This is a genomic window from Halorussus amylolyticus (assembly GCF_004143485.2).
Taxonomy (GTDB): Archaea; Halobacteriota; Halobacteria; order Halobacteriales; family Haladaptataceae; genus Halorussus; species Halorussus amylolyticus.
Map to the genome: position 1 here is coordinate 107,199 of NZ_ML974132.1, position 52,235 is coordinate 159,433.

Annotated in this window: 68 protein-coding genes, 1 tRNA gene and 1 pseudogene (2 of these 70 cut by a window edge); 44 read left to right on the plus strand and 26 right to left on the minus strand. The window is 66.6% G+C overall.

All coding sequences use genetic code 11. The features are described 5' to 3' along the window. From mch to EKH81_RS07745, 3 genes are all read right to left on the minus strand, one after another. A protein-coding gene (mch, locus tag EKH81_RS07735) for a methenyltetrahydromethanopterin cyclohydrolase (RefSeq protein WP_132059733.1) crosses the window boundary here: on the minus strand, positions 1–861 show its 5' portion. It extends 72 nt beyond the left edge of the window; 861 of the gene's 933 nt are visible here — the first part of the coding sequence; its start codon is at positions 859–861; the stop codon falls past the left edge of the window. A 221-nt stretch (positions 862–1,082) separates the two neighbouring features. After that, positions 1,083–1,394 carry an MTH1187 family thiamine-binding protein gene (locus tag EKH81_RS07740; protein ID WP_132059731.1) on the minus strand — a complete coding sequence of 104 codons (312 nt, stop codon included), beginning with the start codon at positions 1,392–1,394 and terminating at the stop codon, positions 1,083–1,085. Between the two features lie 87 nt (positions 1,395–1,481). Beyond that, a tRNA-Gly gene (locus EKH81_RS07745) sits at positions 1,482–1,552 on the minus strand. Positions 1,553–1,765: 213 nt separating this feature from the next. Here EKH81_RS07745 and EKH81_RS07750 point away from each other — a divergent pair. The 27 genes from EKH81_RS07750 to EKH81_RS07880 all read left to right on the plus strand — a co-directional run bounded on the left by EKH81_RS07750 (position 1,766) and on the right by EKH81_RS07880 (position 19,989). Further along, positions 1,766–2,656 carry a putative RNA uridine N3 methyltransferase gene (locus EKH81_RS07750; protein WP_132059729.1) on the plus strand — a complete coding sequence of 297 codons (891 nt, stop codon included), beginning with the start codon at positions 1,766–1,768 and terminating at the stop codon, positions 2,654–2,656. A 4-nt stretch (positions 2,657–2,660) separates the two neighbouring features. Further along, a complete protein-coding gene (locus EKH81_RS07755) occupies positions 2,661–3,677 on the plus strand; it encodes a 50S ribosomal protein L3 (protein WP_132059727.1) in 1,017 nt (338 codons plus the stop codon). 2 nt (positions 3,678–3,679) lie between these two features. After that, a complete protein-coding gene (gene rpl4p / locus EKH81_RS07760; RefSeq protein WP_132059725.1) occupies positions 3,680–4,426 on the plus strand; it encodes a 50S ribosomal protein L4 in 747 nt (248 codons plus the stop codon). After that, a complete protein-coding gene (locus EKH81_RS07765; protein WP_132059723.1) occupies positions 4,423–4,677 on the plus strand; it encodes a 50S ribosomal protein L23 in 255 nt (84 codons plus the stop codon). The genes rpl4p and EKH81_RS07765 overlap by 4 nt, the downstream gene beginning before the upstream one ends. A gap of 2 nt (positions 4,678–4,679) precedes the next feature. After that, positions 4,680–5,399, plus strand: a complete 720-nt coding sequence (locus EKH81_RS07770) for a 50S ribosomal protein L2 (RefSeq protein ID WP_132059721.1) — start codon at positions 4,680–4,682, stop codon at positions 5,397–5,399. Position 5,400: 1 nt separating this feature from the next. Further along, positions 5,401–5,826, plus strand: coding sequence for a 30S ribosomal protein S19 (locus tag EKH81_RS07775; RefSeq protein ID WP_132059719.1), 426 nt, complete (start codon positions 5,401–5,403; stop codon positions 5,824–5,826). A gap of 3 nt (positions 5,827–5,829) precedes the next feature. Beyond that, a complete protein-coding gene (locus tag EKH81_RS07780) occupies positions 5,830–6,291 on the plus strand; it encodes a 50S ribosomal protein L22 (RefSeq protein ID WP_132059717.1) in 462 nt (153 codons plus the stop codon). Continuing rightward, positions 6,291–7,214 (plus strand): 30S ribosomal protein S3, encoded by a 924-nt coding sequence (locus tag EKH81_RS07785; protein WP_132059715.1) that lies wholly within the window; start codon positions 6,291–6,293, stop codon positions 7,212–7,214. The genes EKH81_RS07780 and EKH81_RS07785 overlap by 1 nt, the downstream gene beginning before the upstream one ends. Continuing rightward, a complete protein-coding gene (gene rpmC, locus EKH81_RS07790; RefSeq protein ID WP_132059713.1) occupies positions 7,214–7,423 on the plus strand; it encodes a 50S ribosomal protein L29 in 210 nt (69 codons plus the stop codon). Before EKH81_RS07785 ends, rpmC begins: the two co-directional genes overlap by 1 nt. 2 nt (positions 7,424–7,425) lie before the next feature. Further along, positions 7,426–7,809: a ribonuclease P protein component 1 gene (locus tag EKH81_RS07795; protein ID WP_132059711.1), complete on the plus strand. Its 384-nt coding sequence runs from the start codon at positions 7,426–7,428 to the stop codon at positions 7,807–7,809. Further along, positions 7,800–8,195 (plus strand): 30S ribosomal protein S17, encoded by a 396-nt coding sequence (locus EKH81_RS07800; RefSeq protein WP_132059709.1) that lies wholly within the window; start codon positions 7,800–7,802, stop codon positions 8,193–8,195. The genes EKH81_RS07795 and EKH81_RS07800 overlap by 10 nt, the downstream gene beginning before the upstream one ends. Continuing rightward, entirely contained in the window at positions 8,195–8,593 is a 399-nt protein-coding gene (locus tag EKH81_RS07805; RefSeq protein WP_132059707.1) for a 50S ribosomal protein L14, read from the plus strand. Before EKH81_RS07800 ends, EKH81_RS07805 begins: the two co-directional genes overlap by 1 nt. Next, positions 8,590–8,949 (plus strand): 50S ribosomal protein L24, encoded by a 360-nt coding sequence (gene rplX / locus EKH81_RS07810; RefSeq protein ID WP_132059706.1) that lies wholly within the window; start codon positions 8,590–8,592, stop codon positions 8,947–8,949. Before EKH81_RS07805 ends, rplX begins: the two co-directional genes overlap by 4 nt. Further along, on the plus strand, positions 8,942–9,640 hold the full coding sequence (locus EKH81_RS07815) for a 30S ribosomal protein S4e (protein ID WP_132059704.1): 699 nt from the start codon (positions 8,942–8,944) through the stop codon (positions 9,638–9,640). The genes rplX and EKH81_RS07815 overlap by 8 nt, the downstream gene beginning before the upstream one ends. Further along, positions 9,637–10,161: a 50S ribosomal protein L5 gene (locus tag EKH81_RS07820; protein WP_132059702.1), complete on the plus strand. Its 525-nt coding sequence runs from the start codon at positions 9,637–9,639 to the stop codon at positions 10,159–10,161. The genes EKH81_RS07815 and EKH81_RS07820 overlap by 4 nt, the downstream gene beginning before the upstream one ends. Further along, positions 10,158–10,340, plus strand: coding sequence for a 30S ribosomal protein S14 (locus tag EKH81_RS07825; RefSeq protein WP_132059700.1), 183 nt, complete (start codon positions 10,158–10,160; stop codon positions 10,338–10,340). The genes EKH81_RS07820 and EKH81_RS07825 overlap by 4 nt, the downstream gene beginning before the upstream one ends. A gap of 2 nt (positions 10,341–10,342) precedes the next feature. Continuing rightward, positions 10,343–10,735 (plus strand): 30S ribosomal protein S8, encoded by a 393-nt coding sequence (locus EKH81_RS07830; protein ID WP_132059698.1) that lies wholly within the window; start codon positions 10,343–10,345, stop codon positions 10,733–10,735. A gap of 2 nt (positions 10,736–10,737) precedes the next feature. Continuing rightward, the gene (locus tag EKH81_RS07835) at positions 10,738–11,274 is read left to right on the plus strand and encodes a 50S ribosomal protein L6 (RefSeq protein WP_132059696.1); all 537 of its coding nucleotides are present in this window, start codon (positions 10,738–10,740) and stop codon (positions 11,272–11,274) included. 3 nt (positions 11,275–11,277) lie between these two features. Next, positions 11,278–11,985: a 50S ribosomal protein L32e gene (locus EKH81_RS07840; RefSeq protein WP_132059694.1), complete on the plus strand. Its 708-nt coding sequence runs from the start codon at positions 11,278–11,280 to the stop codon at positions 11,983–11,985. Beyond that, positions 11,982–12,422: a 50S ribosomal protein L19e gene (locus EKH81_RS07845; RefSeq protein ID WP_132059692.1), complete on the plus strand. Its 441-nt coding sequence runs from the start codon at positions 11,982–11,984 to the stop codon at positions 12,420–12,422. Before EKH81_RS07840 ends, EKH81_RS07845 begins: the two co-directional genes overlap by 4 nt. A gap of 2 nt (positions 12,423–12,424) precedes the next feature. After that, the gene (locus tag EKH81_RS07850; protein ID WP_132059691.1) at positions 12,425–12,976 is read left to right on the plus strand and encodes a 50S ribosomal protein L18; all 552 of its coding nucleotides are present in this window, start codon (positions 12,425–12,427) and stop codon (positions 12,974–12,976) included. Positions 12,977–12,979: 3 nt separating this feature from the next. After that, positions 12,980–13,627: a 30S ribosomal protein S5 gene (locus tag EKH81_RS07855; protein ID WP_132059689.1), complete on the plus strand. Its 648-nt coding sequence runs from the start codon at positions 12,980–12,982 to the stop codon at positions 13,625–13,627. Continuing rightward, a complete protein-coding gene (gene rpmD / locus EKH81_RS07860; protein ID WP_132059687.1) occupies positions 13,624–14,088 on the plus strand; it encodes a 50S ribosomal protein L30 in 465 nt (154 codons plus the stop codon). The genes EKH81_RS07855 and rpmD overlap by 4 nt, the downstream gene beginning before the upstream one ends. A 2-nt stretch (positions 14,089–14,090) precedes the next feature. Further along, positions 14,091–14,570: an uL15m family ribosomal protein gene (locus tag EKH81_RS07865; protein WP_132059685.1), complete on the plus strand. Its 480-nt coding sequence runs from the start codon at positions 14,091–14,093 to the stop codon at positions 14,568–14,570. Positions 14,571–14,706: 136 nt separating this feature from the next. After that, a complete protein-coding gene (locus EKH81_RS07870) occupies positions 14,707–17,889 on the plus strand; it encodes a right-handed parallel beta-helix repeat-containing protein (RefSeq protein ID WP_132059683.1) in 3,183 nt (1,060 codons plus the stop codon). A 247-nt stretch (positions 17,890–18,136) separates the two neighbouring features. Then, on the plus strand, positions 18,137–19,234 hold the full coding sequence (locus EKH81_RS07875) for an outer membrane protein assembly factor BamB family protein (RefSeq protein ID WP_394352037.1): 1,098 nt from the start codon (positions 18,137–18,139) through the stop codon (positions 19,232–19,234). Continuing rightward, the gene (locus tag EKH81_RS07880; protein WP_132059679.1) at positions 19,231–19,989 is read left to right on the plus strand and encodes a hypothetical protein; all 759 of its coding nucleotides are present in this window, start codon (positions 19,231–19,233) and stop codon (positions 19,987–19,989) included. Before EKH81_RS07875 ends, EKH81_RS07880 begins: the two co-directional genes overlap by 4 nt. Here the strand turns inward: EKH81_RS07880 and EKH81_RS07885 are convergent. The 6 genes and pseudogenes from EKH81_RS07885 to EKH81_RS07910 all read right to left on the minus strand — a co-directional run bounded on the left by EKH81_RS07885 (position 19,978) and on the right by EKH81_RS07910 (position 27,067). Beyond that, positions 19,978–20,496 (minus strand): hypothetical protein, encoded by a 519-nt coding sequence (locus EKH81_RS07885; RefSeq protein ID WP_132059677.1) that lies wholly within the window; start codon positions 20,494–20,496, stop codon positions 19,978–19,980. The genes EKH81_RS07880 and EKH81_RS07885 overlap by 12 nt on opposite strands. 135 nt (positions 20,497–20,631) lie before the next feature. Beyond that, complete coding sequence (gene fdhF / locus EKH81_RS07890; RefSeq protein WP_132059675.1) at positions 20,632–23,919, minus strand: formate dehydrogenase subunit alpha; 3,288 nt, start codon at positions 23,917–23,919, stop codon at positions 20,632–20,634. Then, a complete protein-coding gene (locus EKH81_RS19825) occupies positions 23,916–24,362 on the minus strand; it encodes an NADH-ubiquinone oxidoreductase-F iron-sulfur binding region domain-containing protein (protein WP_394352038.1) in 447 nt (148 codons plus the stop codon). Before EKH81_RS19825 ends, fdhF begins: the two co-directional genes overlap by 4 nt. A 328-nt stretch (positions 24,363–24,690) precedes the next feature. Next, positions 24,691–25,575 (minus strand): annotated as a pseudogene (locus tag EKH81_RS19830) (NADH-ubiquinone oxidoreductase-F iron-sulfur binding region domain-containing protein); the annotation flags it as partial. Between the two features lie 89 nt (positions 25,576–25,664). Further along, entirely contained in the window at positions 25,665–26,531 is an 867-nt protein-coding gene (locus EKH81_RS07905; RefSeq protein ID WP_132059673.1) for an undecaprenyl-diphosphate phosphatase, read from the minus strand. Between the two features lie 152 nt (positions 26,532–26,683). After that, positions 26,684–27,067, minus strand: coding sequence for a DUF7968 family protein (locus EKH81_RS07910; protein ID WP_132059671.1), 384 nt, complete (start codon positions 27,065–27,067; stop codon positions 26,684–26,686). A gap of 110 nt (positions 27,068–27,177) precedes the next feature. On the opposite strand from EKH81_RS07910, the gene secF reads away from it, so the two are divergent. The 3 genes from secF (at position 27,178) to EKH81_RS07925 (ending at position 30,980) form a co-directional block, all read left to right on the plus strand. Next, the gene (secF, locus tag EKH81_RS07915; RefSeq protein ID WP_132059669.1) at positions 27,178–28,059 is read left to right on the plus strand and encodes a protein translocase subunit SecF; all 882 of its coding nucleotides are present in this window, start codon (positions 27,178–27,180) and stop codon (positions 28,057–28,059) included. Further along, on the plus strand, positions 28,056–29,654 hold the full coding sequence (locus EKH81_RS07920) for a preprotein translocase subunit SecD (RefSeq protein WP_132059667.1): 1,599 nt from the start codon (positions 28,056–28,058) through the stop codon (positions 29,652–29,654). The genes secF and EKH81_RS07920 overlap by 4 nt, the downstream gene beginning before the upstream one ends. Positions 29,655–29,789: 135 nt before the next feature. Further along, on the plus strand, positions 29,790–30,980 hold the full coding sequence (locus EKH81_RS07925; protein WP_132059665.1) for an ATP-binding protein: 1,191 nt from the start codon (positions 29,790–29,792) through the stop codon (positions 30,978–30,980). A gap of 24 nt (positions 30,981–31,004) precedes the next feature. On the opposite strand, the gene rnhB is transcribed toward EKH81_RS07925, so the two are convergent. Then, positions 31,005–31,643, minus strand: coding sequence for a ribonuclease HII (gene rnhB, locus EKH81_RS07930; RefSeq protein WP_132059663.1), 639 nt, complete (start codon positions 31,641–31,643; stop codon positions 31,005–31,007). A 183-nt stretch (positions 31,644–31,826) separates the two neighbouring features. Between rnhB and EKH81_RS07935 the strand changes: the two genes are divergently transcribed. Next, positions 31,827–32,150, plus strand: a complete 324-nt coding sequence (locus EKH81_RS07935; protein ID WP_132059661.1) for a DUF5789 family protein — start codon at positions 31,827–31,829, stop codon at positions 32,148–32,150. Between the two features lie 4 nt (positions 32,151–32,154). On the opposite strand, the gene EKH81_RS07940 is transcribed toward EKH81_RS07935, so the two are convergent. From EKH81_RS07940 to EKH81_RS07950, 3 genes are read right to left on the minus strand one after another with little or no spacing between them, the layout of a single operon-like run. Next, positions 32,155–33,477, minus strand: a complete 1,323-nt coding sequence (locus EKH81_RS07940; protein WP_132059659.1) for a tRNA pseudouridine(54/55) synthase Pus10 — start codon at positions 33,475–33,477, stop codon at positions 32,155–32,157. Between the two features lie 36 nt (positions 33,478–33,513). After that, positions 33,514–34,032: a PIN domain-containing protein gene (locus EKH81_RS07945; protein ID WP_132059657.1), complete on the minus strand. Its 519-nt coding sequence runs from the start codon at positions 34,030–34,032 to the stop codon at positions 33,514–33,516. Further along, positions 34,029–34,319: a UPF0175 family protein gene (locus EKH81_RS07950; RefSeq protein WP_132059655.1), complete on the minus strand. Its 291-nt coding sequence runs from the start codon at positions 34,317–34,319 to the stop codon at positions 34,029–34,031. Before EKH81_RS07950 ends, EKH81_RS07945 begins: the two co-directional genes overlap by 4 nt. An 83-nt stretch (positions 34,320–34,402) precedes the next feature. Here EKH81_RS07950 and EKH81_RS07955 point away from each other — a divergent pair, with 83 nt between their 5' ends. The 3 genes from EKH81_RS07955 to EKH81_RS07965 all read left to right on the plus strand — a co-directional run bounded on the left by EKH81_RS07955 (position 34,403) and on the right by EKH81_RS07965 (position 35,439). Next, a complete protein-coding gene (locus EKH81_RS07955; RefSeq protein WP_162224580.1) occupies positions 34,403–34,738 on the plus strand; it encodes a DsrE family protein in 336 nt (111 codons plus the stop codon). Positions 34,739–34,808: 70 nt separating this feature from the next. Beyond that, entirely contained in the window at positions 34,809–35,198 is a 390-nt protein-coding gene (locus EKH81_RS07960; protein ID WP_132059651.1) for a DUF7383 domain-containing protein, read from the plus strand. A 76-nt stretch (positions 35,199–35,274) separates the two neighbouring features. Continuing rightward, the gene (locus tag EKH81_RS07965; RefSeq protein WP_162224581.1) at positions 35,275–35,439 is read left to right on the plus strand and encodes a hypothetical protein; all 165 of its coding nucleotides are present in this window, start codon (positions 35,275–35,277) and stop codon (positions 35,437–35,439) included. On the opposite strand, the gene EKH81_RS07970 is transcribed toward EKH81_RS07965, so the two are convergent. Continuing rightward, entirely contained in the window at positions 35,440–35,901 is a 462-nt protein-coding gene (locus tag EKH81_RS07970) for an MGMT family protein (protein ID WP_132059649.1), read from the minus strand. A 95-nt stretch (positions 35,902–35,996) separates the two neighbouring features. Between EKH81_RS07970 and trpC the strand changes: the two genes are divergently transcribed. From trpC to EKH81_RS07990, 4 genes are read left to right on the plus strand one after another with little or no spacing between them, the layout of a single operon-like run. Beyond that, entirely contained in the window at positions 35,997–36,824 is an 828-nt protein-coding gene (gene trpC, locus EKH81_RS07975; protein WP_132059845.1) for an indole-3-glycerol phosphate synthase, read from the plus strand. Positions 36,825–36,856: 32 nt separating this feature from the next. Continuing rightward, a complete protein-coding gene (gene trpB / locus EKH81_RS07980; RefSeq protein ID WP_132059647.1) occupies positions 36,857–38,101 on the plus strand; it encodes a tryptophan synthase subunit beta in 1,245 nt (414 codons plus the stop codon). A gap of 53 nt (positions 38,102–38,154) precedes the next feature. Then, complete coding sequence (trpA, locus tag EKH81_RS07985) at positions 38,155–38,970, plus strand: tryptophan synthase subunit alpha (RefSeq protein ID WP_132059843.1); 816 nt, start codon at positions 38,155–38,157, stop codon at positions 38,968–38,970. 27 nt (positions 38,971–38,997) lie between these two features. Further along, on the plus strand, positions 38,998–39,792 hold the full coding sequence (locus EKH81_RS07990) for a 2-amino-3,7-dideoxy-D-threo-hept-6-ulosonate synthase (RefSeq protein WP_132059645.1): 795 nt from the start codon (positions 38,998–39,000) through the stop codon (positions 39,790–39,792). A 130-nt stretch (positions 39,793–39,922) separates the two neighbouring features. Here the strand turns inward: EKH81_RS07990 and lwrS are convergent, their stop codons facing one another. The 5 genes from lwrS to EKH81_RS08015 form a co-directional block, all read right to left on the minus strand. Beyond that, positions 39,923–40,294, minus strand: a complete 372-nt coding sequence (gene lwrS / locus EKH81_RS07995) for an LWR-salt protein (RefSeq protein WP_132059643.1) — start codon at positions 40,292–40,294, stop codon at positions 39,923–39,925. Continuing rightward, positions 40,294–40,569 carry a 4a-hydroxytetrahydrobiopterin dehydratase gene (locus EKH81_RS08000; RefSeq protein WP_132059641.1) on the minus strand — a complete coding sequence of 92 codons (276 nt, stop codon included), beginning with the start codon at positions 40,567–40,569 and terminating at the stop codon, positions 40,294–40,296. The genes lwrS and EKH81_RS08000 overlap by 1 nt, the downstream gene beginning before the upstream one ends. Positions 40,570–40,638: 69 nt before the next feature. Next, positions 40,639–41,988 (minus strand): glutamyl-tRNA reductase, encoded by a 1,350-nt coding sequence (gene hemA, locus EKH81_RS08005; protein ID WP_132059639.1) that lies wholly within the window; start codon positions 41,986–41,988, stop codon positions 40,639–40,641. Positions 41,989–42,135: 147 nt separating this feature from the next. Continuing rightward, positions 42,136–42,540, minus strand: coding sequence for a DUF5778 family protein (locus tag EKH81_RS08010; protein WP_132059637.1), 405 nt, complete (start codon positions 42,538–42,540; stop codon positions 42,136–42,138). Between the two features lie 105 nt (positions 42,541–42,645). Beyond that, a complete protein-coding gene (locus tag EKH81_RS08015) occupies positions 42,646–42,840 on the minus strand; it encodes a cold-shock protein (RefSeq protein WP_132059634.1) in 195 nt (64 codons plus the stop codon). A 134-nt stretch (positions 42,841–42,974) separates the two neighbouring features. On the opposite strand from EKH81_RS08015, the gene uppS reads away from it, so the two are divergent. The 3 genes from uppS (at position 42,975) to EKH81_RS08030 (ending at position 44,563) form a co-directional block, all read left to right on the plus strand. After that, entirely contained in the window at positions 42,975–43,898 is a 924-nt protein-coding gene (gene uppS / locus EKH81_RS08020; RefSeq protein ID WP_132059633.1) for a polyprenyl diphosphate synthase, read from the plus strand. Positions 43,899–43,976: 78 nt separating this feature from the next. After that, a complete protein-coding gene (locus EKH81_RS08025; RefSeq protein ID WP_132059631.1) occupies positions 43,977–44,213 on the plus strand; it encodes a hypothetical protein in 237 nt (78 codons plus the stop codon). After that, on the plus strand, positions 44,210–44,563 hold the full coding sequence (locus tag EKH81_RS08030; protein ID WP_132059629.1) for a type II toxin-antitoxin system PemK/MazF family toxin: 354 nt from the start codon (positions 44,210–44,212) through the stop codon (positions 44,561–44,563). The genes EKH81_RS08025 and EKH81_RS08030 overlap by 4 nt, the downstream gene beginning before the upstream one ends. A 26-nt stretch (positions 44,564–44,589) precedes the next feature. Here the strand turns inward: EKH81_RS08030 and EKH81_RS08035 are convergent, their stop codons facing one another. Beyond that, positions 44,590–45,198: an undecaprenyl diphosphate synthase family protein gene (locus EKH81_RS08035; RefSeq protein ID WP_132059841.1), complete on the minus strand. Its 609-nt coding sequence runs from the start codon at positions 45,196–45,198 to the stop codon at positions 44,590–44,592. Positions 45,199–45,290: 92 nt separating this feature from the next. Continuing rightward, a complete protein-coding gene (rdgB, locus tag EKH81_RS08040) occupies positions 45,291–45,884 on the minus strand; it encodes an RdgB/HAM1 family non-canonical purine NTP pyrophosphatase (RefSeq protein ID WP_132059627.1) in 594 nt (197 codons plus the stop codon). A gap of 143 nt (positions 45,885–46,027) precedes the next feature. Here rdgB and EKH81_RS08045 point away from each other — a divergent pair, with 143 nt between their 5' ends. Further along, positions 46,028–46,678 (plus strand): HAD family hydrolase, encoded by a 651-nt coding sequence (locus tag EKH81_RS08045; RefSeq protein WP_132059625.1) that lies wholly within the window; start codon positions 46,028–46,030, stop codon positions 46,676–46,678. A gap of 108 nt (positions 46,679–46,786) precedes the next feature. Beyond that, on the plus strand, positions 46,787–47,071 hold the full coding sequence (locus EKH81_RS08050) for an amphi-Trp domain-containing protein (protein ID WP_132059623.1): 285 nt from the start codon (positions 46,787–46,789) through the stop codon (positions 47,069–47,071). Positions 47,072–47,147: 76 nt separating this feature from the next. Here the strand turns inward: EKH81_RS08050 and EKH81_RS08055 are convergent, their stop codons facing one another. From EKH81_RS08055 to EKH81_RS08075, 5 genes are all read right to left on the minus strand, one after another. After that, on the minus strand, positions 47,148–49,034 hold the full coding sequence (locus EKH81_RS08055) for a molybdopterin biosynthesis protein (protein WP_132059621.1): 1,887 nt from the start codon (positions 49,032–49,034) through the stop codon (positions 47,148–47,150). Positions 49,035–49,593: 559 nt separating this feature from the next. Then, positions 49,594–50,817, minus strand: a complete 1,224-nt coding sequence (locus EKH81_RS08060) for a molybdopterin molybdotransferase MoeA (RefSeq protein ID WP_132059619.1) — start codon at positions 50,815–50,817, stop codon at positions 49,594–49,596. Between the two features lie 109 nt (positions 50,818–50,926). After that, positions 50,927–51,340, minus strand: a complete 414-nt coding sequence (locus tag EKH81_RS08065) for a DUF7124 domain-containing protein (protein ID WP_132059617.1) — start codon at positions 51,338–51,340, stop codon at positions 50,927–50,929. A 45-nt stretch (positions 51,341–51,385) separates the two neighbouring features. After that, positions 51,386–51,628 carry a DUF7979 domain-containing protein gene (locus EKH81_RS08070; protein ID WP_132059615.1) on the minus strand — a complete coding sequence of 81 codons (243 nt, stop codon included), beginning with the start codon at positions 51,626–51,628 and terminating at the stop codon, positions 51,386–51,388. Between the two features lie 179 nt (positions 51,629–51,807). Next, a complete protein-coding gene (locus EKH81_RS08075; protein WP_132059613.1) occupies positions 51,808–52,044 on the minus strand; it encodes a DUF7120 family protein in 237 nt (78 codons plus the stop codon). Between the two features lie 123 nt (positions 52,045–52,167). Here EKH81_RS08075 and EKH81_RS08080 point away from each other — a divergent pair, with 123 nt between their 5' ends. Continuing rightward, a protein-coding gene (locus EKH81_RS08080) for a helix-turn-helix domain-containing protein (RefSeq protein ID WP_132059611.1) crosses the window boundary here: on the plus strand, positions 52,168–52,235 show its beginning. Its footprint extends 583 nt past the window's final position; the window shows 68 of its 651 coding nt (coding positions 1–68); it begins with the start codon at positions 52,168–52,170; its stop codon lies off the right edge, out of view.

Here is a 52,235-nt window from a genome sequence, read left to right on the forward strand (position 1 = left end):
GTTGATTGTGGCTTGGGCGGGCGCGAACACGCTCTCGTCTACGTCGTAGAAGTCCCAATCGACCGACTCGAAGATGTCGGCGAAGTGGGTGCCGTACTCGTCGGTCGCGGTCGAGACGATTTCGTCGAAGCGGTCGAACTCCTCGCGGACCGTGAGGTGGACCCGGCCGCCGTACGCTAAGGCGTCGTTCGTCCGCGCGATAGCGGTCTCCTCGTCGCCCGCGACCGGCGCGACCGGGGCGTCCCCGACGGCCGTCACGATGTCGAGCGGGTCGTATCCGAGTTCCGCGAGTCGGAACACCGCCATCTCGGCCGCCCGCGCGGCCACGCTGACGCTCCCGGCCACGCTCGCGGTGGGAACCGACGGGAGAAAGACGCTGCTCGTCTCGACGCCCGCCAAGTCGGCGACCTGCTCGGCGACCGCTTCGGTGGGGTAGTCGTCGCTCTCGACCGCGAGGACCGCGAAGTCGAACGCGTCGGTGTAGCCCACGCGGGCGAACTCGTCCTCCTCGGCCACGAGCGCACGGGCCGGGCCGCTCCCGAGTCCCTCGAAATCATCGACGCTGACCTCCCATCCGGCCTTCTGCGAGCAGAGCAGTGCGAGCGCGGGGTGGTCGGTCGAGAGTTCGACGTGCGGGATGGGTGCGCCAGCTACCTCGTCCATTCGGCTCTGGACCGTGGCGAGTCCGGCAGTCTGTAGCTCTACGAGCAGGAGTCCGGCTTCGAGACCGCCGTCGAACTCGTGGCCGAAGTCAAGGACGGTCGCGCCGTTGTCGAGTTCGACCGCGCCGATGTCGAGTTCCTCGGCGAAGTCGAGCGCCTCGTCCGCGAGTTCGAGTGCGTTCCGGTTCAGGCTGTCCATGCGAGTGGCTTGGGCGTCACCCGGTAAACAGTTTATCAGTCGCTACGAACGAAGGAGCCGTAGTATTTGTCGCTTCTCGGTTCGTGACGACGAGAACGGGGCGGTGAACACCTCGAAAGTCCCACCCCGTGGTCTGGTCGGCAAGCTTTCGCTGGTAGCTTGGTCGGTGGGTAGATTCTACCGATTAGTCAGTGGGCTTTCGCAGGTGCTTGCCCCGCCCGCTATCGCTCCCGCTTCGCTTCTCTGCCGAGTACGTCCTCGACCTTCTCTACCTTCTCACGCGCGCGAAGGTCCTCGGTCCGCTTGTCGTCTATCTTCAGGACGGTGCTCACCCGGTCGCCATCGACGGCTTCGTGGGCGGCCTGGGACGCGGCGAACAGTTCGCCCGCCGTCTCGGCCTCGATGACGGTCCCCATCGGATTCGTCTCGTAGGACACGTCGAAGTCGTCGAGGGCGGCCACGGCCGCGGCGACTTCTTCCGCCATGCTGTCTTCGGTGACCGGTGCGACGCTCAGGAGTGCGATTGCCGTCATGTTCGGAGTGACGACCGGGGGCCTCTAATGCGTTTCCCGGATTTGTCGCGGAGACACGACTCCAGAGAAAGTAGCGTCCGAGAGAAGTGCGCCGGCTGGGATTTGAACCCAGGTTGCGACCATGGCAAGGTCACGTGATACCACTACACTACCGGCGCGTGCTATCTGCATTTACAGATAACCGGAGGACACTAAATAAGGCTTCCGAATCGGAGCGGAATCGGGAGACGCTACCACGGTTCAAGTCCTGATTTCGGTCGGCTCGGACCGTGGGACCGGCTCCCAATCCGAGCTCGGAAGCGGCACCCTTTTAAGAACTAAGCCGGTACGATTCGCTACAGTCTAGTGACCGGCCGCCGAAGCGTCACGGTATGACTGTCAGCGTACTCGTGCCGTCGTCCCTCGTCCGGGAAGCCGAGGACAAACGCGAGGCAACTCGCAAACTCGGCTACGTCGCCCGCGCGGCGACCATCTTCCGGGCCGACCGCCTCGGGGTCTTTCCGGACCCCGACGGCGAGGAGAAGTGGGGCGGCGGGTTCGTAAGCACCGTGCTGGAATACGCCGCGACGCCGCCCTACCTCCGAAAGGAGGTGTTCGGCAGACGCGACGAACTGGAGTACGCGGGCATCCTGCCGCCGCTCCGCGGCCCGTCGCTGACCGGCTCCGAATCCGAGGGTTCGGGGTCGTCAAGACAGGGAATCGTGACCGAGGTCGGACCTGAAGGCCGCGTCAGGGTCAATTGCGGACTGCAACACCCTATCTCGCTCGTCGTCCCGCCGAAAATGGCGGTCGAAGAGGGGGAGCGCGTAACCGTCAGGATCTCTTCGCGAAGTCCGGTCCGTGCGAAGCTCGTAGACGAACCCCGACCGGGGTTCGAAGTGACGCGCACGGACCTCCCGGCAGCACTCGACCGCGATGACGCGGGCGTTCGCATCGCGACGTCCCGCCACGGGGTCGAACTGACGACCGGACGGCTGACCGAGCTGGTCGGCCGCACCGCCGCCGACGGCATGACCGTCGTGTTCGGCTCGCCCGGTCGTGGCTTGCCGGAGATACTCGACCTCCCGCCCGAATCGGTCGGCCACGCGTGGCCGACCGATTCGTGGGGGGACGAGGCGGACGCGAAGTCCGAAGTCGAATCGGGCGCACCCGGCCGGTTTGACCTCTGGCTCAACGCGGTTCCGAATCAAGGCAGCGGGGTCGTGCGAACCGAAGAAGCAATCGTCGCAACCCTCGCCTGCCTGAACCTCAAAGAGAAGTGATACGATGCCAGAAACAAGCAGACCACGTAAAGGTTCGCTAGGGTTCGGCCCCCGCACGCGTGCGGCCAGCGAGGTTCCGCGCTTCAACTCGTGGCCCGACGGAGACGGCAGTCCGTCTCTCCAGGGCTTCGCGGGCTACAAGGCGGGCATGACCCACGTCGTGATGGTGAACGACGAATCCGACTCCCCGCGCGAGGGGATGGAGGAGACCGTTCCCGTCACCATCGTGGAGACGCCCCCGATGCGGGCGGTCGCTCTACGAGCCTACGAACAGACACCGTACGGCAAGAAGCCGCTGACGGACGTGTGGGGCACCGAGTTCCACGAGGAACTCGACCGAACGCTCGACGTTCCGGAGGACCACGACGCCGACGCCGCCGCGGACGAACTCCGCGAGGCGGTCGCGAACGGCGACGTTTCGGACCTCCGCGTCATCACCCACACCGTCCCGAGCGACATCGCCAGCGTGCCGAAGAAAAAGCCCGACGTGATGGAGACTCGCGTCGGCGGCGGGTCGCTCGACGACCGCGTCGATTTCGGACTCGACCTGCTCGAAGACGGCGGGGAACACGAGATGAACGACGTGTTCCGCGCGGGCGAGTACCTCGACACCAGCGGCGTGACCAAAGGCAAAGGGACGCAGGGCCCCGTCAAGCGCTGGGGCGTCCAGAAGCGAAAGGGCAAGCACGCCCGGCAGGGCTGGAGACGCCGCATCGGCAACCTCGGCCCGTGGAATCCGTCGCGCGTGCGTTCGACGGTTCCCCAGCAGGGTCAGACCGGCTACCACCAGCGGACCGAACTCAACAAGCGCCTCATCGACATCGGCGACGGTGACGACGCGAGCGTCTCGGGCGGCTTCGTCAACTACGGCGAAGTCGACGGGCCGTACGCGCTCATCAAGGGGTCGGTTCCCGGACCGGACAAGCGCCTTCTGCGCTTCCGTCCCGCCGTTCGACCGAACGACCAACCGCGCCTCGACCCCGAGGTGCGGTACGTAAGCACCGAATCTAACCAAGGATAATCATGCAGGCAACTATCCGAACCCTCGACGGCGAGGACGACGGCACCGTGGACCTGCCGGACGTGTTCGAGACGACCGTCCGGACGGACCTCATCAAGCGTGCCGTGCTCGCCGCGCAGGCAAACCGCAAGCAGGACTACGGCGCGGACGACTACGCCGGGATGCGGACCTCGGCGGAGTCGCCCGGCAGTGGTCGCGGGATGGCTCACGTCCCCCGAACGAACGGACAGGGCGCACGCGTGCCCCAGACCGTCGGAGGTCGCAAGGCCCACCCGCCGAAAGAAGAGAAAGACCGAACGCTCGACATCAACAAGAAGGAGCGAAAGCTCGCGACCCGAAGCGCGGTCGCGGCGACCGTCGACGCCGACCTCGTGGCCGAGCGCGGCCACCAGTTCGACGAGGACCTCGACCTCCCGCTCGTCGTGAGCGACGAGTTCGAGGACCTCGTGAAGACGAAGGAAGTCGTCTCGTTCCTCGAAGCCGTCGGCGCGGACGCCGACATCGAGCGCGCAGAGGAGAACAAGACCATTCGGGCCGGACAGGGCAAACTCCGCGGCCGGAAGTACCGGACGCCCAAGTCGGTCCTGTTCGTGACGAGCGAGGAGCCCTCGAAGGCCGCCCGCAACCTCGCGGGCGCAGACGTGGCGACCGCCCGCGAAGTCAACGTCGAAGACCTCGCGCCCGGTACGGACGCTGGACGCCTCACCGTCTGGACCGAGAGCGCAATCGAGGAGGTGGCCGACCGATGAGCGGAATCATCGAGTACCCGTGGGTCACCGAGAAGGCGATGAACGAGATGGACTTCAAGAACAAGCTCCAGTTCATCGTCCACCTCGACGCCGCCAAGCCCGAAATCCGCGAGGAAATCGAGAATCAGTACGACGTCACCATCGAGAAGATTAACACGCAGGTGACGACGAACGGCACCAAGAAGGCGACCGTCACCCTCTCGGAGGACGACGACGCGCAGGAAGTCGCCTCACGAATCGGGGTGTTCTGAACATGGGACGACGAATTCAAGGACAACGACGCGGTCGCGGTGGCTCGACCTTCCGCGCCCCGTCGCACCGATACAAGGCCGACCTCACGCACAAGAAGCCCGAGGACACCGACGTAGTCACCGGGACCGTCGTGGACATCGAACACGACCCCGCCCGGAGCGCGCCCGTCGCCGCAGTCGAGTACGACGACGGCGACCAGCGACTCATCCTCGTGCCCGAAGGCGTCGGCGTCGGCGAGCAGATTCAAATCGGCGTCAGCGCCGAAATCAAGGAGGGCAACACCCTGCCGCTCGGCGAGATTCCGGAGGGAATCCCGGTGTGTAACGTCGAGAGCAGTCCCGGCGACGGCGGGAAGTTCGCTCGCGCATCCGGCGTGAGCGCGACCCTCATCACCCACGACCGCGACGCCGCGGTCGTCGAGCTCCCGAGCGGCGAGGTCAAGCGCCTCTCGCCCGACGCCCGAGCGACCATCGGCGTGGTCGCGGGCGGCGGCCGGACCGAGAAGCCGATGGTCAAGGCCGGGAACAAGTACCACAAGATGAAGGCTCGCGGCACCAAGTGGCCGAACGTGCGCGGCGTGGCGATGAACGCCGTCGACCACCCGTTCGGTGGCGGTGGCCGCCAGCACCCCGGTCGCCCGAAGTCGGTCTCGCGGGACGCCCCGCCGGGCCGCAAGGTCGGCGACATCGCGTCCCGGAGCACGGGACGAGGAGGCAAGTAACATGAGTAGTGGAGAGTACCGAACCGGCCGCGAAGGTGAGTTCACCTACCGCGGTCACACGCTCGACGAATTGCAGGAGATGAGTGTTGACGAAGTCGCGGAACTGCTTCCCGCACGCCAGCGGCGAACCATCGAGCGGGGACTGTCCGCCCAGCAGGAGAAGCTGCTGGAGGACGCCCGCGAGGCCACCGAGGAAGGGTCGGCCAACGACCCGATTCGGACCCACCTGCGGAACATGCCGATACTCCCCGAGTTCGTCGACAAGACGTTCGCGGTGTACACCGGCCAAAGCTTCGAGCGCGTGCAAATCGAGCCCGAGATGCTCGGCCACTACCTCGGCGAGTTCCAGCTGACCCGAACCTCGGTCGAACACGGACAGGCCGGTATCGGGGCGACCCGTTCCTCGAAGTTCGTGCCACTCAAGTAAACCATGGGAATCAGCTACAGCGTCGAGGCCGACCCGGACACCACCGCCAAGGGGATGCTCCGGGAGCGCCACATGAGCCACAAGCACAGCAAAGCCATCGCCCGCGAAATCAAGGGCATGACCGCCGAGGACGCCCAGGCGTACCTCCAGCAGGTCATCGACGGCGAGCGGTCGGTGCCGTTCAAGTCCCACAACAGCGGCGTGGGCCACCGGAGCGACATCGACGGCTGGGACGCCGGACGCTACCCCGAGAAGGCCAGCGCGGCGTTTCTCGACCTCATCGAAAACGTCGTCAACAACGCCGACTCGCAGGGGTTCGACGGCGAGGAGATGGAAATCATGCACGTCGCCGCCCACAAGGTCGGCGAGGTGCAGGGTCGCAAGCCCCGAGCGATGGGGCGTGCGTCCGCGTGGAACACGATGGAAGTAGACGTCGAACTCATCCTGGAGGAGGCTGACGAATAATGGCAGACGAACACCAATTCATCGAAGACGGGCTACAGCGGAGCCAAATCGACGAGTTCTTCGCGGACGAACTCGGCCGCGCGGGCTACGGCGGCATGGACGTCGCCAAGACCCCGATGGGCACCCAAATCGTGCTCAAGGCCGAAAAGCCCGGGATGGTCATCGGCAAGGGCGGGAAGAACATCCGGAAAATCACGACCCAGCTCGAAGAGAAGTTCGAGCTTGACGACCCCCAAATCGACGTGCAGGAGGTCGACGAACCGGACCTGAACGCTCGCATCGTCGCCGACCGACTCGCCAACGCGCTCGAACGCGGTTGGTACTTCCGGAAGGCCGGACACACGACCATCGACCGAATCATGGACGCGGGCGCACTCGGTGCGGAAATCGTCCTCTCCGGAAAGGTCACGGGCGCACGCTCGCGGGTCGAGAAGTTCAACCGCGGCTACATCAAGCACAACGGCGAACCCGCCGAGGACATCGTCGACCACGGCCAGGGCGTCGCAGTGATGAAGCTCGGCACCATCGGCGTGGACGTGAAGATAATCCCGCCGGGAGCCGACCTTCCGGACGACTTCGACGTCGAAGAGGGCGCGAGTCCCGAGGAAGTCGTCCCCGAAGCGGTCGAAGCGAACGAGTCGGTCGAACAGCTCCTCGAAGAGCCGACCGACGAGGAACTCGAAGAACTCGGCGAGGAGGACGCGGCCGAGGAGGCCGCCGAACCCGACGACGAGGAGGTCGAGGAAGTCGTCGAGGAAGTCCTCGAAGAGGAGACCGCGGCGGACGACGAGTCCGAAGCGGAATCCGAGGAGGACGAATCGGTCGAGGAGAACCTCGACGAACTCGAAGAGGAAGTCGAGCAGGAGGCCGAGGAACTCCTCGACGAGATGGACGACGAAGCCGACGAGGAGGGTGACGAATAATGGCGATTCTCCACGTCGAAGAAATCCGCGACATGACCCCCGCAGAGCGCGAGGCCGAACTGGAAGACCTCCAGACGGAACTCCTCAACGCCAAGGCCGTGAAGGCCGCGGGCGGTGCGCCGGAAGACCCCGGCCGATTCAAGGAACTGCGCCGGACAATCGCGCGCATCAAGACGGTGCGCCGAGAAGAAGGCGACGTAGACGAATAAACATGCCACTCACACCCGAAACGCTGACGCGACACGAACTCAACGGACTCCCCGTTCGGGTCGTCGCGGCGACCAACCCGACTCTCGTCGGTATCGAGGGTCGCGTCGTCGCGGAGACCCAGGGAACGCTGAGCGTCGCGTCGGCCGACCGGGTGCGACAGGTACCGAAGCAGGGCTCGACGTTCGAGTTCGCGCTCACAGATGAACCCGCCGACCGGGCTAACCGGTCGGGGACCGCGTCCAAACGTGGGTCGGAAACTGCCGGAGGTCGCTCCGGTCAGTCTGGCTCTCGCGAGGGCGTGGCCTACGTTACGGTGGATGGCGCGCGACTGCTCTCACGACCCGAGCTACGTACCGAGAAGGCAGGTGACTCCAGATGGCAATAGGACTGAACGTAACAGAGCCGGAGGAGACCTGTGCCGACGATAACTGTCCGTTCCACGGAACGCTTTCCGTTCGCGGACAGACCATCGAAGGCCAGGTCGCCTCCACAGACATGGACAAGACCGTAATCGTCGAACGAGAGTACGACGTTCCGGTGCCGAAGTACGACCGGTACATGAAGCGCCGGTCGCGCGTTCCGGCCCACGCGCCGGAATGCATCGACCTCGAAGTCGGTGACACGGTCAAGATAGCAGAGACACGACCGCTCTCGAAAACGAAGAGCCACGTCGTCGTCGAGCAGTTCGAGACGACGCGGGACTTCGGAGCGGGCGATACCACACAAGTCGAACCGTCCGACGAGGATATCGTCGACGGAGGTGACGACTGATGGAAGCGCTCAAAGCTGACGTGACGCAGGGCCTCTCGAAGGGGTCGCTGCTCACGTGCGCGGACAACACGGGCGCACGCGAACTCAAACTCATCAGCGTCTCCGGCTACTCGGGCACCAAGAACCGACACCCGAAGGCGGGTATCGGTGACAAAGTGACCGTCTCGGTCACCAAGGGTACTCCCGAGATGCGGCGTCAGGTGCTGGAAGCGGTCATCGTTCGCCAGCGCAAATCCATCCGCCGTCCCGACGGGACGCGGGTGAAGTTCGAAGACAACGCCGCCGTCGTCATCGACGACGTCGAGGAACCGCGCGGGACCGAAATCAAGGGTCCCATCGCGCGGGAAGTCGCCGAGCGGTTCGGTTCGATAGCGAGCACGGCTACGATGATAGTATGACTACGCAACCACGCAAACAGCGAAATCAGACCGAGAGTGCCTCGCTCCACGAGCGACACAAGCAGGTCACGGCCACGCTGTCCGACGACCTCCGCGAGGAGTACGAGACCCGAAACGTTCGGGTCAACGCGGGCGACACCGTCGAGGTCATGCGCGGCGACTTCGCCGGAGAGGAAGGCGAAGTCATCGACGTGGACCTCCGCGACGCGGTCGTTCGCGTCGAGGACGTGACCGTCGAGAAGGCCGACGGGGAGGAGGTCCCCCGGCCGCTCGACGCGAGCAACCTTCGCGTGACCGACCTCGACCTGGACGACGACCGACGCGAGGCGCGTCTCAGAGGTGACGACAATGAGTAACCACCAGAAACGACTCTCCGTTCCGAACTCGTGGCCCGTCGAGCGCAAGACCGACACCTTCACCGTGAAGGCCCAAGGCCCGCACGGCAAGGAGGGCGTCCCGCTGGTCATCCTGCTTCGGGACGTGCTGGGCTACGTCGCGTCGAAAAAGGAAGCGCGCTACGCGCTCGAACAGGACAACATCCTCGTCAACGGCGACCCGAACGCCTCCGAGGACCGTCCCATCGGGATGTTCGACATCCTCACGTTCACCGAGCGCGACGAGCACTACCGCGTCTTCCCCGACGAGGGCGGTCGGCTCGCGCTGACCCCCATCGACGGCGACGCCGCCGACAGCAAACTCGCGAAAATCGACGACAAGACGCTGGTCACCGGCGGTCAGACCCAGCTCAATCTCCACGACGGCAAGAACCTCGTCGTCGAGGACGCGAGCGACTACGCGGCCGGTGACTCCATCGTCGTGAACAACGACGACGACGAAATCGTCGCCCACTTCCCCTACGAAGAAGGGAGCCTCGTGACGGCCGTTCGCGGCCAGCACGCCGGCGAAATCGGCGAAGTCACCGAGATTCACGTCACGCCCGGAAGCGGCTCGAACAGTGTCGCGGTCGAAACCGACGACGGAGCCTTCGAGACGGTCGAGGAGTACGTCGTCGTTATCGACGAGAACTTTACGGGTGATGACGAATGAGCGAAGCCGAAGCCGACTTCCACGAGATGCGCGAGCCGACGGTCGAGAAGGTCGTCGTCCACATGGGCGTGGGCGAGGGCGGCCGCGAACTCGCGGACGCTGAGGAGATTCTCGAAAGCGTGACGGGCCAACAGAGCGTCCGGACGCTGGCGAAATCGACCAAGCCCGAGTTCGGCATCCGACAGGGCGACCCCATCGGAGCCAAAGTGACGCTCCGCGACGAGGACGCAGAGGCGTTCCTCGAAACGGCGTTAGCGCTCTCGGACATCGCCGCCAAGCAGTTCGACGACACCGGAAACTTCAGCTTCGGCGTCGAGGAACACACCGAGTTCCCGAGCCAGGAGTACGACCCGAACGTCGGCATCTACGGTCTCGACGTGACGGTCAACCTCGTGCGACCCGGCTACCGGGTCTCGAAGCGCGACAAGGTGTCGCGCTCGATTCCGTCGAGCCACAAGCTGACCGTCGAGGACGCCATCGCGTACCTCGAATCGAACTTCGACGTGGAGGTAGATAAATGAGCGAGAGCGAAACAGAGTCCGACGCGACGGGAGAGCACGCGGCCAAGCGAACCGGCCAGATAGAGGAGTGCCAGCGATGCGGCCGAAAGCAGGGCCTCGTCGGCAAGTACGACATCAATCTGTGTCGCCAGTGCTTCCGCGAAATCGCCCGAAGCATGGGATTCAAGAAGTACCGATAACAATGGCAGGAAACGATCCGCTGTCCAACGCGCTCTCGGGCGTCGACAACGCAGAGAGCGTCGGACACCTGAACCACACCGTACAGCCCGCCTCGAACGAAATCGGCAGTGTACTTGAGGTCTTCTACGACCGCGGGTACGTCGATGGGTTCGAATTCATCGACGACGGCAAAGCCGGTCGATTCGAGGTCGAACTGAAAGGCGCGATAAACGAATGTGGCGCGGTCAAGCCCCGCTACTCGGCGGGAGCCGACGAGTTCGAGAAGTGGGAGAAGCGATTCCTCCCCGCCCGCGAATACGGGGCGCTCGTCGTCACGACCAGCCACGGCGTCATGAGCCACTACGAGGCCCGCGAACAGGGCGTCGGTGGCCAGATAATCGCCTACGTGTACTAACAATGCCACGAGTAGAACTGGAAATTCCGGACGAGGCGAGCGCCGAGACGGACCATCTCGAACTCACAGTCGAGGGTCCCAACGGCAGTGTCACACGACGCCTCTGGTACCCCGACGTGTCCGTCGCAGTCGACGGCGACTCGGTGGTCATCGAGAGCGACGAAGACGACGCGAAGACGACGGCGACCATCGGCACGTTCGAGAGCCACGTGCGAAACATGCTCCACGGCGTGACCGAGGGATGGGAGTACACCATGGAGGTGTTCTACTCCCACTTCCCGATGCAAGTCCGCTCCGAGAGCGACGAGGTCGTCATCGAGAACTTCCTCGGCGAGAAAGCGCCGCGACGCACCTCGATTCACGGCGACACGACCGTCGATGTGGACGACGAGGTCGTCACCCTCAGCGGCCCGAGCATCGAGGACGTCGGACAGACCGCCGCGGACATCGAGCAGTTGACCCGCGTGCGGGGCAAGGACACTCGCGTGTTCCAGGACGGCGTCTACATCACCGAAAAGCCCCAGACAGGAGGTGCCTAACGAATGGCAGACGAATCCCAAGAGCTAGAAGACATCAGCGGCGTCGGCCCGAGCAAAGCCGACTCGCTCCGAGACGCGGGCTTCGACTCCGTCGAGGACGTCAAAGCCGCGAGTCAGGACGAACTCGCAGACGTCGAAGGCATCGGGAACGCGCTCGCGGCCCGCATCAAAGCGGACGTGGGCGGTCTCGAAGTCGAAGACGAGACCGAGGCCGAAATCGAGGAGGACGAACCCGAGGAGTCCGACGAGGAAGAAGCCGAGGAGGTCGAGACCGAGCTTCGACCCCGCGGACTGGTCGACAAGACTCCCGACCTCACCGAGCGCGAGGAGGAACTGCTCGCCCAGCGCAAGCGCGTTGGCAAGCCGCAGTTCAATCGCCAGGACTACCACATGAAAAAGCGCACGCCCACCTCGTGGCGGCGTCCCCGCGGCCAGCTATCGAAGCAGCGCCGCGGCATCAAGGGTAAGGGTCCGAAGGTCGAAGCGGGCTACCGAACGCCCGAGGCGGTGCGCGGCAAGCACCCCAGCGGCTTCGAGGAGGTCCGCGTTCACAACGCGTCCGACCTCGAAGGCGTCGACGGCGACGTCGAAGCGGTCCGCATCGCGTCGAAGGTCGGCGCGCGCAAGCGCGAGCGCATCGAGGAACAGGCCGAAGAACAGGACATTCGCGTCCTGAACCCGACGTACGTCGAAGTCGAGGTGGAAGAATGACTGACCTGACCGCACAGAAGCGACTCGCATCCGACGTGCTCGACGTCGGCGAGAGCCGCGTCTGGTTCGACCCCGACGCGCAGGGTGACATCGCGGAGGCGATTACCCGCGAAGACATCCGCGAACTCGTCGACGACGGCACGATTCAGGCGGAGACGAAGAAAGGTAACTCCCGCGGTCGCGCCCGAAAGCGCCAGCAGAAGCGCAACTACGGCCACCAGACCGGTCCCGGCTCCCGGAAGGGGAAGGCGGGCGGTCGAGAGAGCGGGAAAGAACAGTGGACGAAAACGATTCGCGCACAGCGGCGAAAGCTCCGCGAACTCCGCGCAGAGGGTGAAATCACCCAGTCGCAGTACCGCGACCTCTACGACAAGTCGAAAGGCGGGGAGTTCCGTAGCGTCCAGTACCTGCTGAACTACATCGAGAACAACTACTAACCATGGCAACAGGACCACGATACACGGTGCCGATGCGACGTCGGCGCGAGGTCCGGACCGACTACCATCAGAGGTTGCGCCTGCTGAAATCCGGCAAGCCCCGGCTGGTCGCTCGCAAGAGCAACCAACACGTCAGGGCGCAGCTGGTCACGATGGGTCCGGGCGGAGACGAAACGGTCGCGAGCGCGTTCTCGGGCGACCTCGAGGAGTACGGCTGGGAGGCCCCCACGGGCAATCTCCCGAGTGCGTACCTCACGGGGTATCTGCTCGGCAAGCGCGCGCGAGACGCGGGGTACGAGGAGGCGGTGCTCGACATCGGCCTCAACACGGCGACCCCCGGAAACCAGGCCTTCGCGGTGCAGGAAGGCGCAATCGACGCTGGCCTCGACATCCCTCACAACGAGTCGGTGCTCGCCGACTGGTCGCGTACTCGCGGCGAACACATCGCCGAGTACGCAGAACAGCTCGACGAGCCGCTCTACAGCGGGGATTTCGACGCCACCGAACTACCCGAGCACTTCGACGAAGTGCTCGCAGAACTACAGGAGGACTAACACATGTGTGCAAACCGAAACGGCTGGGAACCCCAGACCCGCCTCGGCCGCAAAGTCGCGGAGGGCGACATCGACACGATGGAAGACGCCCTCAACTCCGGCCTGCCGCTGAAGGAGCCGGAGCTGGTCGACCAGCTCCTGCCCGGACTCGAAGACGAAGTGCTGGACATCAACATGGTCCAGCGCATGACCGACTCGGGTCGACGCGTGAAGTTCCGATGTGTCGTCGCTATCGGTAACCGCGACGGCTACGTCGGCTACGCCGAAGGTCGAGACGACCAGGTCGGCGGCGCGATTCAGAAGGCAATCGAGGTCGCGAAGCTCAACCTCGTCCGAGTCAACCGCGGCGCGGGGTCGTGGGAGGACCGTAGCGAACGACCGCACTCGCTTGCTCGCCAGACGAAGGGCAAGGCGGGGAGCGTCGAAGTCGAACTGATTCCGGCCCCGACCGGGCTGGGACTCGCGGCGACCGACACCGTCCGGAAGATTCTCGAACTCGGCGGCGTCGAGAACGCGTGGACCAAGAGCCACGGCAACACCCGGACGACGCTCAACCTCGCGAAAGCGACCTACAACGCCCTCGAAAACGCCGCCGAGTCGCGCGGCCCGCGAGGACAGGTCGATTACGGCGAGGAGGTGGCCGACTCATGAAAGCGGTCGTCCAGATTCGCGGCGAGGTCGATATGACCGGCACCACGAAGGACACCTTGGAGATGCTCAACATCCACCGGGTGAACCACTGTGCGCTCGTCCCCGACGGCGACACCTACCGCGGGATGATAACGAAGGTCAACGACTACACCGCGTACGGCGAACCGAGCCAGGACGTGCTCGAAACGCTCCTCGAGAAGCGCGCCGAGCCGAGCGAAGGCTCCGACGACGTGGACGACGAGTGGGTCGCCGACAACACTGACTACGACGACATCGCCGACCTCGCGTCGGCGCTGCTCGACGACGAGACGACCCTGCGCGAGCAGGGTCTGGCACCGGTCCTTCGCCTCCACCCGCCGCGGGGCGGCCACGACGGCCTCAAACACCCCGTCGCGGAGGGCGGCGAACTCGGCAAGCACGACACCGAGGAAATCGATTCGCTCCTCAAGGCGATGCGATAACCATGACCAGCAAGAAACGACGACAGCGCGGCTCTCGAACCCACGGCGGCGGCACGCACAAGAACCGGCGCGGTGCCGGGAATCGCGGCGGCCGCGGGCGCGCGGGGCGCGACAAACACGAGTTCCACAACTACGAACCGCTCGGCAAACACGGCTTCTCCCGGCCGGAGAAGGTCAAGGAGACCGTCCTGACCATCGGCGTGCAGAAGCTCGACGAGGACGCGGCCGTGCTGGCCGCCGACGGCCTCGCGGAGGAGACCGACTTCGGCTACCGACTCGACGCCCGCGACGTCGTCGAGGACGGATGGGACGCCGACGCCGTGAAGGTGCTCGGCGGCGGTCAGGTCCGCAACCAACTCGAAGTGACCGCCGACGCCTTCTCGGCGAGCGCGGTCGAACTCATCGAAGAGGAGGGCGGCGACGCCACCCTCAGCGAGCGCGGCGAGCAAGCCGACGACGAAGACGAAGCGGACGACGAGTAATCCGACACCGACTTTCGACGGTTTCGGGGTCGCGTTTTTTCGATGTGATTCTGTCACCACCGAGAGTGGAATCGCTCGGCGAATTCTCACGCCGTACTGGCGAATGATTTATAATTTCTCGTTTTGAACTTCGGCTGTGTACTCCGACTCGTCTCGAAAATTCTCCATCATCTTTCTCGCGGCCTGTCTCTTGGCTTCGACCGGATTTGCGGCGAGTAGCTCGACGGCGGCCATCACGTACGTCGAATCGGACGTGACGGGCGACACGACGTGGTCGCCCGACGACGGGCCGTACCGAATCGCGGAGGACATCACGATTCGGGAGGGCGCGACGCTCGAAATCGAACCCGGCACGAGGGTGCAGCCCGCCGAAGACATCACGATTACCGTCGAGGGGAATCTCACCGCCGCCGGGACGGCCGACGAGCCGATTCGGTTCGCGACGCCGCCCCAGACCCCGAGCGACATCCGGTGGGGGACGATTCGGTACGACGGAACGCCGGACTCGAAGCTCTCGCTGTCTCACGTCGCGATAGAGCGGGCGACGAACGGCGTCACCGTCACGAGCGACGACGGGGCCGTGGACATCGCTTCGACGGAGATTCGCTCGATTTCGGAAAACGGAATCGAGGTGACCGAGACGACCTCGCCGCCGAAACTCTCGATAGCCGAGTCGGCGTTCTCGAACGTCGGCGGGCGCGGGGTCGCCGTCGCGCCGGGCACGGGTGCGGTGGCGGACTCGAAGATTACGCCGAACTCGTCGTGGCTCGGCGGCCCGGCGGTCCACGACGTCGAACTGTCGGTCCACGCTCGCACGACGACGGAGACGCTGGAGTTCGCGTATCACGGTCACGGCGATGTCGAGTCGGTCGATGCGGACTCGATTCGACGGGTCGGCATCGACACCGACGACGACGGGCGCATCGACCGAAACGTCACGACCCACGTGACCGGCGTCGGCCATCCGCGGTCGAACGCGTTCGCGATCGCGCTGAACCGCTCGCTGACCGTCCCGGCAGGTGCGTCGCTCGTCGCGACCTACGACAACGTGAGCAATCCGCGAACGTACGGGTCGTACCCGGTCACTGTCAGTCTGCGGGAAAACGGCGTCGAACAGATTTCCGAGACCACCCTGCCGCTCGACATTCGGAGCGACGGCGAGTCTCGGAGTGCGAGCGACTCCGAGCGCAGTCGCGCCTCGCGCTTCGAAATCGTGGACTCGACGTTTCGGGACATCGACGACCAGGGCGTGTTCGTCGCGGGCGACGTCGCGCACAACTTCGCGGTCGAGAACAACACGATTGCGGACACTCGCGGAACCGGGATTACGATTCGCGGCGAGCGCGTCCACTCCGGGACCGTGGACCGAAACCGCCTCTCGCGGTTCGGGAGCGGGGCAGACGGCGTTCGAATCGCCGCCCAGCGAGTCGCGGACTTCGACGTCCGCGAGAACCGAGTCGCGAACGCCGACGCTGGCGTCGGCGTCTACACGCGAAACGACGACGTTCGCGGGCTACGCGTCGATTCGAACGCGGTTCGGGACAGCACGACCGGACTCCGGATTCGCCACAGCGACACCTCCTTCATCGACAGGCTAGAACTCACCGTCGCGAACAATCGGTTCTCGAACAACGCCGAACACGGCGTCTCCGCGGCCGTTGACAACGCGCGGGTCACCGGTCTCGACTTCCGAAACAACACGCTCGCCGAGAACGGACGCACCGGAGTCCACCTCGACGCCGGACGGGTGGCTCACTCGGCGCTGACGAACAACACGATTCGGGCGAACGCGCAGGCAGGCGTCGAAATCGAGAGCAGACAGATTCGCCACCTCCGAATCGACGACAACGAGGTGGCCGACAACCGCGGACAGGGCGTGTCGATGCAAACGAGCCTCCTCGTCCACGAGGTCTCGCTCGAAGCGAATCGAGTCCTCGACAACGCCGGTGTCGGTCTCGACCTCGACAATCAGTTGACCCACGCTGGCACGCTCAGCCTGTCGCGAAACGTTGTTGCGGCGAACGCGTACGGTATCCGGGTCGCGGGCTCGGTCAACACGCAGGTCAGAAACAACTCGGTCGTCTACAACACCTACGGCTTCGGCGCGCCGAACAGATTCGGTGGCTACGACACGGGTACCGGAATCATCGTCGAAGAAGGCGCTGCGGGCGCAATCTTCCGGCGAGGCGAGGTGGACGAGGAACTCAGCGAACTCCTTGACGACCCGACCGTCGAGACTCGCTTCCGGCCGCAGGCCGGAAGCGAGTACACGGTCGTCCTCAGACCCGACGCCCCGAGCAAAGTCTGGCAGACCGACGAGAGCGCACTGACGGTCCGGGAGGTGTCCCAAGACCTCCCGACCGGAATCACGCTTCCGAAGGACGACGACCGCGGAGTGGGCTTCGTCGTTCGCGACAACGACGTGTACGGCCACAATCGCGGGCTGGTCGTGAACGTGGGCACGCTCGTGGACGCGAACACGAGCACGCGCCTGCTGGTCAACACGACCCAGACCGTCCGCGCCGAGCACAACTACTGGGGGGCGTCCGACGGGCCGACCCACTCCTCGCTCCACCCCGAGGGGACCGGCGACCGAATCGTGACCCGACAGGGCTGGGTCGATTTCCTGCCGTCGGCCGAATCCCACGTCCGAACGCGGTACGAGCGCCCGACCGCGAACCTCACGGCGTCCCCGAGCAGTCCGGCGACCGGAGACGAAGTCACGATTTCCGGGCGGGGGTCGTCCGCGCCGAACGGCGCGATTTCGAACTACCGATTCGCGACGAATCGCTCGGTCCGGACCACCGCGGACTCGGACATCGCGGTGTCGTTCGAGGAACCCGGAGACCACACCGTCCGCCTGTCCGTCGAGGACGAACTGGGAATCGAGAGCGACCGGTCCGCGGCGAAGACGATTTCCGTCCGGCAGCGAGAGAACGAGACCGACAGCACCGACACGACGTCGGCGACGACCTCGTCCGCGAACGAATCGGAGACGACGACCCGCGTCTCGACCCAGAACGCGGGCTTCCCCCTGTCTCAGCACCCGATTTTCACCTCTATCGGGGGCCTGCTCGGGGGGGTGCTCTACGGCGTCGGACTCGCGCTCGGCGGCTACGGGACGGTCCAGACGTTCCGTTCGACTCCGGTCACCGTCGATGGCCTCACGGTCAACGGCTTCGCCGGGTTCGGCGTCCTCACGTGGGTCGTGTTCGGCCTCCTCGGCACCGACGGCCTGCTCGGAGTCGGCGTGCGCGGCGGCCTCCTCTGGGTCGGTCTCGTGGCGCTCCTGTGGGTTCTCACGGTCCTCCGAAACTGAGCCATCGGCGGGCGGCGGTCGCCGGTCCGAATCCGACTTTTCTCGACGCGCTCGTCGCGTATCGTCAGAAATTATGTACGGCGAAGTGAACAGTTTCGCGATGGTCCCCTCCAGACGCCGATTTCTCGAATCGCTCGGGGTCGGGCTCGCCGGTCCGTCCGTCGCCGGGTCGCTCGGCGGCGCGTCCGTCGCGGGTGTCGCCGCCGACGGCGCGGAGTCCGGTCCCGACTCCGCGACCGATTGGCCGATGGCTCGCTACGACCCCGCCGGTACCGGCCACCACCCCGACGCGTCGGGTCCGAAAGACGACGTTCGGGTCGCGTGGGCGCACGACGCGACCGATTGGTTCCTCGGCACGACTCCGCCGATTCGCCGGGGAGAGACGATACTCGCCGCCGGACACGGACTGCTCGCGCTCGACGCCGAGACCGGTGCGCGGCGGTTCGGCCACCGCGGCCCCTACCGGTCGAGTCCCGCGCGCGCCAGCACGTCGATTTACGACACCGACACGCTCGCGGTGACCGCGCCCTCCGGCGTCTTCGGCCTGAACGCCGAGGGCGGATTCGAGGTCCCCCTGCTGAATCGGTCGGTCGGCGCGGAGCGATGGGCGGGTCCCGAATCGCCCGGCGGCGGGTTCTTCGGCCCGCCGGACCCCGCGACCCCGGTCGCCGCTGACGGGACGATTTACACTGTGATTCCCGGAACGAACTCGCTCGGGGCGCTCGACCCGGACGACGGCCGCGTCCGGTGGCGAACGACGCACCACGAGGACGACCCCGTGAGCGCGGAGTTCAACAGACCCGCCGTGAAGGACGGACTCGTCTTCCTCACGAACTGGCCCGGACAGGCGGCCGCCTATCGGGCCGACACGGGCGAGCGTCACTGGCGACGCGACCTCGGCGAGCAGACGTTACACCCGCCGGTGGCGACCGACGAGGGCGTCGTCGTCCAGTCCCGCGAGGGAGTCTCCCTGCTCGACGCCGCCGACGGACGCACCCTCTGGGAGCGCGACCTCGACGGAAACGTGACCGAGAGCGCCCCCGCGGTCGCCGACGGAGCGATTTTCGCCGCCGACGAACGGGGGTCGCTCCACGCGCTCGATATCGAATCGGGCGAATCGCTGTGGACGACGCCGTTCGACGGCCAGACGACGCCCGTCGTGGCCGACGGCGTCGTCTACGCGGTCCGGTCGGAGTTCTCCTTGGTCGCGCTCGACGCCGAATCGGGCGAACGTCTCTTCGAGTACCGACCGTCGCAGGTCCCGCTGTCGCCGCCAATCGTCGGTGACGGCGTCCTCTACGCCGCGAACCGAGAGCGAGTCATCGCGCTGGAGGAAGCCGAATGACGCCTACCGACAGATTGACCGCCACCGCCGTACTGCGGGCCGCGGGAGCGCGTGTCCGCCGCGCTCCGCATCTCGTCGCGCCGTTCGCGCTCGCGGGGCTGGTCGTTGCGCTCGCCGACTGGCTCCGTCGGTACGACCCGATTCCGGCGGCGACGCCCGACTGGGTCGGGCGGACGCTGAGCATCCAGTACTCGATTTTCCCTCAGGGGACCGCCCGGACGGTCAGACCCGTCGGCGGACTGCTCGACCTCCGAACGCCGTACCTCGTCGGGAGCGTCGCGCTCGAACTCGTCGTCGTGCTGGCGGTCGGACTCGCGGGCTGGGCGACGATTACGCGGGCGCTCGGCACCGAGCGCCGGGTCGGCTCGCTCGCCAGATACCTCGGGGTCCTGTCGGCGATAGCCATCGCGCCCCGTCTCTTGGGGACTCCGAGCGTCGATGTCGAGAGCGTGCTCCTCGGAGTGCCGTTGGTCGTCGCCTTCTCGCTCGTGTTGGTCCACCTCTTCGCCCTTCCCGGACTGCTGGCGACCGGGCGGGGATTTCCGACCGCGCTCGCGGCAAGCGCTCGGCGGTCTCGCGGGCGGCGGTGGCCCCTGTTCTGGCTCGTCGTGGTGTTCGGCGTCGCGTCGTGGGGACTGGCGCGGGTCCCGATGGCGGGCGGGTTCCTGAGTACGGCGCTCGTCGGACCGATACACGCCGTCTCGCTCGCCGTTCTGGTCGAGCGAACCGAACCTCCCAGTCGGTCAGACGAGTAGCCAGTCGAGGTTCGACGCACACGTCGAGGACCCGCTCGACCCGCTCTCCTCGAACGTCATGCTGTGCTCCTGCTGTCGGTCGGTACACGCCTTGATTTCCGTCTGGGCGTGGGTCTCGTCGTCGCCGAGGTCCTCGACGATGTAGACCGTAACGTTCCCCGGCGTCCACCCGTCGATAGTCGTCGTCACCTCCTCGCCCGGTTCGACGGTGATTCGCTGGGTCGGGATGCCGTCGTCCACCAGCGTCACGTTCCGGAACCCCTCGGGCCAGGCCAACTGCGAGAGCGTCACGAGTCGCTGCTCGCCGTTCTCGGTGGTAACCTCGAAGTTCATCAGCGACGCCGTCTGGCCGCCTTCGACGGTGTACGCGGTCACTCGGTACGTCGTGTCGTCCTCGTTCGCGACGGTCATCTCGGGCGGGGCGTCGATTACCGCCCCGCCGACGACGGAGAATCCGCCGAGGAGGGCGACGCCAGCGAGGAGGACAATCGTCCGTCGGGAGACCATGTCGGTACTGTAACTGGTGGTGCGAAAATAAGTCTCCGGTTTCGGCGGCGTGGTGGCGAGGAGACGCCTTGAACGCACCGACGCCGAAACGCAATCGTCCGACACTGACCTGCTCAGCCCCCGACACTGACCCGCTCAGTCTCCCGACGCCGACCCGAGCGGGTCGGCGTCGGGGTCAGGTCCGACCGGCGTCACCCGGACGCTGGCGACCTTGTACTCGGGAATGCCGCTAATCGGGTCCACGGTGTCCTCCTGAGTCAGGGCGTTGACCGCGCCGTGGGCGAAGTGCATCGGGACGAACACCACGCCGGGTCCGGGTCGGTCGGTGACTTGCGCTCGCACGACGATTTCGCCGCGCTTCGACTCGACCTGGACGTACTCGTCGTCGGTCACCCCGAGCGTCTCGGCGGTCTCGGGGTGAATCTCCACGAAGCTCTCGCCGACGTGGGACATCAGGCCCTCGACTCGCCGGGTGAGCGTCCCGGTGTGGAAGTGGTACAGCACCCGGCCCGAACTCAGCGTCAGGGGGTACTCCTCGCCGGGGAGTTCGCCGGGTTCGCCCATGTCGGCCGGGACGAACCGGGCCTTGCCGTCCTCGAAGTTGAAGCCGTCGTCGTAGAGGTACGGCGTTCCGGGGTGGTCGTCGTCGGGGCAGGGCCACTGAAGCCCGCCCTCCGATTCGAGTCGGTCGTGGGAGATGCCGCCGTAGATGGGCGAGAGCGACGAGAGTTCGTCCATCACGTCGGCGGGGTGGTCGTACGCCCAGTCGAAGCCGAGTCGGTTCGCGAGGTCCTGTAGAATCTCCCAGTCGGGCCGGGCGTCTCCCGGCGCGTCGAGCGCCTTCCCGACGAGCTGGACCCGGCGCTCGGTGTTCGTGAACGTGCCGTCCTTCTCGGCGAACGACGCCGCGGGCAGGACCACGTCGGCGTACTCGGCGGTCTCGGTCACGAAGATGTCCTGCACGACCAGGAAGTCGAGGTCGGCCAGCACCTCGCGGGCGTCGTCGATGTCGGGTTCGGACAGCGCGGGGTTCTCGCCCATCACGTACATTCCCCTGACGTTGCCCTTCTCGGCCTCCGCGAACGTCTCGGGCACCGTGAGTCCGATTTCGTCGGGCGGGCGCACGCCCCACGCGGCCTCGAACGAGTCGAGCACATCGGGGTCGGTCACGTCCTGATACCCCGGGAGCGTGTTGGGGAGCGTGCCCACGTCGCCGCCTCCGCCTTGGACGTTGTTGTGGCCGCGAAACGGCGACAGGCCCGCGTTCGGCTTGCCGATGTGGCCCGTCACGAGCGCGAGGTTCGCGAGCGCGAGGACGTTCTGCGTGCCGTGGGAGTGCTGGGTCATCCCCATCGCCCACCCGAAGACGCAGGTGTCGGCGGTCGCGATGGTCTCGGCGGCGCGCGCCAGTTCTTCGGGCGGCACGCCAGCGAGTCGCTCGACCGCCTCGGGCGTGAACGGTTCGACCTTCTCGGCGAGTTCCGCGAAGTTGTGGGTGTGGGCCTCCACGAACGCCTCGTCGTGGAGGTCGTTCTCGATGACGTATCTCGTGAGACCGTTTATCCACGCCACGTCGAACCCGGGCGTCACCCGCGAGTACTGGGTCGCGTGTTCGGCGATACCGACCTTCCGGGGGTCGAAGACGAACAGGTCCGCGCCGTCCCGGACGTTCTGCTTGATGCGAGTCGCCAGCACCGGGTGGCTCTCGGTGGTGTTCGACCCCGTGATGAGATAGCAGTCGGTGTTGGCCACGTCCTCGATGCGGTTGGTCATCGCGCCGTACCCCACCGTCTGGAGGAGCGCGGCGACCGTCGAGGAGTGACACAGTCGCGCGCAGTTGTCGATGTTCTTCGTCCCGAGGACCTGCCGGGCGAACTTCTGCATCAGGTAGTCCTCCTCGTTCGTGCACTTCGAGGAGGCGAAACACGAGACCGCGTCGGGTCCCGAGTCGTCGATAATCCCGCTCAGTCCGTCGGCCACGCGGTCGAGCGCCTCGTCCCACGACGCCTCCCGGAAGCCGTCGCCGTCCCGAATCAGCGGCGTCGTGAGCCGACCGTCGCTGTTCGCGAACTCGTAGCCGAACTTCCCCTTCACGCAGGTCGAGAAGTCGTTCGCGGGCGCGGCCGACTCGTCGGCCGCGCGAACGCCCAGCACCTCGTCGTCGGTCGAGTACACCTCGAACCGACAGCCGACCGCGCAGTAGCCACAGGTGGTCTCGGTTCGATTCAATTTGCCGAGTCGGTAGTCGCCGATTCGCTTGGCAACGTCGAACAGGACTCCCTCGGGGAGCGTGCTGGCGGCGGCGCTCTCGGCGGCGTGTTCGGCGGTCAGGAGCGCCTTCTCGCCCGCTTCTCGGGCTTTCGCGCCTGCCCGTCGCTTCGCCCGCGCCATCATCCCCGCGACGCCGGACTGCGCCGCCGATTCCGCGGCGGAATCGGCGGCGTTTTCGCCGCTTTCGCCCCCACGACCGTCGCGACTGCCCCCGCGACCCCGACGCTTGCCGCGATTCGGCGCGTCTGACGTGTCGGCGGTCTCGGCGGGAACGTGTTCGACGACTTCGCCGACAGAGTTCTTCTGCGTGAATCCGGGTATCGGGAGCGTGGAGGCGTCGGCGAGACCCTTCTCGACCAGCGACCCGGTGGGACACACCGTGGCGCAGTGGCCGCACGAGACGCACGTCGAGTCCTCCATCGTCTCGGCGTCGCTCTGGAATCCGATACGGGTGTCGTCGCCCGACCCCTCGATTCGGAGGACGCCCTCGACCTGCACGTCGTTGCAGGCTTCGACGCACCGATTGCAGAGGATGCACTTGTTGCGGTCGATTTGGATGAACGGCGAGGAGTCGTCGATTGGTTCGTAGCTCCCCCGGTCGTCGAGGACGCCGTACCGCGGGTGAGACACGTCGTTGTCGATGGCGGCGTCCTGAAGCTCGCACCGGCCGTTCTTCCCGCAGGTGGTACACCGGAGGTTGTGGTCCGAGAGCACGAGGTCGAGATTCACGTCGCGGGCCTCGGTCGCGGCGGGCGCGTCGGTGCTGACCGAGAGGCCCTCCTCGACCGGGAAGCTACACGCCGGGACGAGACCGTGGGCGTCGGTCTCGACCATGCAGGTCCGACACTCGCTCCGCGGGCCGATTTCGTCGCCCCGGTCGTAGTGACAGAGCGCAGGCACGTCGCCGTCGGCTCCCGCGGTCTCGACCGCGTCGATGAGGGTCGCGCCCGATTTGACGGCGACCGCTTCGCCGTCTATCGTGAGGTGGACCAGTCCGGGGCGTGCATCGAGGTTTGCGTCCACGCCCTCGCGGCACTCGGGCCGAATCTCGGGGTCGTTCGCGGTTCCGGGCGCGAACGACTCGGTCAACGGACTGCTCGGTCGCGGGTCCGCCACGTCCGGAACTCGGGGAAGCGGGTCGTCGGAACTCATCGTCCACCTCGGTCGCACGCGCCGCTCGGACACCGACCGTCGGCGTGGGCGGCGAACTCGGCGTCGAACTCCGCTATCGCCGTCGCGACCGGCCGCGCGGCGGCCTGTCCGAACTCGCAGATACTCGTCTCGCCCACCACGCGAGCCAGTTCGCCGAGTTTCTCGCGGCGGTACGCGCCGTCGTACACCTCCCGGAGCAGGTCGGTGAGCTGTTTCGACCCCTCGCGGCAGGGGACACACCGGCCGCAGTTCTCCTCGCGGGCGAACTTGGTTCGGGTTCCGGCCACCGCGACCGGGCACGCGTCGTCGCCGAACAGTTCGACCGCGCCTTCGGTTCCGAGTCCGGCCCCGCGGAGGGCGGGGGCCGACGCTGGAACGTCGAGGTCGCGGGTGAGACCGCCGAACTGGCCGCCCACGACCGCCAGCTTGAACGATTCTGTCACCCCGTCCGCACCTCCGTCGGCGAGCGCGTTCCGCGCGTTCGCCAGTTCGCTCCCGGTCGAGAGTTCGACGGTCGCGGGGGGGGGGGCCGCGGGGGGGGGGGCCCGGGGGGGGGGGGGGGGCGGGGGGGGGGGGGGGGGGGGGGGGGGCCCCCGCGGATCGCTCGCGGGCGCCCGCGCGCGGGGGCGCGGCCCCCGCGACCGTGACGAGTCTGGTTCCCGGGTCGGCGTCGTCGGGGTCGAACGCCTCCGGACGGACAAGCGCCTCTCGCACCTGCGCGAGGGTCCGGGGCGTGTGAATCACGGTCGGGCGACCGTGAAGCCCGTACTCGCCGGGACCCGGCGGACCGCGTCTGGCTTCGAGGCGGTCGGCACCTTCCATGGCTTCGAGCGCCATCGTCGGTTCGCCCGCAGTGTACGCGTCCGGCCCGGTCACGACCTGGACGCTCGCGGCGTCGTCGCGAGCACGTGCGAGCGCGGCGGCGGCCTCGCGGACGCGCTCGCGTGCGAGCGCGTCCGACTCGTTCAGATAGACGACCACCTCGTCGGCTTCCGCGACCCGGCGGACCGCGAGCGCGGCGTCGAGGACCGCGAGCGGCGCGCTTTCGAGCAGGAGTCGGTCTCCGAGCGCGTTCGGGTCGGCGTCGTTCGCGTTGACCGCGACCACCGACTCGCCCGGCGCGTCGCGTGCGGTCGTCCACAGGTCGGCGACCGACTCGTCGGTGGCTCCGTCGCCGCGACCCCGGCCGAGCAGGCCGAGTTCGCGAACCGCGTCGAGCGCGCTCTCGGGCGATTCGTCGGCGACCGACCCGGCCGTCTCGCGATACGCGTCGAAGTCGGTCGGGTCGGTCCACCCCGACCGCGAGAGGACCGAGCGCCGACCGACCGCGAGCGGTCCCGACTCCGGAATCGGGAGCGACGGGGTTTCGGGGGCGTGCTCGACCACGGCGTGTGCGCTCTCCGTCGGGAGGTCGCCGCCCTCCAGCGTCGAGACGATTTCGCGCGCGTCCTCGGGGGTAGCGTTCGCGTGAAACGCGGTCGTCCCGTCGAGCGTGGCGAGTAAGAGGGGTGCGAGCGAATCCGCGCCCGTGGGACCGGTCTCGACGACTCGAACGTCGCTCGCGGCGTCGGCCGCCGCCGCGTGGACCGCTCCGGGGCGAGCGGTCACCCGACCGGAGACGCGAACGACGGCCGATGGGTGTGCGTGTGACCTCATTGGTTCTGTTGTACCGTACCGTGGCGGCCCCGAACGAAAAACGTTACCACGCGACAGGGCAGGCGGCGGCCCTCGTATCCGCCCCGGTGTCAGACTACCAGCGCGATGCCGCCGAGAATCGCGAGTCCGCCGAGACCGATGCAGACGCCCCAGAAGGGCACCCGCTCGACGACTCGCATCAGCGCGTCGATAGTGAGGTAGCCGACGACTGCGGCGCTCGCGAGCGCGAGGACCGCGGGCACGGGCGCGACCCCCGGCACGCCGCCGGTCGCGAGCGTGAGCGCGCCCGCGCCGAGCGCGGCCGGAATCGACAGCAGAAAGGAGAGTCGAAACGACGAGGGGCCGTCGTGGCCCCGGAACAGGAGCGCCGAGGCGGTCGTCCCCGACCGCGAGACGCCGGGGAGGATGGCCAGCCCCTGTAACGCGCCGACCAGCACGGCGTCCACCAGATTCGGGGCGTCTCGACCGCCGAACTCGACACCGCCAGACTTCGACTGGCGAGGGTCGCGCTCGCTTCGCTCGCGCTCACCGCTGTCAGCGACCCGAAGAAGGACTCCGGTCCCGACGAGCAGGACCCCGACCAGCGCGACGAACGCCCCACCGGTCAGCGCCGACATCGCGGCTTCGAGCGTGGTGAGCGCCGCGATTCCCACCACGCCCGTCGCGAGCGTGGCGACGGCCAGAAACGAGAGGGTAGCGTGTTCATCCCCGAACGCCGAGTCGGGTCGCCACGCCGGAAGTCCGGCGAGCACCTCGCGGAGTTCGTCGCGGTAGTACGCCGTGGCCGAAATCGCGGTTCCGACGTGGAGGAACAGCGAGAACTGGACCGCGGCCTCGGGCGACGACCCCAGCGCGGTCAGAAAGACGGTGATGTTGCCCTCGCTGGAGATGGGCAACCACTCGAAAATCCCCTGGAGGACGCCAGCGACGAGCGCGACGAGCGTGGCCCTGTCCATGGTGGACCGCGACGGGCCGAGGTCAAAGTTGGTTCGGTTCTCGTCGTCGCAAAATCAGTTCGTTCTCGTCGAAGGGTTCGCTCTCGGCAAACTCGGTTCGCTCTCGTCACGGCGGTCGCCCGAGCGCGCGGTCGCGCGCTCGGGCGACGGTCTCACACCTCGTTCGGTCCGTCCGCGCTCTGGACCTGCCAACCGCCGCGTATCCCGCACGCCTCCCGGACCGCGAACTCGATTTCGGTGTCGGGACCGAACGTTTCGCCGCCCTCGATTCGCTCGACTCGGAGCGGCACGTCGAGCGTGCTGCCACAGCATCCGACGCCGACGAACTCCTCCCACACGTCACCGTCTCTGACCCGCCCGGTCTTGGTCTTTCGGAGGTACGCCTTGAACGGGTCGCCCTCGACCTGAAAGCGCCCCCAGTCGCTGAGGTCCTCGGGGTACGATATCACGGCGCTGTCGGCGGGCGAGACGTCCGAGTCGAAGTCGGTCTCCGAACGCTCAGAAGCGCGGTCGTCGCGGTCGGTTTCGGTGGCCATACCGACCCGTAGGGGACCGAGCCGTTTAGCGTTTGTCGCGGTGTTACTTTCCACCAGTTCGGCCATGTATAAGAACACTTAACCGCGGCCGTACCACACTCCACACCCATATGGTAGCGTTCGAAGTGCCGGAGGTGGACTACACCGAGTACACCAACCGGCAGTTGGCGGCAGTGCCGTTGGCGTTGCTCGCCGTCGCACTGCTGATACTCGCCGGATGGTTCGTCACCACCGGCGCGCCGGTACAGCTCGGTACCGAGTTTACGGGTGGTACCGAACTCAGAATCCAGACCGCCACGCCGCCCTCCGAGATACCCAATCAGTTCGACGCCGACGCGTCGGTCACTCCCGTCCAGACCGCCGACGACACGTATCTCGTGACGTTCCCGCCGGATTCGGGCGACGTAGAGCAGCAGGCGAGAAACAACTTAGAGCCGGTCTCGGGCCAGTCGGCCGCTGACATCGTCCGGTCCGACCAGGAGACCTCCGCGAGCTTCGGCTCCTCCACCCAGCGACTCGCGCTGTACGGTCTCGGGGTCGCGTTCGTCGGGATGAGCGTGCTCGTCTTCCTGATGTTCCGGACGTTCGTCCCCTCCATCGCGGTCGTCCTCTCGGCGTTCAGCGACATCGTGATTCCGCTCGCGCTGATGAACCTCCTCGGCATCGAACTTTCGCTGGGGACGGTCGCGGCCCTCCTGATGCTCATCGGCTACTCGGTGGACTCGGACATCCTGCTCAACAACCACATCATTCGCCGGTCGGGCGACTTCTACGAGAGCACCTACCGCGCGATGCAGACCGGTGTGACGATGACCGTCACGTCGCTGTCGGCGATGGCCGTGATGGCGCTCGTGGCGTCCGTCTTCGGCATCGACCTGATGGCGTCTATCGGTATCGTCCTCGTCCTCGGTCTCGCGACCGACCTGATGAACACCTACATGCTCAACGTCAGCCTACTTCGCTGGTGGAAGTTCGAGGGGGTGGCCCGATGAGTTGGCGCGACAACTGGCGGGTCATCCTGCTCGCCATCTTCCTCGTGGTCAGCGTCTACGCGCTGGTCGCACCCGGTGTCGGCGGCGGTGACGGCGGCGACGCCGCGGGCAACGAGTCGCTCGTGACGACCGACGGACCGACCAACCTCAAGTTCGGTCTCGAACTCTCTGGCGGCACCCGAATCAGAGCGCCGGTCGATGCCGTGTCGGCCTACGACGTGGACATGCCCGAGGTCCAAGAGGGAGAAGACCGGAACGAGGTCCAGAGCGAAGTCGAGCGCCGAGTCGCTGGCAATCTCTCCGACGTGGACGCCGCCGACGTGACCGCTCGCGTGGGCGCGCCCAACGAGTCCTCGACCGTCGAGGTTCGCGTTGGCAACGTCTCCGAGGAGGAGTTCGCCTCCGCGCTCGACACCGCGGGCTACGACTACGACCGAATCGAGCAGGGCGTCACCGACGAGACGCGCGACACCATCGTCCGGACCCTTCGGGACAAAATCTCGCAGGCCGGACTCGCCGGTGGGAGCGCCCAGGAGGTGACGACCGCCGACGGCAACAACTTCATCGTCATCGAGATGCCGAACGCGAACCAGTCCGAAGTCGAGAGCCTGGTGACCGAGCGCGGACAGGTCCAGGTCGTCGCTGGCTTCCCGGTACAGGAGGGTAACGATACCGAGTACCGCGAGGTGCCGCTGCTCACGCAGGGCGACTTCAGCCGAATCAGCACGGCGGAGAACCACCCCCAGAACGGGCCGAACGTCCCGGTCGTGCTGAACGACGAACCCGCGCAGAACTTCTCGGAGGCGATGCAGAAGTTCGGGTTCACGGGTGAGGGCGCGGACGCGTGTACCTATCAAGCCGACCAAGATAATCCCGGCTACTGCCTCTACACCGTCGTCGACGGCGAAATCGTCTACTCGGCGAGCATGGGCGGCGACCTCGCCGGGACCATCGAGAGCGGCGACTTCGTGCAGAACCCCGGCTTCGTCATGCAGACGACGAACATGTCCGAAGCCCGCGAGCTTCAGATTCACCTGAACGCGGGGTCGCTCCCGGCGTCGCTCGACCTGAACGACGGGACCTCGTACTTCCTCGCGCCGAGTCTCGCCGAGGAGTTCAAGCTCTACTCGCTCATCACCGGACTCGTCGCGGTGCTCGCGGTGAGCATCGCGGTGTTCCTCCGGTACGGCGACCCGAAAGTCGCCGCGCCGATGCTCGTGACCGCGCTCTCGGAGGTCGTCATCCTGCTCGGGTTCGCGGCCGCCATCCAGTTGCCGCTCGACCTCTCGCACATCGCGGGGTTCATCGCGGTCATCGGGACCGGGGTGGACGACCTCATCATCATCGCCGACGAGGTGATGGGCGAAGGCGAGGTCCACTCCTCGCGCGTCTTCCAGAGTCGCTTCCGGAAGGCGTTCTGGGTCATCGGTGCCGCCGCGGCGACCACCATCGTCGCGATGAGTCCGCTCGCGGTCCTCTCGCTCGGGGACCTCCAAGGGTTCGCCATCATCACCATCCTCGGCGTTCTCATCGGGGTGCTGGTGACTCGGCCCGCCTACGGCGACATCCTCCGGGCGTTGCTGACTGACCAGTAGCCCGGACCGACTCCCGGCCGCCGACCGATTGCGGCACGGCGACCATCGATTCGGGCGCTGTCCCGGTTTCGCGATTCGTTCTCAATTCTGATACTGATGCGTACATTATTTAAATGAGGTTACGATATTCGATGTATGCGGTTCGATTCGCTACGAACTTTCGACTTCCATCCGAGGCCGATACCTGCGATAATATCAGGTGTCGGGGTTCTGTTCCTGTTTAGCTTCGCCGCCGAGTGGGTGCTGTTCCACGGGCTCGGCAACCTCTCTTCGGTCGACTTTCTCGCTAGCCTCCTCATCTCGGTCATCTTCACCGCGAGTATCGTCTACGGCGGCTACCGGCTCGCGCGAAGCGACCTCCCCGCCGAGCGCCACCCGCGTATCGTGGCGTGGATAGTCGGGTGTTCGCTGATTTTCTTCGCCATCAACGTCCCCATCATGGTCGCTTGGGTTCCGAACACGCTCCCAGCTCAGGTTCTGTGGGTGCGGTTCGTCGCGAGCGTCGGCGTGACGAGCGGCCTGCTCATCGGGAGCATCGAAGCGCGCGCCATCCAGCGCGGACGAGCAGCCGAGCGCGCCGCGGTTCGAGCCGAGGAGGCCGAGCTCCACCACCAGCACCTCGACTACCTCAACAGCCTCCTGCGCCACGAGGTGTTGAACACCGCCAACGTCATCACCGGCTACGCGTCGCTCCTCCTCGACGACGACCAGATAGACCCCGACGCCCGCGACCGGGTCGAGACAATTTTCCGCCAAGGTCAGGACATGACGAACGTGGTTCGGGACGTGCAGGTGCTCATCGCGGCGACCCGCGGCACCGCCGGACTCGAATCGGTGAATCTCTCGGACGTGCTCGTCGCCGAACTCGACGACATCCGGAGAACTACCGAGTCGGTCGCGGTCGAGGCGTCGATTCCCGACGGCGTGTACGTCGTGGCCGACGACCTCCTCCCCCGCGTATTCTCGAATCTGCTCACGAACGCGGTCGAACACAACGACGCCGACACCCCGAGCGTGACGGTGACTCTCGAACAGTCGGGCGACACCGCGACGGTCCGAATCGCCGACGACGGACCGGGCATTTCCGAGGACGAGCGCGCCACGCTGTTCGAGCGCGGCGACAACACCGGCGCGGAACACGGTCTCGGTCTCTACCTCGTGCGCACGCTAACCGAGCGCTACGACGGGACCGTCGAACTGGTCGAGACCGGCGACGACGGGAGCGAGTTCGCGGTCACGCTTCTGATTTCGACGCTCGACACCGACGCGTCTGCAGTGAGCGTCGGGTCGGACGCCGAATCGGCGCGTTCGACGGCGACGGACTGACGCGTCGAATCGACAGAGTCCGAGCTAAAACTCCCCGAGACCAGACTGCTCGTGGGCCGCGAGCACGTCCTCGCAGGTGGCCCAAATCCGGCGCGCGCAGTCGGGCAACTCCCCGTACTCCGCGACGTACTCGGCCAGAAACTCCCGAGTCGTGGGGTCGCTCGGGTAGCCCGACCCCACCGGGCCGTACTCGTCAGCCAGACTCGCGACGTGCGAATCGCGGGCGACCTTGGCGACGACGCTCGCCGCGCTCACGACCGGGTAGGTCTCGTCCGCGCCGTGTTCCGCGACGAGGTCGATGTCGGCGGCCACGCGCTCTCGGACCCGACGGGCGAACCGCGACTCGCTGGTGTCGCCCGCGTCGGCGAACCCCTCCGCCCCGTCGTCGGCGACTTTCGAGAGCGCCTCGGCGTGGCCCGCGACCGTCAGGGTGTTCATGTCTGTCTCGGGGTCGTCGATTCGCGCGACCGGGATTTCGGCCACGCCGACCGCGACTCGGTCGTCGTCGCGGAGCGCGGCCGCGAGTTCCTCCCGGCGGTCGGGCGCGATTTTCTTCGAGTCGTCCACGTCGTCGGGCAGGGCGGCGGGGTCGCCGACCGCGACCGCGGCCGCGAACATCGACCCTAACACCGGCCCCTTGCCCGCTTCGTCTACCCCGAACACGACCGGGACGACGGACTCCGGGTAATTGTACGTTGCTACGTGTGCTTCGCGGTCGCCGCGAGCCGCGGCGACCGCGAAGCGCGAAATTCCGGGGTTTAGACCGCGAAAACGTCGATTCTCGGGATTCGGGACGAACGCTCGGCCCGAAGCGATATCCGCGTCAGTCCGGTAGTCGGTGCCGAGATGCCCACCGATAGAAACCACGACCGACTCCTCTCGCTTCAGCTGGACCGCCTCGACGAACTCCTCGACGCCGACGCGTTCCCGACGACGACCGGCGATGTAATCGCCGAATTCGGCGACGTGACGGTCGAGTACTCGGGCGGCGGTTCGGAGTCGCTCGAAGCCATCCTCCGAACCTCGGGCGCAGAGGAGTACGCCACGACCGACGACCTCCAGATGGCGGTCCTCAACGGCGTCCACCGAAACGCGGTCGGGCGGCCACACTACAGCGACCGCGACCCGCCAGTGGACGGCGAGCGCCGCGGCCCGCAGGAGTCGTTCTGACCCCTCAGGGTTCGGCTTCGAGGTAGTCGGGGTCGTCGAACGGTTCGTCCTCACCCTCGACCGCGAGCACGTCGAGCGCCGTGACCTCCGCGCCGACGCCCAGCAGACCCGCGAGACTCGGCGTGGTCCGGTCCTCGTCGCCGCTGACCAGTTCCTTGACGTACAGGCCGCCCTCGCCGTGGACTTCGAGTTCGGCGCGGCGCGAGTCTTCGAGTTCGCCCGAAACCGCGTAGGCTTCGCGCGTCCGGGTCAGACTCGCCCGTCGGTGGTCCACGCGCTGGGGCGTGTCCTGTTCGATGGTCGCGCCGTCGAGTTCCGCGACGGCGGCCTGAAATTCCTCGTCGGTCACGTCCGCCGCGAACGCCACGTCCATCCGGTAGGTCTTGCTCGCGTCGAGCTCCTTCACGCGCTCGACCATGTCGTGGGTCGCGAGCGCGAGGTCGGTGACCTCGGCCTTCCCGCCCGCGAAGTCGTTGATTTCGGCTTCGAGCGCGTCGATGTCCACGTCGCGCACGCGAGGCTGTTTGACCTCGATGACGAACGGTCGGCCCGTGCCGAGCATGAGCGCGTCCACGTCCTCGCGGCCAGCGCCGTGGAACAGCGCCTCCTCGCCGTCCATCGCGTCGAGGACGGGCGGCGTGGTCAGCTCCTCGACGCTCTCGTCGTAGAGGTAGCCCGACCCGCCGCAGTAGTCGCACGGCTCCTCGCCGCCGCTGTCCGCGAGCTGTTTGCCCGACCCGCCGCACTCTCGGCAGGGCCACTCCGTCTGTGGAATGTCGCGTTCGAGCTTCTTGTACCGGCCGTAGACGAACGCCGAGTTTATCTGAGCGTCCACCGCGTGCGAGGAGAGGTCCTCGCGCTCGGGGTCCACGTTCAGCAGGGCCAGCACGTCTGGACGCTCGAAATCGACCTCCGTGCCGGTCAGGCGGCCGACGCGCTTGCCGACCTCGCGGTTGAACTCCGATTTAAAGAGTTCGCCCGCGTCGTCGGGAAGCCCCGCGGACTCCCGGAGCAGGACTTCGTTCTCTTCGAGCAGGGGCGGGGTCCGGGTCCCGACCTGATACGTGTCGAACTCCCAGCCCTCCAGCGCGTCGGCGACCGTCTCGGCCCACTCGTCGAATCGCTGGCTCTCGCCCTCGCAGACCCAACATTCTGCGCTCTCGTCCTCGTACGGTTCGTCGTCTTCGAGCGCGACCGCGACGCGGAGCGAGCGGCCGCGCTCGTCGTTCGTCAGCCCGAAGCTACGGTCGGCGAAACACCGACCCAGACAGGAATCGCAGACCGGGCCGTTCTCCAGCACCCGGCGAGCGTCCGCGAGGATGGTCATGTGCGAGAGATGGAGTTCGGGCGGTAAACGGGTTTCTCATTCGGACGCGAGCGAGTCGAGTGTTCGGAGAATCTTCGCGTAGAGATTCGGCGAGCAGTGCCACCCGGCGTCGAGCATCGCGTCGATGGTCTCTCGGGCGTCGTCGCTCGTGAGTTCGCGGCGTTTCATCAGCGAGAGGATGAGGAAGGCAGTTCCTCGCGTGTCGATTTCTTCCGTGTCCGCGATGTCGCGACCGTATCTCTCGTCCATGACCGCCGTGCCATCGACTTCGTCGGCGAGCAACAGGACCGCGGTGTCGGCAGGACTAAGCCTCGTCTCGGAGGTGAGTCGGGCGAATCGGTCGGTCGCCTCAACGCGCTCGCGTTCGAGCGGACCGCCTTTCACCCAGTCGTTGACCCGTCTCGCGTCGGCGTACCCTCGCTCGATTCCTCGCTCGACGACTTCCTCGTACACTCGTTCGGGAACGAGTAGCTTCGAATCGAGGCGCGCCAGCACGTCGAGTCGGTCGGCCTTCCCGAGATAGATGAGCGGCGTGGCGTCGAAGACCAGCGTCATAGGTCTTCGAGGTCGGAGTCGAGGTGGTCGTCGGACACCCACGTCACGTTTCGGTCTTTCGCCAGCGTGGCGAACTCCCAGACGTTCATCTCCGCGAGTTGTGCGCCGCCCGAAAGCGTGGTTTCACCCGCTTCGAGTTTTTCGAGCGCGCGCTCCGTGCGCCAGTCACCGAGTCCCTCCGTGAGGAGCTTTCGAATCGCCGTACTCCTGTCGAGATTCTCGTCGCGGATGTACGCCTCCAAATCCGCTTCGAGGTCGTCCGGGATGCGAGCCGAAACGTTTCCCATGCTGTATACGATGTATTCATTGCATACAAGCGTTTCGCCGCCCCATCACAATCCCTTTCCGCGGTCGCTCCTCACACCGAATCGTGAAAACCGTCTTCCACGCCTCGACGCCCGAGGCCGTCCGCGTCTCCGTCGTCAAGGCCCGAAATCTGCTAGACGACGACACCCTCGAACTCGATTCGGTCGCGGTCGTCTCGGACAGGGGCGAGGCCATCGCCGAACTCCACGAGGAGTCGAGTCTCGCCGACGACGTGACCGACCTGCTCGCGGAAGGCATCCGTTTTGCAGTCTGTTCCAACGCGGTCGAACACCCTGCAGTCTCGCGGTTGGAACTGCTCGACGGAGTCGAAGTCGTCTCCTCGGGCGTCGGCGAACTCACGCGCTTGCAGGACGCGGGCCACGCCTACATCCGAGTCTGACGAACGCTCCGTCCGTCGAAGTCCGACGGTATCCCGCAGGACTTTGTGGTCGGAGTCCGTCTCTCCGGTCATGTCACATCGAGCTAACTACGCGCTCGTGAACGTGAGCGCCCATCTCGGGCCGATGAGAGACGCAATCGACGTGCCGTGGGCCGATTTCGTGGGCGATGCGACTCCCAAACACGAGTTCGAGGTCCCCACCGCGGACACGTCCGACGCCTACCTCGGTCTGCAGGCGTTCCGCGTGGACGACTACGGCCACGAGATTCTGATAAACGGCGAGCAACTCAGCGGATTCGACGTGCCGCCCGCGGACGGGTGGCAGTACTGGGAGGACGCGCTGACCCACGCCGAACTCCGGGAGGGAACCAACACCCTGCAAGTCGTTCGCGACGAGGAGAGCGACGACAGTTTCGCGGTGAACAACGTCACGGTCCACTGGCGCGAGCCGGTGGAGTAAGTTAGGAAGGGCGCTCTCGCTCGCCGAGCCGACGCGGTTCGAAAATCTAATGCAAATTCGGTCACGAACCGGATTCGTGACCGACGAGAGACTCCTGTGGCGACTCGACGCAATCGTCGGCCTTCTGGTCCTGTTGCTCGCGTTCGTCGCCTTCGACTTGGGGTGGCCGTACCTCTTCCCCGGACTGCTCGTAGCCGCGCTGTTCGTCGCGTTCCTCGGCAGTCGTCGCGTCAGCGAGTGACTACAACTCCTCTACCGACCGGAGCTTCTGCTCGACGCTCGGCGGCGCGGCGCTCGGCCCGTCGCGCACTCGGTGGTCCGGAATCAGCAGGGGCGCGGGGTTCTCGTCGAGTGCGGTCCGGACGACGTTGAGGTCGTCCTCGTCGGTGTGGTCGATGCCGCTGGTCATCCGGGCGAGCGTCTCGACGTTTATCTGCTCGCCGTAGGGAATCTCGCGGACGCGTTCCAACACGTCGCGCTGGCCGGTCGGAACCGTCAGCGCGACGGTCACGTCGGTGAAGTCGTCCTCGACGCCGCCGAGGTAGTCGAAGATTCGGTCGAGAAGGTCGTGGTCCGGGACCGCGTCCTCGTCGGCGTTCTCGGGAAACGAGACGCTGAGGACTCGCCCGCTCGCGATTCCCAACTGGACGTACCGACCGAGGTACGGTGATTCGCGCGCGTAGATTCCGGCAACCTCGTCCATGCCCTCGGCTTGGGGTGGTTCGAACTTGAATATTCCGCGGCCGTCGGAGCCGCTGCGCAAGCCTTATGTACAATTCCGTCCGTTAATGCACAATGATGAACGAAAGCGAGGAACTCGCGCCCGCCGTGCGGTCCATCCTGCGGGCGGCCGAGGACCGTGGCGACTCCCGCCCAGACGACGAGGGCGGCACGCTGTCGGTCGATGCTCGGTCGCTCCCCGACGCGCTCGCCGCGGCCGAGGCCGACGGTCGGGCGCCCGTCATCGCGGAGGTCAAGCCCACGAGTCCGACCACCGAGGGAACCCGGGAGGCTGACCCCGTCGAACTGGCCGAGCGGATGGTCGAGGGCGGCGCGGCCGCCCTCTCGGTCCTGACCGAACCCGACCACTTCGGCGGGTCGCCCGAGAATCTGCGACGAATTCGGGAGGCGGTGGACGTGCCGGTCCTCCGGAAGGACTTCGTGCTGGATGAATCCCAGATGGACGCGGTGGAAGCCGACGTGCTCCTCCTCATCGTGCGGTTCGTCGATGACCTCGACGGACTTCTCGCGGCCGCGAGGGAACGCGGCTTTCAGGTGCTGGTGGAGGTCCACGACAGCGCGGAGTTGGAGACGGCGCTCGACGCCGGAGCCGAGATAATCGGCGTGAACAACCGCGACTTGGCGAAGTTGGAGGTGGACCTCGGAACGTTCGAGACGGTGGCCCCCGAAGTCCCGGACGACGTGACGCTCATCGCGGAGAGCGGCGTTTCGACGCCCGAAGACGTTCGGCGGATGCGCGAGGCGGGCGCGGACGGCCTGCTCGTGGGGAGCGCGATAATGGACGGAATTCCGGAGTCAGGCGACTCCGGAAGTCGAGGGAAAGATTCCCTCGGAAACGTGACCGAGAACACGCGTAGATTGACATCGACGCGAGACGGAGACTGACACATGAGTACACGAAACGGAGACCGACGCACATGAGTAGCGAATCCAAATTCGGCGATTACGGCGGCCAGTACGTTCCGGAGGCGCTGATGCCCGCCATCGAGGAACTGACCGACGCTTACGAACGATACGTCCTCGACAACGAGGACGGCTTCATGGACGAATTTCGGCGACGGCTGGCGGATTTCGGCGGTCGCCCCACGCCGCTTCAGCGCGCTGACCGCCTCAGCGAACGGTACGACCGCGAGGTCTACCTCAAACGCGAGGACCTCGTCCACGGCGGCGCGCACAAACTCAACAACGCGCTCGGGCAGGTCCTGCTCGCGAAGTACATGGGCAAGGACCGAATCATCGCCGAGACCGGCGCGGGCCAGCACGGCACCGCGACCGCGATGGCGGCGGCCCACCTCGACATCGACTGCGAGATTTACATGGGCCGGACCGACATCAATCGCCAGCGCCCCAACGTCTTTCGGATGCGAATCCACGACGCGGCGGTCAATCCGGTGACTGCAGGGTCCGGAACCCTCAAAGAGGCCATCAACGAGACGATGCGCGACTGGGCGACCAACGTCGAGGACACCCACTACGTCATCGGGTCGGTGGTCGGTCCCCACCCGTTCCCGAAGATGGTCCGGGATTTTCAGTCGGTCATCTCCGAGGAGGCCCGCGAGCAGATTCGAGAGAAGGCGGGACGACTCCCCGACAGCGTGGTGGCGTGCGCGGGCGGCGGGTCGAACACGATGGGCGCGTTCCACGAGTTCGTCCCCGACAGCGACGTGGACCTCGTCGCGGTCGAAGCGGGCGGGTCGGGCCTGACAATCGACGAGGACCGCGGCCTCGCGCCCCACTCGGCCTCGCTGTCCTCGGGCGACGAGGGCGTCCTCCACGGCGCGCGGACCAAACTCCTCCAGAACCCCGACGGCCAGATTCTCGAATCCCACAGCGTGAGCGCGGGGTTGGACTACTCGGGCGTGGGTCCCGAACTCGCGTACCTCGCAGACGAGGGGCGGGTCACGCCGGTCAACGTCGGCGACGACGCCGCGCTCGAAGCGTTCCACCGCCTCTCGAAACTGGAAGGAATCATCCCCGCGCTCGAATCGAGCCACGCGCTCGGCTATCTGGAGGAGGCCGGACGAGGCGATGCGGACGACGACCTCGGCGAGGTCGTCGTCGTCAACGTCTCCGGGCGGGGGGACAAGGACCTCGACACGGTCATCGAGGAGAGCGAGAAGCGCGACATCGACGCCGCGCCGACGATGGAGGTGTTCCGATGAGCGACGACGAATCGGGGCTCGGAGCGACCGAAGAGTCGCTCCGGTGTTTGGAAATGCCGAGTGAAATCGAGCAGGCGTTCGCCGACGGTCCCGCACTGGTCTCCTACGTCGCGGCGGGCGACCCCGACACCGAATCCACGAAGGAGTACGTCCGGGCGCTCGTCCGCGGCGGGTCAGACATCGTGGAACTCGGTCTGCCCTTCTCCGAACCCATCGCGGAGGGGCCGACGATTCAGGCGGCGATTCGACGCGCGCTCGACGCGGGAATGACTCCGCAAGCGTATCTCGACCTCGTCGCGGAGTTGGACGTGGACGCGCCGCTGGTCTGCATGACGTACTTCAATCTCATCTATCAGTACGGTTCCGAGCGAGGTGTGGAGCCGTTCGTCGCGGCCGCCGCGGACGCCGGTCTCTCGGGTCTCATCGTCCCCGACCTCCCGGTGGACGAGAGCGACCCGCTGAAGGACGCCTGCGAGGCTCACGGTCTCGACCTGATTTTCATGGTCGCGCCGACCACGACCGACGACCGACTCGACCGGATGCTGACGCGCGCGTCGGGGTTCGTCTACGTGCAGGGCCGCCTCGGCACCACGGGCGCGCGCTCTGACGTGAGCAGCGAGACCCACGTCAGTCTCGGCCGACTCGCCGAGACCGGCCTCCCGAAGGCGGTCGGATTCGGCATCAGCGAACGCGAACACGCCCGCGAAATCGTCGCTGGCGGTGCGGACGGCGTCATCGTCGGGAGCGCGTTCGTGGACATCATTGCCGAGGGCGAGGACGTGGCCGACCGACTCGAAGCCAAGGCCCGCGAACTCAAGGACGGCGCGATGGAAGGCGGAGAGAAAGTACCGGAACCAGAACGAACTTAACCGGGCATTGCCAGAGTTTCACACAATATGACTGCGGGAATCGACGCACGACTCGACCGAATCGGCACAGACGGAAACTACGTGATGGTCCCGATGGACCACGGCATCACCCTCGGGGCGGTAGACGGCCTCGTAGACATCGAATCGACCATCGACGCGGTGACGCGCGGCGGCGCGGACTCGGTCCTCACCCAGAAGGGCATCGCGCCGCGGGTCCACCCGAACAAGAACGGGAAGGGGTACGTGGTCCACCTCAACGCCTCGACGACTATCGGCCCGGACAGCAACGACAAGCGCCTCACCGGTACCGTCAAGGAAGCGGTCCGGGCGGGCGCTGACGCCGTCTCGTTCCACATCAACGTCGGGAGCAAGTTCGAGCGCAAGCAGTTGGAACACCTCTCCCAGATTACGGACGACGCGGACGACTTCGGGATGCCCGTGTTGGCGATGGCGTACGCTCGCGGACCGGGCGTGGACGAACACGACGCCGAGAGCCTCGGCCACGCGGTCCGACTCGCCGAGGAGGTCGGCGCGGACCTCGTGAAGACCGCCTACAGCGGGGACGCAGAAAGCTTCGAGCGCGTCACCGAATCGACTGCCAAGCCGGTCATCATCGCGGGCGGCGACCCCGAGGGCGACCGCGCGACCCTCGAAAACGTCCGGGGCGCGATGGACGCCGGGGCCTCCGGCGTCTCGATGGGCCGGACCATCTTCCAGCACGACGACCCCGGCGCGATGTCGCGGGCGGTCGCCGCGGTGGTCCACGACGGGAAATCGGCCGAGGAGGCGCTGGTCGAGTCGGGACTCGCGGTCGAGGCCTGAAACGGGACGAACCGGACTGATTCGAAGCGACACGGGCCGACTCGAAACAGCACCGAGCGCGCAAGCGGCCGTCCGGGCGCGGGCCGACGGCCCGCGACCGGACGGGGTTTCTCACACCGGACGGGGGTTCTTACTTCCGAACTTCGAGCGAGCTTCCGAGGTACTTCTTCGTGACCTCCGAGACGCTGGTGGCGTTGAACGTCCCGAGGTTCGCCCGAATCTCGTCCTCGAGCGCGTCGAGATACTCCGCGTCGGTTTCGAGCGCGCGGTATTCGACCGACACCACGGGCACGCCGAGCGCCTCCTCGGTCAACCGCCGGAAGTGGTCGTCGTCGTTGATTTCGCCGCGCCAGAGGTTGTCCCGGAAGAACAGCCACCCCTCCTCGCCCGGGGGGTCGGCCGACCGGTACAGACGCGTCTCGAACTCCGAGGGTTCGACCGTCACGTCGCCGACGTTCGGTTCGAGTCGGAACCGAACCGCGAAGACGTACCGGGCGTCCATCACCGCACGTCGTTCACCAGTTCGGCCATGTGAACGTCGTCGTCGGTGATGCCGCCCGCCTCGTGGCTCGTGAATCTGATTTCGACCTCCTCGTAGCCGATTCGAATCTCGGGATGGTGGAACTCCTCTTCGGAGATTTCGGCGACTTCGGCCGCGAACGCAACGCCCCTGAGGTAGTCGTCGAACTCGAACGTCCGGACGATTTCGTCGCCCTCGCGCTCCCAGCCGTCGGGGGTCCGATTTCGAATCTCGTCGTCTGAAAGCAGGTCTGCCATGTCTCGACGTTCGGCGTTCTGGTAAATAAAGCTCGGTGGCGATGTCCCGGGTGCGGGAAACGGTCGTCGTCAGTCGTCGTCGCCGACCACGCGCTCCCGAACGCCGTCGGGAATTCGCTCGGCCGCTTCCTCGGGGAGTTCGTCGCCGAACTCGGACGGCCCTTCGCCGTCGCCGAACTCGGGGTCGAAAAGCTGGAGCGCGGTGTTGATTGTCGTCCAGTCGTCCTCGCCAGCGGCGTCCCGCAGACTCTTGGTCGGCGGGGCGAGCAGTTGGGAGACGAGCGCGTCGGCCATCGCCGAGACGACCTCGCGCTGGTCGTCGTTCAGGCCGCCGTGAGCATCGAGTTTCGAGAGCGCCTCGGAGAGTTCACGCTCCTTGACGCGCTCTGCGCTCTCGTACATCGTGGCGATGACCTCGTCGGCGCGCTTTCGCTTGTAGCCGTCGAGGAGGCGGTCGAACTCCCGGTCTATCATGGCTTCGACCGAGTCGGCCGCGAGGCGCCGCCTGCGCTCGGTTTCGTCAGTGAGCGTCTTCAGCGCCGCCATGTCGTAGACGGTGACGCCGTCGAGCGCGCGCGCGGCGGGCGACACGTCGCGCGGTTGGGCGATGTCCACGACTAGCGTCCGTCCGCGGTCGGCGAGGCTGTCGGCGTCGAGGACGTGGCCCTCGCTTCCGGTCGCGGTGACCACCACGTCCGCGCCCGCGAGCGCGGTGGCGAGACCGTCGAGCGAGAGCGCGCGCGCGTCGTCGTGGTCCACGTCGCGAGTCACCTCGGTCGCGCTCTCCGGCGAGCGGTTCGCGACGTACAGCGTCTCGACGTCGGCGTTCGCGAGCGCGTGGGCCGCGATGGTTCCCATCTCGCCCGCGCCGACGACGAGCGCGGTGGCGGCGTCGAGGTCACGGTGGTCGTCGAGGAGTTCGACCGCGGCGCTGCCGACCGACACCGCGCCGTCGTTGATGGCGGTCTCGGTCCGGGCGCGTTCGCCGACGTGGATGGCTTTCGTCACCGCGTCGTCGAGTATCGAACCGAGCGCGCCCGCCTTTCGGGCGGTCTCGTAGGCGCTTCGCATCTGGCCGAGAATCTGGTCCTCACCGAGGACGAGCGATTCGAGACCCGCGGCGACCCGCATGAGGTGGCGCAGGCTCTCCTCGTGGCCGGTCTCGACAACCACGTGGTCGCCCACGTCGGGCGCGAAGTCGGCGAGGACGGCCCGGCCGGTCGCCGGGTCGTCGGTGACGACGTACGCTTCGAATCGGTTGCACGTTTGGAGCGCGAACGCCTCGCGGACGCCCGGCGTCCCGAGCAGTCGCTCGACGACCGACTCGGTGTCGGCGTGGCAGGCGGCCTCGACCGCGTCGAGGCCCGCGTGGTCGTGGCTGACTCGAACGCCCGAGACGACGCCCGTGCCTGCCGTCACGGTCGTCGCCCCCCGAAGCGTCTGCCAGCGGTTCCGAACATCTTGTGGTCACCCTGCGGGCGGTGCCCGCCGTTCTTACCCGGAGCTATGAATGGACGATACGTAAAGCCTTCCAAATGCGGTACGTCTTGTGACCTTCGAATTCGGCTACGACCCCTCGACGCCCGTGACCTCGAAGCCGAGGTCGCGCACGCCGTCGAGGACGGCCTCGTGGTCGGCGCTGGCTTCGTAGTAGAACACGATGTCGAACGTGCCCTCGCGCAGGAGCTGTTGGCACTCCCAGACGAACTCCTCGCCGTCGAGCGTGAGGCCCTGATGCTGATTCGAGGAGAAGTCGGTGTCGTCGGTGCCCGAGTAGACGTAGGTGTCTTTGGGGTCGTGACCCGCGGACTCGGCGATTAGCTCGCCGACATCGACGGTCGCCTGATGCATCTCGATGTCGTCGTCGCTCCCGAGGTCGGTGTGAACGATGGCACCGTTGAGTTCGATGTCACCGGGTTCGAGCAGTTGCTTCGTCCGCCGGTAGAGGTCCTCGTCGAGTACGTCTCCCATGTTCGAGGCAAGCCGACCTGCGGTTAAACGCCCTGCGGTTCGACTCACGCCGTCGGCTATCCGGTAGCGTCGAAAGAAAATCGGGAACGAACGGTAACGTCCGTCTTAAAGCCGCGTGAGGTTCTTCGCCCGCGGCCCTTTGTCTGCCTGTTCAATGTCAAACTCGACTTCCTGACCTTCTTCAAGGTCGGGGCCGCCGACGTCTTCCATGTGGAAGAAAACGTCCTCGTCTGCGTCCTCAGTGTCGATGAAACCGTAGCCGCCTGTGTCGTTGAAGAAATCAACCGTACCTTTCGCCATTGCATCTGTCTCAAGTCGCTCCAAGCTTAAAAAGGTATGCAACGATGCCGACTATCGTGCGAACCGTTCGCATAAATTCCCGGCGGTGCGGGTCATAAAACTGATGCCTCTCGGGCGTGTCGTTTCGGTAAGCGATGCTACGTTGGGCACAGCGGCGGGTTCGGGTCGCCTACGAACGACTCCTCAAGCGAGAAATTTCGGGGGCACCGACGCACGTCGCGGTCATTCAGGACGGCAACCGCCGGTACGCCGACCGACAGGGAGGCGACGCCCACGACGGCCACCGCGCGGGCGCACAGACGACCGAACGCGTCCTCGACTGGTGTAAGGACATCGGCGTCGAGGAACTCACGCTCTATACGTTCTCGACCGAGAACTTCGACCGGCCCGAAGACGAGCGCGAAGCCCTGTTCGACCTGCTCGAAGAGAAACTCTACGACTTCGCCGACGCCGACCGAGTTCACGAGGGGAACGTCTGCATCCGAATCATCGGCGACGAGACGATGCTCCCCGGCCGAGTCCGCGAGGCGGTCCGGTACGCCGAGCGCCGGACCGCAGACTACGACCGATTCACGCTCAACGTCGCGCTGGCCTACGGCGGGCGGAACGAACTCCTCGGGGCGGCCCGCGACGTGGCGCGCGCGGTCGAGTCGGGCGACCTCGACCCCGCGGACATCGGCGTCGGCGAAATCGACGCCCGGCTCTACGACAGTCCGCTCCGGGACGTGGACCTCATCATCCGAACCGGGGGAGACGAACGAACCTCGAACTTCCTGCCGTGGCACGCCAACGGCAACGAGGCCGCGGTGTTCTTCTGCACGCCGTACTGGCCGGAGTTCTCGAAGGTGGACTTCCTCCGGGCGGTCCGGACCTACGAGTCGCGCGCCGAGTCGTGGCGGCGGACGAAGGTCGAGCGCGCGGCCGCGCTCGTGCGGGCGCTCGGGGGCGTGGAACTAGACGAAGCGCGCGGCGTCATCGAGAAGTTCAAGGACACGCTTCCGGAGGGGACGAGCGTCGAGGAGTTTGAGGTCGAAGGCGACGGCAAGACGGCGGACTGACGCTCACGCTTGGACGGCGTCCGGTGTGGGTAATGGTGGGCAAGATTCATTTATTAGTGGGTGATAGTGGGTACCAAGATGAAAGTCGATGCCCGCGACCTGCGAACCAACGACACCGACGACCGAGGGAGAATCTACCTCGGGACGGAGTACGCGAACAAGCGCGTGACCGTTGCGGTCGTTGAGGTCGAATCCGACCGCCCCGACGAGGACGAACTCGCCGCCGCGTACCGAGAGGCGTCCGAGAGCGCGGACCGTCTCGAAGCGGAATGGGATGAGGCGTCGGACGAGGCGTGGGACTCACTGGACGAATGAGCGAGCGAACGGACGTTCGGCGCGGCGACGTGGTCGTGGTCCGACTCGACCCCGCCGAGGGTCACGAGATGAAGAAAACCCGACCGGCGGTGGTCGTCCAGAACGACGTTGGGAACAGAAACGCCAGCACGACCATCGTCGCACCCGCGACGAGAACGCATCGCGGCTACCCCTTCGAAGTGCTCGTGGAAGCGTCGGAGTCGCCGTTCGAGGAGGACTCGTCGGTCCGCCTCGACCAAGTACGCGTGGTCTCCATCGAGGAGCGGATTCATTCGGTCGTCGGGAGTCTCGATGGGGAAGTCGTAGACGAGATAGACGACGCGTTGAAACTGAGCCTCGGACTCGACTGAGCTTCGAGGCCCGCGAACGACCGCACTTACCGCCCGAACCGCCGCTGGCGATTCTTGTAGTCCAACAGCGCCCGGAGGTAGTCGCGTTTGCGGAAGTCCCGCCAGTTCACGTCGGTGAAGTAGAGTTCGGAGTACACCGACTGCCAAATCATGAAATCCGAGAGTCGCTCCGCGCCGGTCTTGATGACCAAGTCCGGGTTCTCGGGAAAGACGAGGTGCTTCTCGACGTCGGTCTCGTCCACCTGGTCGGGCGAGAGGTCGCCCGCCCGTACGTCCTCTGCGATTTTCTGGACCGCGCCCGCGAACTCGTGCTTGCCGCCGAGACCGATGGACACCTGAATCGGTGCGTCGGCACGCTGTCGGTCGTCGGGTGCGCGGACCGCGAGCGCGCGCGGGGCGCTCACGCGTTCGAGTTCGCGTTCGAGCGTCGGGACCGCGCCCTCGTCGAGGACGCTGACGTACACCGTCACGCGCTCGGCGTCGTACTCGAACGCCCACTCGAAGAACGCTTCGAGCGTTCGGTACGCGCCCTGTTCGAGCAGGTCGCGCTCGGTGATGACGACCGCGACGTGGTCGGGCAGGGTGGCGGCGTGGCGGCGCAGGCGGGCGGCAAGATACCGGTCGTACAGTCCCACGGCCGACAGTTCGCGGGCGACCGCCCTAAACGTCACGGAGTCGAACCTCGAATCCAGCCGCCCCGCGACCGCGAGTGACCCGACGCGTCGGGTCACTCGCGGTCGGCCAGCCAGTCGGCGAACTTCGCCAGGGCTCGCCCGCGATGGGAGATGGCGTTCTTGCGTTCGGTGGTCATCTCCGCGAACGTCTCGCCCTCGTGTTCGAAGATGGGGTCGTAGCCGAACCCGCCGTCGCCCCGCGGTGCGACCATTCGACCGGGGACCGCGCCCGCGAACGTCTCGGCGACTTCGCCGTCGTAGTACGCGACGACGCACCGGAAGCGCGCCCGGCGATTCGCGTCTCGCGGTTCGTCACCGCTCGACTGCTCCGAGGCGTTCGCCTCGCTACCCTCCATCTCTGCGAGTTTCCAGACGCGCTCGACGCCCACCGTGTCCTCGACGTACGAGGAGTACGGGCCGGGAAAGCCGCCGAGGGCGTCGATGAACAACCCCGCGTCGTCCACGAGAACGGGGTCCTCGCCGCCGGTCTCGGCGAAGGCCTCCTTCGCCCCGGCGACCGCGATGTCCGCGAGGTCGTCGCTCTGAATCTCGGTGTAGTCGTAGTTCACCCGTTCGACCTCCTCGGTGAGGTACTCGCGGGCCTCTCGGACTTTCCCCTCGTTGCTCGTCACGAAGCGTATCGTCACCTGTGGGTCACCTGTTGGTGAGTCGTGAGTCCGGGTCGGGAAATAGGCCGCGGTTTTTCGGGAGCGTGGGGTACCGGAGCGTGGGACCGCCACCCAAATAGCAGAAATATTTATTCCTCCCGAACACTTAGGAGCGTGTCCCAATGGTCGCCCGCGAATACGATTTCTGGCTTCTCGACTTGGACGGCACGCTCATCGACATCGACTGGTCGTACCCCCGGTCGGTGTTCGACCGGGTCGGCGACCGACTCGGCCGGGAGTTCACCGACCGCGAGGCCGAACTCCTGTGGCACGGTCTCGGCGGGAGCAGGGACGCCCAGCTTCGGGCGTGGGGCATCGACCCCACCGACTTCTGGGCCGCGTTCCACGATGTCGAGGACCCACAGAGGCGCGCGGAGAACACCTACCTCTACGACGACGCCGCGTTCGTGGCCGACCTCGACTGCCCGGTCGGTCTCGTGACTCACTGCCAGTCGTTTCTGGCCGAACCCGTGCTGGCCGAACTCGACATCCGCGATTGGTTCGACACCGTGGTGTGTTGTGACGCCGACCTCGGGTGGAAGCCCGACCCAGCGCCGGTCGAGCACGCGATGGCGAACCTCGATGTCGCGGGCAACGGCCACGAGGGCATCTTCGCGGGCGACGGCGCGAACGACGTGGGCGCGGCGTGGAACGCCGGACTCGACGCGATTCACGTCGAGCGCCACGGCCACGACCGCCGCCAGCAGTGCGTCCTCGGCGACTACCGAGTCGAGACGTTCGACGAACTGCTGGCGGCGACCGACGCCGACTGAGACCGGTCGCGGGACGTCTAGTGCGCCACCGGGATTGAGCGGTCTGACGACTCCCGACCGCCGAGAATCGCCATCAGGGTTAATTTGATTGCCGCGGTACTGTTTTACATGGGGGAACTCGAAACCGAAGCCGAGAAATCGCGGGGCGAAATCGCAACGTATCTTCGAGGAATGGCCGACCAACTCGACGCTGGCGGGGAGGTGACCCTCGAACTCGGCGAGGAGGCGGTGGCACTCGACCCGACCGAGCCGATAACGTTCAAACTGGAGGGCGAGTCGGACTGGTCGGAGGGCGAGTCGGAAGCCAAACAGAGCATCGAATTCGAACTGGTGTGGTGGCGCGAGGTCGAAGGGGCCGAGGACGGAACGCTGAACGTCTCCGACGCGCGATAGGCGGGGCGTCGGAAGCGCGACGACCGCCACCACTCCCGGTTTTTCGAGACTACCGAGAGTTCTGAGATAACCGTGATTACCGGCTGAACCCCGAAAACTCCGAGAGAACCGGCTCCAATTTCTCGTCGAGCGCGGCTTCGAGGTCCCGAACCCCAGCCTTCTCCACGCGTTCGGGGTTCGCCAGCACGCGGACGCGCTCGGTGCCGAGCGAGACGAATCCCAAACCGAGCTTTTCGGCGGTCGCGCGCAGGCCGAGTCCGGCGTCGGCCTGCCCGGCGAGCACTTTTCTGGCCGGACTCTCGTGGGCTTTTGCCGCCAACTCGAAGCCAGCGATGGCGTCGGTGAGTTCGTGGCGAGTCGTCCCGCGCTCGTCGGCGAGGTCGGCGACGGCGTTCGCGAGGCTGGTCCGGAGGCCCGAGTCGCTCCCGCGATTGACGAACCGCAGGTCGCGCTCCACGAGGTCAGTGAGGCCTCCGACTTCCGCGGGGTTTCCGGCGGGCACGACCAGCCCCCACTCGCGCTCGTAGGAGCCGAGTTCGAGCGCGTCGATGTCGGGATTCGCGTCACCGGTCGCAACCGCGAAATCCGGAACCCCGTTTCGAAGCCTGCGCAGGCCCTCGCGCGACCCGACCGAGAGGTATCGCGGCCGGTCGAGCGAGTCGAGAAGTTGGGCGAGCGCGGGGTCGTCCTCGCCGACGCCGAGGACCGAGGGCGGGCGCACGTCGGGCGAGAACAGTTCGACTTCGACCGTCTCGCCCGCCGCGACGTAGGCGGTGTCGGCGTGGACCTCGACCACGCCGTCGGCCTCTACGAGGCTGGTGGTCGCGCCGCTCCCCTTGTCCACGGTGTAGGCCAGTCGCTCGCCGTCCGCGTCTTCGAGAAGCCCCACCGGAAGCATCCGAGTCCGGCCTTCGCTGTAGCGCTCCTCGGCGGCCATCCGGGCCTCGACGGTCGCCGTTTCGGGGTCGGGGAGACCCGCCGCGTTCCGAATCGCGGGCGCGACGAACGTCCGGAAGATGGTGAGCGCCGAGACGGGGTAGCCCGGCAGGCCGACGTACGCCGACCCGCCCAGCGTGCCGACGAGCATCGGCTTGCCGGGCTTGACCGACACGCCGTGGAGCAGGAGTTCGCCGCGCTCCTCGATGACCTGATAAATCACGTCCACCGCGCTCGCGCTGGTCGAACCCGACGAGAGCACGAGGTCACAGTCGTCGGCCGCCTCGCGCAGAATCCGCTCCATCTCGCCATAGTCGTCGCCCGCGTGGGGGTAGAGTTCCGGGTCGCCGCCCGCCTCCTCCACCCCGGCGGCGATGGCGTAGCTGTTCACGTCGTAAATCTGGCCCGCGCCGCTGTCGAGGTCGTCGCCCGGCCGGACGAGTTCGTCGCCGGTCGAGACGATGCCGACCACCGGCTTCCCGCGAACGGGAACCGATTCGACGCCGAGCGCAGAGAGGAGTCCGATTTCGCGCGGCGTGAGCCGTGTTCCGGGACCCAGCGTGCGCTCGCCCGCGGCCACGTCAGCGCCCGCGAGCATCACGTGGTCGCCCGGCGCGACCGCGGTTCGGACGAGGACGGAATCACCCTTCTCCTCAGTTCGCTCGACCATCACCACGGCGTCCGCGCCCGCGGGCATCACCGCGCCGGTCGAGATTTCGGCGGCCTCGCTCTCGCCGACTTCCACGCTCGGTTCCTCGCCCGCGTGGACCGTCCCCACCAAGTCGAGGCTCGCGGGGTCGGCCTCGTCCGCGCCGAAGGTGTCCCGGCCTCGGACGGCATAGCCGTCCATGCTCGCGCGGTCGAACCCCGGCACGTCGAGGGCGGCGTCGATTCGCTCGGCGAGGGTGCGGCCTCGGGCGTCGGCGAGCGGGACCTCTTCGGGTTCGGGCGTGAGGTTCAGGGAGGCTATCGCTTCGCGGGCCTCCTCGGGGCTGGACAGGTCTCGGAACTCCTTTCTATCGCTCATTGGGTATCAACTCTTGGTTCGGGTTTGTGAGTCGTTGCAGACGCATTTTCAGACGAGAACGGGTGGAAAGAGAGCGCCCAGAAAGCCCCCGGACGCTCGCGGTCGTTGCGCGACATCTCCGCGCCTCTCCGCAATACCCGGCGCGGAGAGGGGCCGCGCAAGCGACCACGGGCTTCGCCCGCGAGCGTCCGGCCCCTTTCAGTCCACCCAGACGAAACTGCTGCCGCAGGCCACGAACCTCCCCAACCGATTCGCTCGCTTCGCTCGCTCATCCCTCGCGCGACGTTGGCTCGACCCCAAACCGCGGGGTCGAGCCAGCGCGCGCCGGGTGTCGGTGGCCGACCAGCCGGCGCGCTTCGCTCGATCTCGCTTGCACCAGCCCTGGCGGACTGAAAGGGCGAGCGCGCTCGACCGTCCCCCGACGACGCAAGCACCGCAGGGAGTGAGCGAAGCGAACGACCGAGGAGCGCAGCGAGTCGCGGGTCGTCGAGCGTGCGAGGGCTTTCGAGGTCGTCACTACGATTATGCCGTCGGTCGCTCCGTTCGACTTTGCTCGTCGTCACGCCGACCACTCCCAGTTTTGTACCGAAACCATCTCACCCTCCGGAATCCCCTCCTTGCCTTCCGGCACTTCGACCCACCCATCAGCAAGTGCCACGCTCGACAGCACGCCGGACCCGGAGGCCCTGGTCGGGGTCGCAGTTCGCTCGCCGTCTTCCTCGTCCACCTGCACCCGCGCGAACGTCCGGGTTCCGGGTTCGCTCCGAATCTTCCGGTCGAGTCGCGCGTCGGTCGTCGGAAACGAGTCGTCGGCAAGCCCACCGACTCGCTTCAGGACGGGCCGGAGAAACTGGACCGCGTTGATGATACACGCCACCGGATACCCCGGGAGCATGACGACCGGCGTCCCCGCGACGACGCCAGCGGCGACCGGGTGGCCCGGCTTCAGCGCGACCCCGTGGAACAGAATCTCGCCGAGGTCAGCGACGACTTCGGGGAGCAGGTCGCGCTCGCCCACCGACGACCCGCCCGTGGTCACGACGACGTCGGCCGAGAGGTCGCGTTCGATTGCCGCCGCGAGCGCGTCTACGTCGTCGGTCACCACGTCGCGGTAGGTCGGCTCGCCGCCCCACCGCTCGACGTAGCGCGAGACGGTCAGGCCGTTCGTCTCGACCACCTCGCCGGGTTCGGGGTCGGATTGGACCAGTTCCTCTCCCGTCGGAATCACCGCGACTGAGGGCCGGTCGCGGACCGTCACGGTCTCGACGCCGACCGACGTGAGCAGGCCGAGGTCCGAGGGCCGGAGGCGGTGGCCGGGGTCGTAGAGGTGCTGGCCCGCGCTCACGTCCTCGCCTACGGGCGCGACGTTCTCGCCCTCGGCGACCGCGTCGAAGATTTCGACCTCGTCGCCGAACTCGTCGGTCTGCTCTATCATCACGACCGAGTCCGCGCCGTCGGGCAGTTCGCTCCCGGTGTGGACCCGGACCGCGGACTGGGGGTTCATCTCCTCGCCTTGGTGAAGCACCTCCGGAGACCGGTCGCTCGCGCCGAAGGTGTCGCGCGCTCGGACCGCGTAGCCGTCCATCGCGACTCGGCGGTAGTGGGGGACGTTTCGCTCGGCGACGACTTCCTCGGCGAGCGCCCGGCCGTCGGCGTCGGCCACCGGAATCGCCTCGGTTCGGTCGTGGGGTTCGACCGCGCCGAGCAGGCGCTCGCGGGCCTCGGCGAGTCGCGTCTTGTCCTTGAATCCGGACCGCTTGCGGTCCGGTCGGTGGTCGCTCATGCGTGGAAATCGGGCGGCCGCGGCCAAAAGCGTGTGGGAACGCGCCCCATTACCCGGCGGCGAGAGTCCGATTGCAGCGCGTCGCGCTGCAATCGAAATCGCCCGAAACTCAGGGCCAGTCGTCGCGCACGTCCTCGTCTTCGTCGGTCGCTTCGCCGTCGTCCTCGCCCGCGAGCGGCCACTCGGCCGCCTCCGCGGCCTCGCGAACGTCGAGATACTCCCACTCGTGGTCCTCGGCGAGGTCGCGGTCGTCGTCGGTCGTGCCCACGAAGACGTGGCGGTCGGTGTCGAACTGTTCGCGCACGCTGTCGAGGCTCTCGGCTTTCCCCTTCGGGCCGGAGAAGAAGTCCTGTCGGATGCGGTTCTTCCGGGTGAAGTTCGTCACCACGTAGGTCGGCTTCTCCGAGACGACGCCCACGTACTTGCTCCACCGGCGGGCGTCCTCGAACACCGCGCCCGGCTTGGCTAGCTCCTTGAGCGCCGAAAGCTCGAAGGCGAGGGTTAGCTCGCCGCTTCCGTTCATACCCTCCTCTCGGCGCGTGGCGGGCAAAACGCCTTCGGTCCCGACCTACGCGAGGTCGATTTGGAGATACTCGGAGAACACGACGACCGGTTCGTCGGCGAACACCGACGCGAGTTCGGGCGAGACGACGTGCGTCCCGCGACCGTTCCGTTCGGCGAGCAACTGCTGGGCGCGCTCGGGCAGTTCGTCGAAGTGGCGCACGGGTCTGCCCGGAGCCGCGTGGCTTGTCCGGCGAACTCGGAGCGTTCGCGCGTTTCCGTCCGCGCCGGAAGTCGTGTTCAATGACATCGTGTTACACGCTAACAAATATCTTGGCTATTATTAAATCTTCCCCCGGTAGTCGGTCGAAAGCTACGGCCGGGTGGGCGGACCGGAGGCGAGCGAGTCGGGTGGGCGAGCAGGTCTCGCGGTTGAACAGGCCTCACGGTCGAACGGGTCTCGCGGCCGAGCGAGCGCGACGGCCGCCCTCAGAACCGATAGCCGTCGTCGTCACCGCCGAGCGAGCGGTCGGTCGTCTCCATCATCTCGTCGGCGAACTCCATCTCGCCGCGGGCGTCGGTGTCGGTCGTGGTCTGGTGCTCCCTGAGACCGAGCGAGAGTATCTCTTCGAGGGCCTCCTGCCGGTCCACGAACTCGTCTTGGGCGACCAGTTGGTCTATCTGCATGTCCATGTCGTCCGACAGGTCGATTTCGAGTTGGGGCATGTCCCGGCGCTACTGTCGCGACGTACTACAACGTTGGGGTCACACGGTAGTCCCACCGGGATTCCCGTTCGGTCTTCCGTCGGCGGTGACACCTATACGTTCGTGGCTCGTTTTCACGTCGGAATGAGTGTCTTAGCGGAGTTCACGGTGCCAGCGAGCGAGTTCGTGCTGTCGGAGACGCTGAGGAGCGT

Bases quoted from the DNA above. Each gene is read 5' to 3' on its own strand.
- EKH81_RS08060 (WP_132059619.1), bottom strand. From the start codon at position 50,817: ATGAGCGACCACCGACCGGACCGCAAGCGGTCCGGATTCAAGGACAAG.
- EKH81_RS07830 (WP_132059698.1), top strand. From the start codon at position 10,343: ATGGCAGGAAACGATCCGCTGTCCAACGCGCTCTCGGGCGTCGACAAC.
- EKH81_RS08015 (WP_132059634.1), bottom strand. From the start codon at position 42,840: ATGGCGAAAGGTACGGTTGATTTCTTCAACGACACAGGCGGCTACGGT.
- fdhF (WP_132059675.1), bottom strand. From the start codon at position 23,919: ATGAGTTCCGACGACCCGCTTCCCCGAGTTCCGGACGTGGCGGACCCG.
- EKH81_RS07845 (WP_132059692.1), top strand. From the start codon at position 11,982: ATGACTGACCTGACCGCACAGAAGCGACTCGCATCCGACGTGCTCGAC.
- EKH81_RS07910 (WP_132059671.1), bottom strand. From the start codon at position 27,067: ATGGCCACCGAAACCGACCGCGACGACCGCGCTTCTGAGCGTTCGGAG.
- trpB (WP_132059647.1), top strand. From the start codon at position 36,857: ATGAGTAGCGAATCCAAATTCGGCGATTACGGCGGCCAGTACGTTCCG.
- EKH81_RS08045 (WP_132059625.1), top strand. From the start codon at position 46,028: ATGGTCGCCCGCGAATACGATTTCTGGCTTCTCGACTTGGACGGCACG.
- EKH81_RS07875 (WP_394352037.1), top strand. From the start codon at position 18,137: ATGGCTCGCTACGACCCCGCCGGTACCGGCCACCACCCCGACGCGTCG.
- EKH81_RS07855 (WP_132059689.1), top strand. From the start codon at position 12,980: ATGTGTGCAAACCGAAACGGCTGGGAACCCCAGACCCGCCTCGGCCGC.
- EKH81_RS08025 (WP_132059631.1), top strand. From the start codon at position 43,977: ATGAAAGTCGATGCCCGCGACCTGCGAACCAACGACACCGACGACCGA.
- EKH81_RS07945 (WP_132059657.1), bottom strand. From the start codon at position 34,032: ATGACGCTGGTCTTCGACGCCACGCCGCTCATCTATCTCGGGAAGGCC.
- EKH81_RS07925 (WP_132059665.1), top strand. From the start codon at position 29,790: ATGCGGTTCGATTCGCTACGAACTTTCGACTTCCATCCGAGGCCGATA.
- EKH81_RS07795 (WP_132059711.1), top strand. From the start codon at position 7,426: ATGCCACTCACACCCGAAACGCTGACGCGACACGAACTCAACGGACTC.
- rplX (WP_132059706.1), top strand. From the start codon at position 8,590: ATGACTACGCAACCACGCAAACAGCGAAATCAGACCGAGAGTGCCTCG.
- EKH81_RS08055 (WP_132059621.1), bottom strand. From the start codon at position 49,034: ATGAGCGATAGAAAGGAGTTCCGAGACCTGTCCAGCCCCGAGGAGGCC.
- EKH81_RS07780 (WP_132059717.1), top strand. From the start codon at position 5,830: ATGGGAATCAGCTACAGCGTCGAGGCCGACCCGGACACCACCGCCAAG.
- EKH81_RS07800 (WP_132059709.1), top strand. From the start codon at position 7,800: ATGGCAATAGGACTGAACGTAACAGAGCCGGAGGAGACCTGTGCCGAC.
- EKH81_RS07770 (WP_132059721.1), top strand. From the start codon at position 4,680: ATGGGACGACGAATTCAAGGACAACGACGCGGTCGCGGTGGCTCGACC.
- trpA (WP_132059843.1), top strand. From the start codon at position 38,155: ATGCCGAGTGAAATCGAGCAGGCGTTCGCCGACGGTCCCGCACTGGTC.
- EKH81_RS08050 (WP_132059623.1), top strand. From the start codon at position 46,787: ATGGGGGAACTCGAAACCGAAGCCGAGAAATCGCGGGGCGAAATCGCA.
- EKH81_RS07960 (WP_132059651.1), top strand. From the start codon at position 34,809: ATGTCACATCGAGCTAACTACGCGCTCGTGAACGTGAGCGCCCATCTC.
- EKH81_RS07950 (WP_132059655.1), bottom strand. From the start codon at position 34,319: ATGGGAAACGTTTCGGCTCGCATCCCGGACGACCTCGAAGCGGATTTG.
- EKH81_RS07785 (WP_132059715.1), top strand. From the start codon at position 6,291: ATGGCAGACGAACACCAATTCATCGAAGACGGGCTACAGCGGAGCCAA.
- EKH81_RS07840 (WP_132059694.1), top strand. From the start codon at position 11,278: ATGGCAGACGAATCCCAAGAGCTAGAAGACATCAGCGGCGTCGGCCCG.
- EKH81_RS07880 (WP_132059679.1), top strand. From the start codon at position 19,231: ATGACGCCTACCGACAGATTGACCGCCACCGCCGTACTGCGGGCCGCG.
- EKH81_RS08030 (WP_132059629.1), top strand. From the start codon at position 44,210: ATGAGCGAGCGAACGGACGTTCGGCGCGGCGACGTGGTCGTGGTCCGA.
- EKH81_RS07940 (WP_132059659.1), bottom strand. From the start codon at position 33,477: ATGACCATCCTCGCGGACGCTCGCCGGGTGCTGGAGAACGGCCCGGTC.
- EKH81_RS07815 (WP_132059704.1), top strand. From the start codon at position 8,942: ATGAGTAACCACCAGAAACGACTCTCCGTTCCGAACTCGTGGCCCGTC.
- EKH81_RS07805 (WP_132059707.1), top strand. From the start codon at position 8,195: ATGGAAGCGCTCAAAGCTGACGTGACGCAGGGCCTCTCGAAGGGGTCG.
- EKH81_RS08070 (WP_132059615.1), bottom strand. From the start codon at position 51,628: ATGTCATTGAACACGACTTCCGGCGCGGACGGAAACGCGCGAACGCTC.
- EKH81_RS08010 (WP_132059637.1), bottom strand. From the start codon at position 42,540: ATGGGAGACGTACTCGACGAGGACCTCTACCGGCGGACGAAGCAACTG.
- EKH81_RS08065 (WP_132059617.1), bottom strand. From the start codon at position 51,340: ATGAACGGAAGCGGCGAGCTAACCCTCGCCTTCGAGCTTTCGGCGCTC.
- EKH81_RS07765 (WP_132059723.1), top strand. From the start codon at position 4,423: ATGAGCGGAATCATCGAGTACCCGTGGGTCACCGAGAAGGCGATGAAC.
- EKH81_RS07850 (WP_132059691.1), top strand. From the start codon at position 12,425: ATGGCAACAGGACCACGATACACGGTGCCGATGCGACGTCGGCGCGAG.
- EKH81_RS07820 (WP_132059702.1), top strand. From the start codon at position 9,637: ATGAGCGAAGCCGAAGCCGACTTCCACGAGATGCGCGAGCCGACGGTC.
- EKH81_RS08075 (WP_132059613.1), bottom strand. From the start codon at position 52,044: ATGCCCCAACTCGAAATCGACCTGTCGGACGACATGGACATGCAGATA.
- EKH81_RS07825 (WP_132059700.1), top strand. From the start codon at position 10,158: ATGAGCGAGAGCGAAACAGAGTCCGACGCGACGGGAGAGCACGCGGCC.
- EKH81_RS07740 (WP_132059731.1), bottom strand. From the start codon at position 1,394: ATGACGGCAATCGCACTCCTGAGCGTCGCACCGGTCACCGAAGACAGC.
- EKH81_RS07990 (WP_132059645.1), top strand. From the start codon at position 38,998: ATGACTGCGGGAATCGACGCACGACTCGACCGAATCGGCACAGACGGA.
- rpl4p (WP_132059725.1), top strand. From the start codon at position 3,680: ATGCAGGCAACTATCCGAACCCTCGACGGCGAGGACGACGGCACCGTG.
- EKH81_RS07865 (WP_132059685.1), top strand. From the start codon at position 14,091: ATGACCAGCAAGAAACGACGACAGCGCGGCTCTCGAACCCACGGCGGC.
- EKH81_RS07970 (WP_132059649.1), bottom strand. From the start codon at position 35,901: ATGGACGAGGTTGCCGGAATCTACGCGCGCGAATCACCGTACCTCGGT.
- EKH81_RS07755 (WP_132059727.1), top strand. From the start codon at position 2,661: ATGCCAGAAACAAGCAGACCACGTAAAGGTTCGCTAGGGTTCGGCCCC.
- EKH81_RS07775 (WP_132059719.1), top strand. From the start codon at position 5,401: ATGAGTAGTGGAGAGTACCGAACCGGCCGCGAAGGTGAGTTCACCTAC.
- EKH81_RS07935 (WP_132059661.1), top strand. From the start codon at position 31,827: ATGCCCACCGATAGAAACCACGACCGACTCCTCTCGCTTCAGCTGGAC.
- EKH81_RS07920 (WP_132059667.1), top strand. From the start codon at position 28,056: ATGAGTTGGCGCGACAACTGGCGGGTCATCCTGCTCGCCATCTTCCTC.
- EKH81_RS07750 (WP_132059729.1), top strand. From the start codon at position 1,766: ATGACTGTCAGCGTACTCGTGCCGTCGTCCCTCGTCCGGGAAGCCGAG.
- EKH81_RS07835 (WP_132059696.1), top strand. From the start codon at position 10,738: ATGCCACGAGTAGAACTGGAAATTCCGGACGAGGCGAGCGCCGAGACG.
- rpmC (WP_132059713.1), top strand. From the start codon at position 7,214: ATGGCGATTCTCCACGTCGAAGAAATCCGCGACATGACCCCCGCAGAG.
- lwrS (WP_132059643.1), bottom strand. From the start codon at position 40,294: ATGGACGCCCGGTACGTCTTCGCGGTTCGGTTCCGACTCGAACCGAAC.
- secF (WP_132059669.1), top strand. From the start codon at position 27,178: ATGGTAGCGTTCGAAGTGCCGGAGGTGGACTACACCGAGTACACCAAC.
- uppS (WP_132059633.1), top strand. From the start codon at position 42,975: ATGCTACGTTGGGCACAGCGGCGGGTTCGGGTCGCCTACGAACGACTC.
- trpC (WP_132059845.1), top strand. From the start codon at position 35,997: ATGAACGAAAGCGAGGAACTCGCGCCCGCCGTGCGGTCCATCCTGCGG.
- EKH81_RS07905 (WP_132059673.1), bottom strand. From the start codon at position 26,531: ATGGACAGGGCCACGCTCGTCGCGCTCGTCGCTGGCGTCCTCCAGGGG.
- rpmD (WP_132059687.1), top strand. From the start codon at position 13,624: ATGAAAGCGGTCGTCCAGATTCGCGGCGAGGTCGATATGACCGGCACC.
- EKH81_RS08000 (WP_132059641.1), bottom strand. From the start codon at position 40,569: ATGGCAGACCTGCTTTCAGACGACGAGATTCGAAATCGGACCCCCGAC.
- EKH81_RS07885 (WP_132059677.1), bottom strand. From the start codon at position 20,496: ATGGTCTCCCGACGGACGATTGTCCTCCTCGCTGGCGTCGCCCTCCTC.